The organism is Paenibacillus ottowii (assembly GCF_006874425.1).
GTDB lineage: Bacteria > Bacillota > Bacilli > Paenibacillales > Paenibacillaceae > Paenibacillus > Paenibacillus ottowii.
On record NZ_VIJZ01000004.1, the window covers coordinates 230,197 to 287,867 of the forward strand.

Here is a 57,671-nt window from a genome sequence, read left to right on the forward strand (position 1 = left end):
TATTTACAGGAGTTTACTACTTTAATATGATTGAACTGGATGTGGCTTTAGGTATGTCTGAGCAAAAGTATACGCAAGGTAGCTGTTTTGATGAGCTTACAGATACGCCTTTATTGGCTGCAATAGCTAGTGTACGGGGGAAAGATCTAAAACACTTTCTGCTGAAAACCTATGACGATATATTCGAAATCGCTTGTAGAGACTATAAGATGACTATTTAAATAAAACTGATTTTTAGAAGAGGAGGGGGATCGATGGATATTTCGATTGAACTATTTAACGTGCTCATACGTGTGTTGCAAGGGGATATTACCCGTTGCAAGACAGATATTATTGTCAATGCAGCAAATACAAGCTTGCTGGGTGGCGGTGGTGTAGATGGTGCGATTCATAGAGCTGGCGGTCCGGCTATATTGGAAGATTGTATCCGAATCAGAAACAAGCAAGGGGGATGTCCGGTAGGAGGCGCGGTTTATACAACGGCTGGCAAGCTGGATGCCCAATATGTTGTTCATACTGTCGGCCCTGTATGGAATGGTGGCAATCATCATGAAGAAGAACTACTGGCGACATGCTACCGTCATACACTGCAATTAGCTTTAGAGCTGAATGCACGCAGCATTGCTTTTCCCAATATCAGCACAGGCATCTACCGATTTCCGAAAGAAAAGGCCGCCGAGATTGCTATACAGGAAGTGACACGTTTTATACAAAAGCATACTGGTTTGAATGAGATTATTTTTGTTTGTTTTGATATAGAAAATGCTCAGTTATACAGCCGCAAGTTACAGTCATCTAAAGATTAATTTATTATTATACATACTTAAGCTCCTCATTTAACTTGTTCAAACGCATTGATTGATTTGATGTAAAGAAAAGCTCAACTGGAGGTGTGCGATGCTGGCTAAGCTGGTAAATAAAATCCCACGGGATTGGCTTGTATTCATGTATAAGCATACACCGTTCACTCGATTTAAAAATGCATTGGTGTACCAGGCACAACATAAATTTTTAGTTGCTGTGTTGGGCATTTTTACGAATGATGCCGGGGAAGTGCTGCTATTAAAGCACGTATACCGGAAGCAGCCGTGGGGGATTCCCGGCGGCTGGATGGAGCTAGAGCAGCCAGGAACTGCCTTACGGCGCGAAGTCCGGGAAGAAACTGGGCTGGAGGTAGAGATCACCTCATTAGCGCAAGCCCAGTTTGGACAGATGCCGAACCGTGTGGATCTTATTTTTACAGGCCGGGTGATCCCGGGGACCTTTCGACCAAGCGCTGAAATCTCCGACATTTGTTACTGCCGTGTGGGGGAATGGCCGGAAGGTTTGCCAGCACACCAGAAAAAGCTTATTCAGAAGCTGCTGAAGTAGTGTTCATTCCCTGCTCATGTTTATTTCATGGTAGGGAAAATGGATTTACAGGCGTTTCAAAAATACGCTGATGCGTTCTAGAGCCATTTCCAGCTGTTCACGCGATGATGCATACGAACAGCGGATAAAGCCTTCGCCGCCTGGGCCAAATGCGGAACCAGGGACCGTTATAACTCCTTGTTCTTCCAACAGTCGCTTGGCAAACTGCTCTGAGCTTAACCCTGTGTGTGTAATGGAGGGAAAAGCATAGAAGGCACCTTTTGGTTCATGACATGGAAGCCCAGTCTGACAGAGGCTGGCAACGAACCATTTTCTACGTTGATTGTAGGATTCCATCATACGATCTTTCTCCTCCAGCCCGTGGCGCAGGGATTCGATCGCAGCAATTTGTCCGATAATGGGGGCGCACATAGCTGTGTATTGATGGATTTTCAGCATGGCTGAGATCAATTCTTTCGGACCGCATACATAGCCGACCCTCCAGCCTGTCATAGCAAATGCTTTGGAAAATCCGCTGATCAGCAGGGTGCGTTCTTTCATTCCTGGCAGAGCAGCGAAGCTTACATGCTGCTGCCCATAGGTCAATTCAGCATAAATTTCGTCCGATATGACGATCAGGTTGTTCTCCTCAACCAGACGGGCAATGGGTAGCCAATCCTCATAGGTCATCACCCCACCAGTCGGGTTGTTCGGATAACAGAGAATCAGCACTTTGGATCGTGGAGTCAGCTTGGATTTCAGCGCCTCAGCTGTCAGCTTAAACTGCTGGTCAGCAGATGTTTCAACCGTTACGGTATGTCCTCCGTTCAAAAACGTGATAGGCGAATACGAAATATAACAAGGAGCCGGTATGAGTATTTCATCGTGTGTTGTGATGAGGGCGCGTAGTGCCAGATCCAAAGCTTCACTGCTGCCAACAGTGACCATAATTTCATCTGCCGGGTTGTAGGATGTGCTGAAGCTGTTCTCCAGATATCCGGCAATTTCCTCGCGAAGCTCAGGAAGACCAGCATTGGGTGTGTATGAGGTTTTGCCATTTTCCAGTGCTGTGATACAGGCCTTTCTCACATGTTGAGGGGTTACAAAGTCCGGTTCACCGACACCAAGCGATACAACATCTGTTCTGCCTGTACTATATTCAAAAAACTTACGGATGCCTGAAGGCGGCATTTCCCGTACAGCCGGAGTCAAGAAATCAGTTATAGATACTGCTGTCGATACATTAATCATGTTGCTTCCTCCTTTTTGAAAAACAAAAAAAACCCGCCCCTGTAAAAGGGACGAGTTTATACCCGTGTTACCACCCTAGTTTCATTCCATAGGAAATGACACTCTGTTCACGTATCCATCAATACGTGTTCCGGTTAACGCTGGAAAGGCGGCAGAGCTTACTTCAGGTTCAGCCCGCTTCTCAGAGATGGCGTTCAGCTACCCTCGGAATGTTGGCTTTCACCTGCCCCAACTCTCTGCAAATCCGCTGTATAGCTTACTCGTTCTCGTCATTGAAATTTATTACCGTATCAATTTAGGTGTAATTATAAGCACAACATTTCAGAATGGCAAGTCTTTTTTTAAAAATCTAAAAGACAGGGGCATCATCATTGACGACTGGAAGATAACGTATATAGTGGTATCAAGGGGAATTTTACCCCAAAATTCACTGTGTTGAAGACTATATTGGCTAGCGAGGGATGGTGTCCATATGAACGTATTTGAAGGCTTTAACGGCAAGGTTTTGCCTGAAGGGTGGGGGTGGATCAACGAACCAACCGTATGGAGCTTCGATGAATCCAAGGCTTTACAAGTATCTGCACCTTCACAAGCAGATTTTTTTAGAGATCCGTCTGGCGCAGTTATCAAATCGTCCGCTCCTTTTTTGCATACCACCCTTCAAGGAGATTTTACAACCTGGATGAGGGTTCGTGTCGATATGAAACAGCCCTATGATTCAGGATGCTTGATGGTGATGGCTGATGATACTCATTGGGCTAAGGTATGCTTTGAATACTTTGAAAATACTCCCTCGATCCTAAGTGTGGTCACACGGGATACATCCGATGATTGTATATCGGGAGCCATGAATGTTTCTAATCCGTATTTGCGAGTAACGCGGGTTGGAAATTGCTTTGCCTTTCATTATTCACTGGATGGTCAGCATTGGAAACTGGCGAGATATTTTGGGATGAATGTTCCCAGCCAGCTCAAAGTTGGGGTTGTCGCACAATCTCCGGTAGGAGAAGGTTGTAATGTTACCTTTGAGGCTTTGACGATAACAAACCATGTGCCTGAGGATATTCGAAACGTAGAATAACAAAAGCCCTTTCTCTAAATATGAAAGCGCTATAAGAGGAAAATTAGGAATGCGTAAATACGTGTTGTTAGGCAGGAGGTAGATGAAAGGCTTGCTGATAAAAAGGAAGGGTTACAAGCTACCCGGTTTGCTCGGAGTATTGCTTGTAGCTACGTTGGGCTGTTTCGGACTTATTAAGTATTTACAGTCCACAAGCGGAACGAGGATGTATCAATTTCTATACTGGGACATATTTCTGGCATGGGTTCCAGTGTTTATTTCTTTGCTAATGGTGGCATTAACCAAATTGCGAAATGCAAAAGTAAAAAATATTCTTTTATTTTTTGCCGCATGGATATGGTTGTTTTTTCTGCCGAATGCTCTTTATTTGGTGACCGAGTTACTTCATGCATTCCGTTTTTACGACGTGAATCCTGATACGCGTTTTTGGTTGAACACACAATTCTGGTTAATCGTATTTACGTCCTTTTCAGCTGCTGGAATGGGTCTTTTTCTTACATCTCTATGTGTATTGATGATCCACCGTATGTTGAGGAAGATTTGTTCAGGCTGGCTTGCATGGGGGATAGTTTTTGTCATGTTGTGGCTGGCCAGCATAGGCGTATATATAGGCAGATTTGCACGCTGGAATAGCTGGGATGTGTTGTTACAGCCGCTGGTGCTCCTGGCGGATATTTGGAGATGGGTAATATATGCCGGGGAAAAACTACATTTGTTGTCCTTTAGCTGGCTGGTGTTTGGGATGGCGCTCATTTTTTATCTATTTATTTATATCTCCCTAAGTGAAGACTAGAATTTTTGGCCGAAGACATGTATTCATTGAACACAGGCTTCGGCCTTTTGATCTGTGACAAGTCAGGAGTTGGAGTCATCCTCTCCATGTACATCGTAAAGCACGCGCACAAGCAGATCCTGACTGAAATTTCCGAACCTTTTACCAAAAATAGTGAGTCCCCCTTTGTTCTGCGATTGGTCGGATACGGATAAACGCAGCGTAATATCGCTTTTGTAATCAAGTCCGATATCGTCTATGGTGACCTCTGATATACGGCACCCGTCAATGAAGCTTCCTTGCTGATTGATGCGAATTAACTTTAGCATCCCGTATTGGTTCAAGTGTGGAGGCCACCAATCGGGATTAAGGACCCCGGGAACGGCCCCAAAATCGCCTGGGCTTGTCCAGTGACCGATGGCAATATCATTTATATGAAAACAAATATCAGACGGATAGTCCTCACAATAACACGGTGCTTCTGATCCAAGCTCTGCGGAAAATTGAATTTCGCTAAAGGATTGATTCGCTTTCAAGTAGTTAGGAATGCGGTATTCCAGAAAGCCGTCTGCCATCCAGATCATTTCAGAATCCAATCGCGCGGGATCTGCAAAATAGCGTGGATCGTCGAAATCACCGATAATGCTGTCTTTGGTCACTAATCCACAAGTAGGAACTGCCTGGTAGTTACTATAATGACCGATGCGAATTTCCACCTCATACACATTTTTTTGTTCTCTGCTACGCAGATCTACCATTAGTTTTTCCTTATTCAAATAACACATCTTTCGGGTCCCATGTTTACCGCTCACGGTATTGATTTCCACAAGTCCGCATTCTTCCAGCTTGCGAATATGCATCGTAATGGTACCGTTGCTTAAATGAAGCTTGCTTGCAATGTCATTCATACTTTGTCCCTGAACAGCAAGTAGCTCAAGAATTTGAATGCGGATTTCCGAGCCCAATGCTTTGAAAATATCTAACCCCGACATTAAGTTCTTAATATAAATCATATCTATAGCCCTTCCTTATCCATAATAATGTAATGTAAGCGCTTATATTTTTACTTTGATTTATGTTAAAATAAATTCATGAAGAAGTAAACTGCTTATCTGTAAATTTTTTTTACTAAAAAAGTGGAGGGGGTATTTGAATCTACAATAAGGTCTTTTTTATAAATATAAATCGTAAATAAGTTAAATTTATTAATTTTTAAAGCGAAAATAAACTTAAATACGACTTAATTTTGCTTTTTAGGTTACTTCAATCTATGTTTTATAATTATTTAAAAAGATTGAAAAATGCATTGACGAACCGTAGAAGGGCGTGCTATATTCTTTTTGTAAACGAATTCATTATTTATAAATGTAAATGTTAATCATATGGTACATGAGAGGGATGATAATCACAGCGGCAATCAACAACGGGTTGTGTACCGCACAGTTAAAGATTAGGCCGAGTGGTATAAAGTTATTTTAACATTTAATGTGTATGCGGTTTCATTTAATTTTAGGAGGGGTCGCGTTGACAAAGAAAAAAGGTTTTGCACTAACAATGGCTGTTCTGTTGTTGATGGTTGCTACACTGGCAGGCTGTAGTGGAGGAAGCTCCAGTAGCGATGGAAGCAAGGAATTGACTTTCATGTTCCGTGGAGGAACGGATGAGCAGAAGGCTTATAAGGATGTTATCAAAAAATTTGAAGAAGAACATCCTGGTGTAAAGGTTAAAATGGTCGTGACAGCAGCAGATCAATATGCTACAAAGCTTAGAGCTGCAATTACAGGTAACAATCTTCCAGATATCTTCTATTTTGCCCCTGGAGATTTGAAAGCTTATGTTAACAGTGGGGTGTTGAAGGATCTGACACCTTATATTGAGAAGAGCAAGGATATAAACCTCGATAACATTTGGAAATACGGTGTGGATTTGTATCGCTATGACGGTAAAATGGCCGGTCAAGGAAATATTTACGGTATGCCGAAGGACTTGGGTCCATTCGCCCTGGGTTATAACAAAACCATGTTTGAAAAGGCAGGCGTTCCATTGCCTGACAAAGACAAGCCGTATACATGGGATGAATTCATCAAGGTTAACCAGGAGTTGACCAAAGATACTAATGGCGACGGCAAGCCAGATCAATACGGTACAGGCTTTAACGTTCAATGGGCATTGCAAGCCTTTGTATGGAGTAATGGCGCTGATTGGCTGGATGAGAGCAAAACCAAAGTAACGATTGACGATCCGAAATTTGCGGAAGCGCTTCAGTTCTTTGCTGATATGCAAAACAAATATAAAATTACACCTGGCATTGAACAATCACAAACATTGGACACATATCAACGCTGGATGAAGGGCGAAATGGCCTTCTTCCCGGTAGGACCTTGGGATATGAGTACATTTGAAAAGCTGCCATTCGAATATGATTTGTTGCCTTTCCCAACAGGATCGACTGGCAAACCGGCAACATGGATTGGTTCTCTGGGTATCGGTGTTTCCTCTAAAACCAAATATCCGGATGAAGCTGTAGAACTGGTTAACTATCTGACTACTTCCAAAGAAGGCATGAAGCAGCTCGTAGATGCCAAGGTACAGATTCCGAATCTGCTGGATATGGCTGATGAATGGGCCAAAGATACAAAAACAAAGCCTAACAACAAACAGGAATTTATTGATATCGTAAATGACTATGGACGTTCTTTACCAGGAAACTATACGTATAACGCAGAATGGTACGATATTTTCTTCACAGATATTCAACCTGTGCTGGATGGCAAAATTACGGCAGCAGATTATGTGAAACAAGAACAACCGAAGATGCAGAAACTGCTGGATAAAGCGGTCGAGCAAGAGAAAAAATCACAGAAATAATGCGTAAATAGAGGAAAAAAGGATGATGTTAGTGGCTGAATATCATGCTGCTAACATCATCTTCATTCCAAATCAGAAACAGAGGTGAGCCCTGTGATAACCAAATCTAATCTCTACCGCAAAGAGAAGATATATGGATACTTATTTATTCTTCCGCCTATTCTCGGTCTGCTAATCTTCACGTTGTTCCCGTTTGTCTATTCGTTATACGGCTCTTTTACAGACTGGGACGGATTGGGTCAAATGAATTTTATTGGGTTCGACAATTTTAAGGATTTATTTAGCGATGAACTCTTTTATAAGTCGATGTACAATACTCTTTTCTTAATGTTGGGTATTCCAATCGGTCTTGTACTAGCTTTGTTGCTGGCACTGGGGTTGAATCGCAAAATTCCCGGTACGACGACATTTCGGGTGATTTATTATATCCCGGTCATTTCTTCGTTGGCTGCCGTTTCTATTATGTGGAACTGGGCTTACAACGGAGATTATGGTTTGGTGAACCAATTTCTTGAGCTGTTCGGTATTAAGGGACCTAACTGGCTGATGGATAAGGATACAGTCAAACCAGCCCTGATTCTCATGACCGTATGGAAAGGTCTCGGTTATACAATGTTGCTATATCTGGCTGCACTGCAAAGTGTATCCCGCTCTTATTATGAAGCAGCAGAGCTGGACGGAGCTAGCGGATTCCAAATGTTCCGTAATATTACATGGCCAATGGTGAAACCAGTAACCTTCTTCCTGGTCGTCACCAACATTATTGGTGGTTCGCAAATCTTTACTGAAATGAACATTATGACACCTACAGGGGGTCCGGAATATTCATCCGCCTCGATTGTCTTCTATATTTGGGATAAGGCATTCAAAAACCTGCAAATGGGATATGCCTCCGCGATGGCTATGATTCTCGGCATCTTCATTTTTATCGTAACTTTGATTCAATTTAAAATGAATGAAAAATCATCCTTTGATGGGGATTGATTTTCGCGGAAAGGAGTGAGGCTGATTATGTCCCATAGTCAAAAAACGAAAGTTACCAATATCATTATCTTTATTGTACTGGCGATTGGAGCGATTGCGATGATCGCACCGTTGCTTTGGATGTTGTCCACTTCGGTAAAAGAAAAGCAGGATGTCTTTGCACTTCCACCCGTATGGATACCAGAGGTGTTTCAGTTTGGTAAGTACAAGGAAATTTGGGAAGCAGGACCTCTGTTAAGCGGGATCAAGAACAGTGTGATTGTGGCTGTAAGTGTCACGGTTGTAGGTACTTTTACATCTAGTGTGGCTGCTTTTGCATTCGCGAAGCTGAGATTCCCTCATAAAAATAAACTGTTTTTGGCACTTATCGCATCCATGATGATTCCTTACCCAACAGTTATGATTCCACAGTTTATGATGTTCTCCAAACTTGGCTGGGTAGATACGCTGTTGCCGTTGATCGTTCCTGGCTTGTTCGGTAATGTAGTTATGATCTTTTTCCTGCGGCAGTATTTGCTCAGTGTACCGGATGCTATTATCGAAGCTGCTAAAATTGACGGAAGCTCTTATTTCCGACTTTATTCGTCGATTACGTTCCCGCTCATTAAGCCGGCAGTTGCCGCACAGCTTATTTTGTGGTTTATGGGCATTTGGAACGATTACTTGGCACCGATTATTTACTTGAACTCGCCAGAAACACAGACATTGCAGCTGGTGATTGCGAACTTTAATGCGACTTACGCCATTCAGACGGACTATCCGCTTATTATGGCAGCTTCCATTATAGCCTTGTTACCTGTATTGATTATATTCCTAATCTTCCAGAAACAAATTATTGAGTCGGTTGCCATTTCAGGGGTCAAGGGTTAATTGACACTTGCACTTGGACGATTCGGATGAAGGATGTAACACAGTCACCTTATGTATCGAGTAAAGGAAGGAGGAGAATAACAGTTATGGTTATGCTGCTAATGCTGGGTCTATCCGGCTGTGGGGATCACACTCCGGACCCTGTATATCCGCAGGCTCCACCTCCTGATCGTTTGTATGATCAAAGTACGATAGACGATGAACAGCGCTGGACTATTAACAATGCGCATGACCCGGCGATAATCAAAACCGATCAGGGATATTATGTCTATTCGACGGATGTAAGGACAGGTGGAGAGCTGAGGCCGGGTGTCATGGTGCGCAAATCAACCGACCTGATTCACTGGAGTTGGGTTCAGTATGCTTTGCCTGGCATCCCCAAAGAAGCGGGAGCATGGTCATCAGCTACCAATCTGTGGGCTCCAGATGTCATAAAGATGGGCGACACCTATCGAATGTATTATTCTGCCTCCACATTTGGCAGTACACGATCAGCTATTGGATTGCAAACATCCCATTCCCCAGAAGGACCATGGAAGGATGAGGGGCTGGTTGTTAAAACAGATGAACATGACAAGCTGAATGCAATTGATGCTAATCCGGTATTGGATGCCGAAGGAAATCTGTGGATGGTGTATGGATCATTTTTTGGCGGGATTTATATCACACCACTCGATCCCCAGACTGGAAAGCTCAAAGAATCAGGCTATGGTAAAAATATCGCTGCCAGAGATCGGGCAACCGAGGACGGAGCTATAGAAGGACCGTACATTGTGTACAATCCAAAGTTCCGTAGATACTACTTGTTCGTCTCGTATGATTCCTTGTTTGAGGACTACAATGTTCGCGTTGCTCGCTCGGATTCTATCACAGGTCCATACATGGATATGAATGGACATGACATGGCGAATACCAGTTATTTGCCTCAATATGAGATTGGTAACAAGGTGCTGGGTGGTTACCGTTTTAGTGAAGGAGAAGGCTGGGTTGCGCCAGGTCATAACTCCGTACTGAAGGACGGAGACGATTACTATATTGTACATCATGCGCGGGGAGAAACGGATAAAAGTTGGCCTTACTTGCATGTGCGCAAAATCTTGTGGACGGCTGATGGCTGGCCTGTCGTGTCGCCGGAGCGGTATGCGGGCGAAAGGGAGCAGGATATACCCCAAAGACTATTATCTGGCAACTGGGAGCGCATCGTGATCAGACAGGAAATAGACGGTCAGGTGGAAGCTGAACCGCTCCGTCTGGAGGACGGAGGACGGGCAACCAGCGGTTCTCTGGAAGGTCATTGGAATTTTGATGGCAGACGTACGCTAACAATGAATTGGAACAATTCATCTGAAGGAGTAAAGGAAGAGTTGCTATTGCTTCCTTCATGGGACTGGGAGCTTGGCCGTCATACACTAATTTTTACGGGTATGAACGAAAAGGGAATTTCCATCTGGGGTAAACGTATCAGCGATTAATCTTATGAACTACATACTACACATAGAGGAGAGAAAAACCATGAATCAAACTGTATCTTTTAATAATCCGGTCATTGAGCAACGCGCAGACCCTTGGATTTACAAGCATAGTGATGGATATTATTATTTTACTGGGTCTGTGCCAGAGTATGATCGCATTGAGGTACGGCGGGCACGCACTATTCAGGGCTTGAATACAGCAGAGCCAGTCCCAGTGTGGCATAAGTATGAAACAGGCCCGTTAAGCGCGAACATCTGGGCACCGGAAATTCATTATATTAACGACAAATGGTACATTTACTTTGCAGCAGCTCGTACCACAGAAACGAAGGAAGGTCTGTTCGATCATCGGATGTTCGTACTGGAAAATGCTTCAGCTAATCCTCTGGAAGGCGAATGGGTGGAAAAGGGACAGATCAAAACCCGTTGGGAGTCGTTTGCTCTCGATGCGACAACCTTCCAGCATAATGGAGTTCTATATTATGTATGGGCTCAGAAAGACCCGGATATCGTAGGCAATTCCAATTTGTACATTTCTGAAATGAGCAATCCGTGGACGCTGCGCGGGGAGCAAGTCATGATCTCTACACCAGAATATGACTGGGAAGTCATTGGTTTTAAGGTGAATGAAGGAGCTGCGGTTCTGAAACGGAACGGCCGGATTTTTATCAGCTATTCAGCTAGTGCCACGGACCACAATTATTGCATGGGTCTGCTGACGGCAGACGAGAATGCAAATTTGCTTGACCCGAAATCGTGGGCTAAGTCTCCTGTGCCAGTATTCTGCACGAATGAGGAGACAGGTCAATTCGGACCTGGTCACAACAGCTTTACAGTTGCTGAGGATGGTAGTGACGTTGTCGTATATCACGCCCGCAATTACAAGGAAATTACAGGTGACCCACTGTATGATCCGAATCGTCATACACGTGTTCAGCGTTTGAATTGGAATGAGAATGGAACACCTGACTTTGGTATTCCGGTACCAGACGGCGTTTCTGTTGGATAACCGAATCGGAATACGAATAGATGGTTGACAACGTGCCACACAGCGGCACTATAATTTTATAAACATCGCAGGAAAATGACTTTTCTGCGTATAACAACAGTAATAAGATATCTTCAGCCTTAGGGCTGGAAGGTATCTTTTTGCTTTTGCGAGACGAAACGAAGTTACGGGTACTTTAATTAGGGGATGCGAAACACAGAGAAATGTCAACAGAATAATTGAAACAAATGTTTAATATTTTCCACGAGGTGGAAGCTACAAATGTATGGTAAAGTGTAGGGTATATAAGATATTTTCCAAAGTCTCCTGTGCATACCGAATCCGAATCACACGAGGTGAGAAAAATGTTGCAATCGTTAAAAGCCATTGCTAATTACAGGAAAGAAAGTGATCTGGCCTGGGATACACCGACTTGGCTAAAGCTGCTTGTTTCGGCTGAGGAGCGTATTGTAAATTTGGAGCGCATTCGATCCATAGGCGAGTTAAAGGATGCTAATCCTGTGCTGGACTACGTGGAGCGTACGTTGCTTATTTTGGACGGACTTCCATTGTCATTCTGGGTTAAAGAGCTATTGGAGGATGTGTTGGTATGGTCTGAGACAGCCAAAGGAGGAACAGTCCGCGAACGGCTACGCTGGCAGCATGAGGGCATCAATTTATTTGTACATAATATTGGCTCCTCCCAACTGTATGTCAGACAGGCTCAAGCAGAATCCCCTGCTTACCCGCGCAACAGCATGACCCGGATTCTAATTGAAACGCATGGATTAATCGGACAATATATACGGGGAGAAATACCCTTTGCGGAAAATCGACTGCTGCTCGAAATCACTCGCAAGGGCTGGCTAAGCCCGGAGGAATTGGAGCTTGTGTTACGAGCACTGAACGAATGTATCATTGCCGGTGTAGACCCTGCATTATGGGAGCAAGTACGAGGGGAAGTAGAGGAGCTAATCGGCTGGATTGCTTGGGATAACGCACCTGTAGTCTGGAGTGTAAAGGAGCGATTGGAGAGATTGCGGTCGGTTTCGATTCATGCAGGGGAGCCGTTTGAGCAGGCTTACGCCGAGCTGGAGCGGGAGCTGAATGTAGAGAAGGCGCTGGCTCCGCTGGAGAATCGGACACTTTGGTATGTAGAATCCGCTTTGCAAGATTTTTCACTTCAAGAACTGGTCAAGGTATTCTTACTCACGTTGAGGGATGGCACAGGACAGGAACAGCCGGCAACGGTACGGCATATCAGTTTTGAATCGCTTATGAATACGATGTATTATGACTATCGTGGTGTTAAGAAAATTAACGTATACAAAAAACGAATGATAGAAAAATATTTAAGCTCACTGTCCTGGCAGGACATTTCAAAAGGAAAACGGAAGCATAATCCTCATTTGAGTGTAACCGTAGAGCATAAAGAGGAGCTGCCAAGTACCGTATTTTTTAATTTTGTATTTTCATCAGCTGCTGAAAAACTGATCGACTTTTGTATTGAGGCAGAAAAGACGCCTCTGTATGACAAAGCAGTTCTGCTGCTGTTTGATCTGTTTGGCTTACGTCGCGATGCTTATGATCGCTTTCACAATGAGGAGACGTACCTTACAGATATGAACCAGACCGCAGATTTCAAAAGGGTCATTCTGGATTATGTGACTGGAACCCGTATACTGGATATCGGACCTGGCGGGGGCGTACTGCTGGACCTGATCGAGCAGGAAAGACCAGACTCGAAGCCGTTGGGGCTTGATATTTCTGTGAATGTGATTGAGGCGCTTAAGCGTAAAAAGCAATTGGAGCACCGTCGTTGGGATGTCATCAAAGGTGATGCGCTTCAACTGGAAGAGTATGTGGAAACGGAGAGCATGGATACGGTTATTTTCTCTTCGATTCTTCACGAGTTGTATTCCTACATTGAACGAGATGGAAAAAGGTTCAATCCACAAACAGTGGAGGCTGCTCTGCGAAGCGCCTATCGTATACTTGCACCCGGCGGGCGTATTATCATTCGCGACGGTATTATGACCGAACCCGTAGAGCAGCGTAGACGAATTCGATTTTTGGAACCGGACGGAATGGAATGGCTGCTGCGGTATGGGCAGGATTTTGCGGGTCGTCCCATTGAAATAGAGCGCATAGGTGAGCATGAGGCTGTTTTGCCGATAAATGATGCAATGGAATTCCTATATACCTATACATGGGGAGCGGAAGCCTATGTGCATGAGGTGCAGGAGCAGTTTGGTTATTTTACTCCGTCACAGTATGAAGAGTGTATTCGTAACACACTTGGATCACAAGCGATCATCCGGGTGAGTCGCCACTATTTGCAGGAGGGCTATGCTGAAGCGTTGTCTAGACGTATTGAGTTCATGGATGAGCAGGGTCAGCCGGTTTCTTTGCCGGACAGCACCTGTCTGATCGTGATTGAGAAGCCAAATGATAGGGATAAAGTAACTGAATGATTTTTAATTTGAACAAGAGAATGCCTTCTAAGTTGTGTCACGCGCACTGGGAAGGCATTTTTTTTGGAAAACGTTTGGAGGTTCGTTCATGTCGGCACAGGTAGTGATATCCGAATATAATCCGCAGTGGGTAGCAGAGTATACCCAAGAACGAGCAAAAATAATTGAGGCTCTCGGAGGCGTATGTCTCGGCGTAGAGCATATCGGGAGTACATCTGTTCCTGGTCTGGGAGCCAAGGCTATTATCGATATTATGGTTGGAGTAGAAGATTTGACGTTTATTCAATCCGAGCAGCGAGAGCGTTTACTCGGTATTCAATATGAATATGTACATAAGCCTGATTTTCTAGAGCGAGCTTTCTTTCGCCGTGGAGAATGGGGGGCTGGGACTCATCATTTGCATATTTACAATTACCAAGGTGAGCATTGGGATAACCATCTGTTGTTCAGAGATTACTTGAAAACCCATCCTGAAAGCCTGCGAGCGTATGAGACTTTAAAAAGAGATTTGGCGCACCAATTCCAATATGACCGTGCAGCGTATACCGAGGCCAAAGGACCATTCATACGGCAGATCGTTGAGAAAGCGAAGCTTGAAAGACAAAAGCAGAGACAGATGAAATTATAGTATGGCACGGTGTTCGGGTGGATGAAGGCTAAAAAGATATTCTGTTTTTTATTTAAATTTTTTTGTATATAATACAAGAGAAATAGCTGACTAAACTCATCAAAAGAAGGGGCTGTGTGAAAGATGTCCAAACGTTTGATTCCTTACATCACTATGGATGGAAATGCCAAGGAAGCCATCGAATTTTATGAAAAGGCGTTGGATGCCCAACTGCTTTTTGTTCAAACCTTTGGAGAAATGCCGGAAAACCCCGATTTTCCCATTCCCGCTGAGGTCAAGGAACGTGTTGGACATGCTACCCTTAAGGTTGGTGAGACAGAGCTTATGTTTTCGGACACCTTTCCAGGATCGCCGTTTAGCAGCGGGAACCAGGTGAGCATCTGTATTACAACTGACAGTGTGGAGCAATCCCAAAAAATGTTTGATGCTCTACAGCAAGGAGGACAGGTGGGAATGCCTTTGCAAGAAACCCATTTTAGTCCGGCTTATGGGAATGTAACAGACAAGTTTGGTGTCACCTTTCAAATTTTCACAGAGGTTCGATCTTAACAAATAGAAAACGGCCGGATTCGCTGCTTTAGCGATCTGGCCGTTTTTTGTATATTCCCCTTACTTATACGCCAAAGTTAAAATCATCATCTGTCAGTGGCTCTACATTCATCGCCCGTACATAACCGTTTCCTTTTTTAGAAAAGAAATCGTGCTGCTTGGTGTGGGTGCTGATACCGTTGAATACGATGGGATTGACTTCTTCTTCTTCAAAAAGTGGATCAAAGCCCAGGTTCATCATGGCCTTGTTGGCGTTGTAGCGCAAGAAGACTTTAACATCGTCTACAAGTCCAATAGGGGTATAAATTTGCTCGGTATACTGTTCTTCGTTATTGTGCAAGTAGCGCAGCAAGCCTACCAGCGTCTGATAGAGATCACGTTGTTCTTCCTCGTCCAGTTCTGCATAAATTTCCTGTGCCAGTACACCTACGTAGACGCCGTGAATACTTTCATCCCGTAGGATCAGATCGATAATTTCCCCACTGCATGTCAACTTGCCCTGACCTGCCAGATAGAGAGGGTAGAAGAAGCCGCTATAAAATAAGTAGCTTTCTAATAGCACCGACGCAGCCATCGCGAGATACAGGTCTTTCGGTGTATGAATGTTCATATAATACTGACGGATGGTTTCTGCTTTGGTCTGGAGATACGGATTTTCTTCCACCCAGCGGAATACACCGTCAATTTCTTCTGTGGAGGCTAGGGTTGTAAAGATGCTGCTGTACGACTTGGCATGAATTTGCTCCATCATCGCCATAAAGCTTAATACGGCTTTACGTTGCAGTCCGTCTACATGCTCCATAATTTGCGGCATACCCACACCGCCTTGAATGGTATCCAACAGGGTCAACCCGCCGAGCACCTTCATGTAGGCTTCTTTTTCGATATCACTGAGGGTTACCCAGGACATTTTATCGTCAGACAGCGGAATTTCATCATCCGTCCAAAATTGCATAATATTCTGGTTCCAGAACATTAATGTGAAATCATCGTCCGAACGGTTCCAGTTTACGGCTTGTATACCTGTCATTGTTAGCATTCTCCCTTCAGCTTGCGAGATTCCCTGGAAACCATATAGGAGGTTAACAGAGAGTCATCGTATGCTTGACATACGGAAGCTGTATCCGCGAGGGCCTTGTCCAATCCTATAAAGGTATGAACCACACGCTGGATACAGCTTCTAATGCCAAACATCCATATCTATTCAAAATCTAATTTATTGTATAGCTTGTTACCATGTATGCATTAGATGGAGCAAGTGAGGCACTCTTCCACAGACAGTTTTTTGGTACGTGTATAGTATAACGATTTGAGTCCTTTATGTGCAGCATACAGATAGCAACGGGCTAACTGACGCGTAGTCACGTCACTGTTCACATGAAGTACAGTCGAAATTCCTTGGTCCACGTGAGGCTGGATTTCAGCAATCAGATCAAGTACTTTGAATTGGTCCATTTGATAAGCGGATTTGTAGAAGAATACATTATCCTTTTGCAAATACGGCATTGGGTAATAAGTTGTCGAGTTCGCATAGGTGCGAGTTTCAATCTGCTCGACAATTGGCATAACGCTGGATGTTGCATTTTGAATGTACGAAATGCTGGCAGTGGGAGCAATCGCCATACGGTAGGCGTGGTACAGACCGTTCTTCATGACGTCTGCTTTAAGTTTGTCCCAGTCCGCTGGAGTCGGAATATAAATATCCTTGAACAGCTCTTGTACACGTGCCGTTGTTGGACGATAATCGGTGTTCAGATATCGGTCAAAATATGCACCTGTCGCATAATCCGATTCCTCAAATCCATAAAAGCTTTGTCCGGCTGCTTTTGCGATTTCCATACTCTTTTCGATAGAATGATAGTTCATTGTCATAAAGAAGGTACGGACAAAATCCTTCGCTTCATTGCTTTCATATGCAATTTTGTTCTTGGCAAGGTAGCCGTGCAGATTCATGACACCCAGACCCACGGAATGCATTTCACGGTTCGCTTTCGCAACACCTGGTGCATTAGCCACTTGGGTCATATCGCTGACCGAAGTGAGAGCAATCATACCCTCGTGAACGGACTCGCGGATTTTGCCGTGCTCCATCACATTTACAATGTTCAGGGAAGCCAGGTTACAGCTTACATCCCGGCGAATAATATCCTGTTGTCCATAATCGGCAATCTCAGAAGTTTCCTGCAGCTGGAAGATTTCCGTGCACAGGTTTGACATTTTGATTTGGCCCACGTTTTTAAGAGCATGTGCCTGATTGGCGTTACTCTTATTCATAATATATGGATAACCAGATTCCAACTGAATCATGGCAATTTTCGTCAGCATATCACGTGCGCTCATCGCTACTTTTTTCTTCACTCGATCGTCGGCGAGCAGCGTGTCGTACATTACATCCAAGTCCATGTCGTCCAAATGTGTTCCATAAGCTTTGAACACACTATAAGGAGCAAATACATGCAGCGGTTCGTTATCCTGAGCCAGCTTGTAAAAGCGGTTCGGCACCAGCAATCCGATCGACAGTGTCTTGAGGCGTACTCTTTCGTCAGCATTGATTTTTTTACTATCCAGGAACTCCAGCACGTCCCATCCAAAAATATTGTAATAGGCTGCGCCAGAGCCTTTGCGTTGCCCCATTTGGTCCGCATAGGAGAATCCGTCTTCCATCAGCTTGAGCACAGGCATAATGCCTTTGGCTGCCCCTTCTACACCTTTAATCGCTTCGCCGCGCGACCGCAGCTTCGACAGGTTAACCGCTACACCGCCGCCGATTTTGGATAATTGCATGCAAGTGTTCAGTACATAGTTGATCGAGTTCAGAGAGTCGTCCATTTCAAGCAGGAAGCAGGATACCAATTCTCCCCGGCGGCTTTTGCCTGCGTTCAGGAAGGTTGGTGTTGCTGGCTGGAGACGTTGCTCCATCATCGAACGGGCCAACAGGCGTGCCGTATCTGCATTGCCGCGTCCCAGATGCAGGGCGACAGCAGCCACCCGGTCAGGATAGTGCTCCAGATAGACTTTACGGTCATTACTCTTCATTGCATAGTCAGTATAGAACTTGGATGCTGCCATATAGGAAGGAAATTTAAAATTATAGCTATGAGTGATATGGAAAATATCATTAATTTCATCAGCCGTATAGCTGTTATAGAAATTCTCGTAATAATCATTTTCAATCATATACAGCACTTGAGCAGCTGTGTCAGCAAACTTCAAGCTCCGTTCTTGAACTTCCTTCATAAATTCTGCTACAGCCTCTTGGTCCTTTTCCAATTGGAAAAAGCCGTCAGTATCGCGTTTCATCAACATGTTGTTCAATTCAATATGCCGCAACTCGGCTCACCTCCTGCTTAAAACGCTCTACATCTCCGAACGTTCCAGATAATTCAAATTTGCTAATCACCGGGACATTATAATGGTCGGCAATCAAATCCGCACTTTTGGCAAATTTCTCACCCCAGTTACGGTTGCCGCTTGCAGCTACACCAACAAGGTTTTGTGCATTTTTTTTCAAAAAGGAAGATACCTTCTCAGGTATCTGCCCAAACCCGGTAGTATATGTAATGAGTACGTAAGGTTCTTCTATAGTCATTTGCTCCTCAATCTGAACCGCCGGAAGCTTGAGCTTGTTTATAAATCTTTTTACATTGCCAGTCTTGGAATCATAAGCAATCAGCATGGTGTGCAACCTCCTTAACAATTAACGAAAAAAAGAAAACGGCATTGCCAAGAGACCCGTCATACCTGTAATCCCTTGCTGGCTGCGCCATTTAAGATTTTTGACTCTATATTTACATGTATTTTCATACCTGTATCTTCAAGATATCGGGCATAAATACGTTTTTTACACTATATTTAGAGTACATTTTCTATTTTATATCTATATATAGTTTTGTCAATCGGTCTAGAGAGGCTCAGAGGACCCAGATCCGGTGTAAGTCCAAGCAGGGTGCGGAAAAGAGCGAAAGAACTTTTTTTTCGTAAGTATGTTAAAAAAGTATTGGAGTTTTTGAGGCTTAGGATGTACGATTTGTCAATGGGCAATAGATTGGAAAATTTACATTTTACTGTAGAAAGGATGGAGTGGATGGGAAGTAGTTTTTTTATGGAATTTCAATCGTTTAATATGATCTTTTTTATCGTGTTTGGACTTATTGCTATTGTAATCATTACGGGGATTGTGAAAACGATCGGAGCAGGCCTTTCCAATCATGCAGCCGAACAGGTACAACGTTCATGCAAGGTTGTGGATAAGCGAACGAGAGTGCGTGGGGGATCGGGCGATTTTTCAGCTTCGACCGACTACTATATCACCTTTGAGTTTGAAGGAGGTGAACGTAAGGAGCTGAAGGTAAAGAGTACGGACTTCGGAATGATTGTGATCGGGGATCGCGGGGAGGTTCATTATAAAGGGACACGATTTTTGGAGTTTGTCAGAGTAGTGGAAGCGTAAAGTTGACCGGAAAGCTAGTGTACTATTTGAAAATACATATTAGGGAGGAAGCTGACGATGCCACATATCATTGGAGCACGAATTGTATTAAGAGAGTACCGCCAGGAGGATATACCTGATATCCGAAGATGGGTTAATGACCCGGCAATCACACATGGTTTAAGCGACGTATTTATCTATCCGCATTCACAGGCTAATAGTGAATCGTTTGTACAGATGATGATTGACGGCAACTCTGAAACCAAAGGTTTTGTTATTGCACATAAAGACACATTGGACTATATTGGACAACTTGATTTATTCAAAATCAACTGGATGAATCGCCACGCCACGTTTGGGATTGTGATCGGACGCGACAGTGACCTCGGCAAGGGCTATGGGCGGGAAGCGATCCGGCTGATACAAAAGTTTGCGTTTCATGCGCTGAACCTGCATCGGCTGGAACTGGAGGTGTATGCGTTCAATGAACGTGCACATCGTTGTTATCTGGCATGTGGCTTTAAGGAGGAAGGGCGGCTACGGGAAAAGCTATTCAGGGAAGGACAGTACTATGACATCATTCAGATGGGGATGTTGCGAAGTGAATATGAGGCTGTAGAGCAAGCGAAGGAATCCTGAAAGTGAGTGCGCATAAGCTATTTTACTCTGTCAGCTTTCTTCAATTTTTTATGAGTGAAATTACAGGGACTACGCTCATCTTATTTCTATTAGCTAAAGGACTTTCTCTGCAAAGTGCGAATTTCTTGCTAGTTGTATTTTTTGTAAGTATTTTTTTGTTTGAAATACCGACAGGAGCTATTGCAGACAAGTATGGAAGAAAAATTTCTGTTGTTCTGGGGCTTTGTTGTTTTCTAGTCTACAGTGTTTTGTTCGTTTGGACAGACCACATATGGCTGCTTATGTTCGCGCAAGTCTTTGGGGGGCTGGCAATATGCTTACAATCAGGTTCATTGGAATCCTGGGTTGTGGAAAACAGCGATAAGCCGATGGAAGTTCTTTTTACAACCTCTAATAGTATACAGTATATTTCGGGATTTATTTGCGGTCTGTTGGGGGCCTTCCTCGCAACTTTTAACTATTCACTTCCCTGGGTGGCCAGCATTGTATCTATTATCCTGTGTATTTTTCTATGCTGCTTTTATATGAAAGAGAAGAATATTACCCATCGAAAAACATCTGCTACTCGTATTAAAACGATTATCGGAGAAAGTGTCCGTATCGGTTTTGAAAATAAGTCGATCTGGATTGTGTTTATCATTGGTTTATTTATCAGCTTTTCGAATTCGGCGGGGAATACCTTTCAACAGCCACGTCTGGTCGGTCTTTCTGAACAAGGGATTTGGATTATGGGGCTGATTAAGGCAGGCTATTCACTATGTATGACTTTAGGAAGTTATCTGGTTCGAAAGCTAAACGCACGTTATAGTGATGTACATATACTTATGTATGCTTGCGGAATGATTGGGATATGGCTCATCTTAGCGGGTGCTTTCAACACCTTTTATCCTGTACTGCTTACCTTTTTAATTTATGAAATTGGGCGAGGGATGTACCCGGTTGCCAAACAAATATTTCTGAACAAAAGAATATCTAATGAGTATCGTTCAACTTTGCTATCTATGGATTCTGCCATTTCCCAACTAGGCATGTGCATTGGTTTAATCGTGACAGGCATCGTAAGCCGTAATTTTACCAATCTAGCTTCGGATCAAACACCTATTCAGATATCTTGGGTGCTGTGTGGCGGGATTGCATTGATTCCAATCTTTTTATTGTTTTATGTCCACCGGGTATCCAGGAAAAATAATAGCTGGAAAGAAAAGGCGACAAAGCAGAATATTTAATGGAAAAGGGGCTAAACAGGTTCTGGCTGTCAGCCCTTATCTATTTTTAGTAGCAATCGATTTCTACTTCTCCCCGTACCATAGCTTCAACCGATTTTGGATCAAGCCAGTGAAGATTTCTTCAGCCTTTGGCACGCCCGCCTGATCCAGCTCTTGGAGCATGCGATCATACACAGCATCGAATTGATCTGGTTTGGCGAGTACGGCCTCAGGAATCCGTTTGCGCACAATGTCCTGTGACTTCTGATAAATCACATTGTAGTTCGTAGTGGTCGGAACAGGCATGTTGTAGGCAGCTCCCCACTCTTTTACTGGAAAATCCTTTTCATTTGGGAACAGGTCTTTCCATGTCCGGGCATTATATGCCTGAAGAGACTCTTTTTCCGCTTTGCTATAATTTTCGGTAATCATCTCTGGATAATTGGTTGTATAGTAGTTGCCAGTTGGGTCCTTTACGCTATCGCCGTAATGTGGTCCCCATATCCAATACAAACCGATACCGGATTCTCTGCTAAAAGAAGCATTATCCTTGTTTTTACGTTCTTGCACAGCTGCAGGAATGACTCGTTTGCCGTTCTCTACATTGTAATGTTGGCCTTCAATTCCCCAATTACGTAAAATTTGTCCTTCGTCCGAGGCCAGAAAGTCCAGAAACTTGATAGCTCGCACTGGATTTTTGCATGAAGTTGTAATGCCAATCCCGGACGCAGTATCAAAACCAATGGGCTGGAGAGAATGATCTTCGTATTGCTCATTTAAAGTGACCGGAAAGTGAGCGTAAGTGTATTCATCCTTGCCTGCTGCCTTGAGCGCATTTTCGGCATCCTGGTAGTTCCATTCCTGATCAATCAATCCGATAACACGTCCTGCGGCGATTTTGGATTTGTACTGATCACTTTTTTGTACAAAAGTGTCCTTATCCAAGAGCCCTTCATTGTACATATGGTTTAACCAACGGAAATACTCCCGTTCTTCCGGACGTTTGTAGTGAAGAATGGCTTTGTGTGTTTTAGGATCAATATAATATTCGCCATCGTCTGGTCCGCCTGTAGCCGTAACTGCCGGGTTTGTCACAGTAATTTGCATTTTCCAGTCCTCGGCGTCGAGTGATAAGGGAATGGTAGGCTGGCCATTGGTAGTAGGATATTTGACTACATACTCTTTAAGTGCTTTTTCAAAATCTTGAACGGTGCGAATTTTGGGGTAACCGAGCTTCTTAAGGGCCTGATGCTGGATTTCGAAGCCGGCTTGTGCATCAAACGCGATGTGATCTACGCCCAAATTGGTCGGGATGGTATAAATGGCGGGATCTTCATTACTATATTTAATACGGTTAAAATAATCTCCATACACTTTCTTAATATTAGGACCGTATTTATCAATCAGGTCGGTTAAGTCAATGAGTGCGCCGGCATCGACCAGTTTTCCGATGTCTCCTTTGGGGTACACGAGATCAGGGTACTCTCCGCTAGCAGCCATTAAAGCAAACTTTTCCTCGCCTCGACCATTGACAGCATGCTCGGCATTTAGAGTAACACCTGTTTTCTTGGTAATTTCCTGCCCGACAGCGTCCTTCATGTTGTTCCAGTTGGAGCTTGCGTCACCGCCAAAGAACGTAAATGTAATGGGACTGGTGTCGTTGGGGTCTTCCTTTTCTGCCGTACCACCTGTTCCATTCGCGCAGCCCGTTGTAACGAGCAGCAACAAAGCCAGGAGCAGAATGGAGCTTTGTCGTACCGACCTGTTCGTGAACATCTGCAAATCCCCCTTAATAAGTATGATTTACACAATGTAAGTGCTTTCAATAGTAAATTGTAGGAAATAAATAACCTTACGTCAAGTCATTTATGCTGGTTTGTTATGTGTTTTGTTTTCTATTAAGCAAACATATTTAAATAAAAGGTGTGGATTTGTGCAAATCCATCGTTTGATGATCTAAAACAAAGTATGCTACGATGGTACCAGTTTATAGGCATACCTGAATATTTAGAAGACTAAGGTAGAAAAAGATTTCGAATAGGGTTGGGTGAGGAGATGCGTGGAAAAGTAACATTGCAGGAAATTGCGGATGCGGCGGGTGTTTCAAAGTTCGCTGTTTCGCGTGCATTGTCAGGCAAACCCGGTGTAAGTGAAGAGACGAGGGCATTGCTGGTTAAGCTGGCCGCCCAGATGGGTTATTTTCGCAGTCATCCCAAAATGACTGGGGTAGAGCCTCGGGACACGGATGCCAGAGAATGGTCAGGCACTGTGTTGGTGTTATTTCCGAATATCCGGCACCAGAACCGGGAGTCCAGGTACTGGGGACCTGTATTTGAAGGAATCTCCGAGCGTCTGAACCGTAAAGGATTGGATATGATTACGTTAACAGAGCCTTCAACAGACGATATGTTTTCTTTGCTGAATCCGGAGGCCATTAAAGGGATTATCACTGTAGGAACAATTTCAACTACATTATTACTGAACATTTATCGAATGGGGATTCCGGTCGTCATGGTGGATCATTGGGACTCTGCATTTTTAAGTGATGCGGTGTTTACGGATAATCGCACATGCATGAATGAATTAATGAAGGATTTGCTATGCAAGGGGTATGCCCACTTTCAATTTGTGGGTCATGTAGACGACGCTCACAGTTTCTATGAACGTTGGGAAGCTTTTCGGTCCGCACTGGAAATGAGCGGAGTAGAATTACGGCAAAACAAAGCTCTTATTTATGGGGGAGCGCAGGCGCTTGCTGAGGAAATGGACAAGTTGCCTGAGGATGAGCTGCCAGAGGTTTTTGTTTGTGCTAACGATGTGACTGCTTCGCAAGTCGTGGAAGTACTAAAAGGAAAAGGGATTGACGTTCCGAAGCGGTGCGGGGTGACCGGGTTTGACGATACGAATGATCAAATTCCAATTTATGCCACGGTGAGAGTGGATAAGGAACTGCTGGGGATGCGAGCGGTGGACCAGTTATTATGGCGCATCATGAATCCAAGCTCGCCTGTGGAAAAAAAGCTGCTGCACGCGGATCTACTCGTACGGGAAGTTCACGCGCCACGGATCAGCCGGGAAAATGATGATCGTGATCGTTCCTTTAGCACAATTAAATATAGTTGATGTCTGGATACGTGGATAAATTCGATCCGCAGTGAAGACGAAGATAGTCGCTTTTAACCTGTTTAGGGGTAGAGGGCGACTTTTATTTTGCATTTCACCGATTGCCAAAAAAACAATTGACTAATTTGTTAGCTTGATGTTATTTTTGTTATGTTAATGAATGATCCAGATGTTCCCAATCATCCTTATAGGGAGGCTTGCGACGATGATTAATGTGATAGGATTGGATGGCTGGAGGTTTAGGGCAGCACAAAGTGATGAGTGGCTCAGTGCGAAAGTCCCGGGCTGTGTGCATACTGATCTTTTGCGACATGGCAAAATTCCTGATCCTTTTATCGGTATGAACGAGATGGAGGTACAGTGGATTGACAAGCAGGATTGGATATACGCAGCCTATTTTGAGATAGATGCCAATCAGTTCCAATGTCAGTGTGTTGAATTGGTGCTGGAAGGTTTAGACACATACGCAGATGTGAAAGTGAATGATCAGGCTGTCTTGTCGGCCGATAATATGTTTCGGATTTGGAGACAGGATGTAAAGGCATTTGTTCAGCAAGGAAAAAATCGACTTGAAATCCGTTTTCGTTCTCCGATTATTGAAGATGTACCCAAGCTGGAAAGGTTGGGCTATGGACTTCCCGCACCGAATGATCAGTCCGAAATAGGTGGTTTGTCTGATAAAAAGGTAAGCGTTTTCGCTCGTAAGGCTCCCTATCACTATGGTTGGGATTGGGGACCACGGCTGGTGACGAGCGGTATATGGAGAGAAGTTCGGATTGAAGCTTGGTCTGGTCTGAACGTGAGAGATTTATTTATTCGACAGGATAAAGTGAGTACCGAGAGGGCTGAACTCACGGCAGTGGTAGAGATTGAAAATGCAGCTGAGGTTAGAGATGCCGAGTTGTGTATTTCTGCTGACGGCAGGGTGTGGTCCAAACCCGTTCGTCTGCGGAAGGGAAAGCAAACAGTGGAGCTGGGGCTAGTGATGAAGGAGCCGAAGCTGTGGTGGTGCCGTGGACTGGGGGACCCGCATCAGTATAGGTTTGCAGCTAAATTGAAGGAGCAAGCACAGGGAACTGTAATTGCGGAAAAATCAGTGAAAACGGGGCTGCGATCGATTCGCCTAATACGTGAGCGGGATACGGCAGGGGAGAGCTTCTATTTTGAGCTGAATGGAATCCCTGTATTTGCAAAGGGAGCGAACCATATTCCAAATGACAGCTTTGCTGCCGAAGTTACGTTGGAGCGATATCGGCATGAAATTGCCAGTGCGGCCGTCTCACATATGAATATGTTGCGGGTGTGGGGTGGTGGTATTTATGAAGAAGACGTATTTTATGACCTTTGTGATGAATACGGCTTGCTCGTGTGGCAAGATTTTATGTTCGCATGCAGCATGTATCCGGGGGACCAGGCTTTTTTGGACAATGTAGCCCAGGAAGCCGAAGATAACATCAAGCGATTGCGCCGTCATCCTTGCATTGCGTTATGGTGCGGTAATAATGAGATTGATTCCGCATGGGCGCATTATGAAGAGAATGCGGGCTGGGGCTGGAAAAAGGCCTACACGCCTGAGCAGCGGGAGCGCCTATGGGAAGATTATGAAACCCTCTTCCACCGGATTTTACCGGAGGCGGTAAATGCCTGGGCTCCGCAGACGGCATATTGGCCCTCCTCACCGCTAACTGATCTGACCGGAGATCGCAACCAGCATGCTCATCCATCTTCCACAGCCGGAGACATCCATTATTGGGGAGTATGGCATGCGTCTGAGCCGTTTGAAAATTATCACGTACATGTGGGCCGTTTTATGAGTGAGTATGGCTTTCAGTCCTTTCCTGAATACAAGTCTGTTCGCGCTTATGCGGAAGAGAAGGATTTGGAACTGGAGTCTGCGGTGATGCTGGCACATCAGAAGAACGGTTCGGGCAATCGCCTGATTCAAGAATACATGGAACGGTACATGCGGCAACCCAAGGATTTTCCATGTTTTCTGCTCATGAGCCAGGTTTTACAGGCAGAGGCAATGAAAATGGCTATTGAGGCCCATCGTCGCCACAAGCCCTATTGCATGGGGACATTATACTGGCAAATGAATGACTGCTGGCCCGTTGCCTCCTGGTCGAGCATGGACTATTTTGGTCGTTGGAAGGCGTTTCAATATACTGCAAAACGTAGTTTTGCTGATGTGCTGTTGAGTGCAGTGGATACAGAACAGGGAAGTAAGGAGCTGCATCTGGTTAACGATACGCTAGAGCCGATAGCAGGTACGCTGCATCTGACGCTTTTGCATATCCGTAGCAGTCAGGCTATCCGTGAAGAGAACGTTAAGGTAGAACAGCAAGCTGGCGGCGCGGGGATCGTACATGTACTGCCTGCCGATAAATGGCTGAATGGTCTGGACCGTACCGAGCACATGCTGGTCGCACGTCTGATACAGAACGATGAACAGGTGGCCGCCAGCGAAATTTATTTTGCAGCCACAAAAGAGATGGATTTACCACAGGCGAAAATTGAAGTGACAGAGATACAGGGAAGTGAGGGCAGCAGGTTTACGCTTTGTTCGGATGTACTTGCCAGACATGTGTGGCTGAGCGCAGAGCAGGAAGGAATTTTCAGTGACAACCATCTGGACCTGGCCCCTGGTGTTCCCAAAACCGTGGAGTTTCTGGCCTTGCGTAACGGCTCCACCACATTTGAGGCAGCTGCGCCAGGTACATTGACGGTACAATCATTGGTCAATTGGGTACAAGGTTAGAGAACAGTAGAACCTTATCCACGTTGAAGCAGATGATGGACAATGAAAATCCTTTTCAACTGGCTGAAATATTCAAAAAACATACGATTGGTAGAAGGCTTGTAGGGAAATCGGTGAGAAGTGTTTCAGCAGGGGGAAGCTGGATTGCGACATTACCCGGGAAATGCTGCCTAAGATTTAGTCTAATAGATGGTTCTGTTTGATCAGACAGTCTGCATTCGTATGTCGCCTACCTGTAAGTGAAGTCTGAAATATAGTAAGCATCTGTTTTCCGGGGATACGAGGTCAATTCCGGGAGAACAGATGCTTTTTTAATCGTCATGTTATGCAGAGTGGAGCGCTTCCATTGAGCTTGAGGCCATTGTGGTGTACACTGACCAGAACAGGTGTAAATTGGAACGTCAGGAAGGCTGAACAGTTACAAGGAGGAAAAGAAACAGATGTATGCCCGTTTAAGATCGCTAAATTACCCAGTTAAACTTTACATTTTTTTGGCACTGGCCGTATGCTCCGTAATCAGTACTTTGTGGATCATTAACGTGAGACTGCCCTCAGGGGACCGCCCTTATTTTTTTATTTGGTGGAATATGATGCTGGCCTGGATTCCTATGCTGCTGACGCTTCTGCTTGATGTCATTCATTGCTCTTGGAGACGGGGAACGAGGACATTTTTGCTCTGGGTCATAGGGGCAGATTTGATCACAGATTTGCTGCATGTATTTGCTAGGTATCCATTTCTAGGTGAGCATCATTTTTGGGGCAATCCGTACTTTTGGAATCATACATTAGGGATGCTGCTGGTAGCTGTCCTTGGTCTTACAATGGGGTTTGTATCGCTCGAATCCGTACGACAGTTGGTACAGCGTGCACGGGGCGGGATTGTCAGCTGGTTGTTTATGCTGGCGGTACTCCTGCTAAGTAGCCTGGGGATTTATATTGGCCGTTTCTTTCGAGGAAACACATGGGATATTGTTTCTGCACCGTCCCAGTTGTACACACAAGTATCCTCCATATGGGCGGATTCCTTGCAACGCACTCATTTTGTGGAGTTTAGCGGGATGGTATTCGTTATTTTACTCGTTAGCTATATATCCACGATGTGCGTGATTTGGATGGGGAACAGCCGCCGGAACGACCGATATTACTGGTGATTACGATGGGGCTGAGTGGTTGAATATCATCATAAGATAATAATGTAAACACGAAGGAGGAATAGCCACAATGAATGGACAGAATCGATCGGATATTCGCGCTGGTCTTCAGGTGGATATTGTGCTTAAAAAGGATCAGCTTACGGGGAAGCTGACGCGAGGAACGGTGAAGGATATTTTGACCAACTCCCCGCGTCATCCACATGGAATCAAAGTGCGTTTGACAGACGGACAGGTTGGGCGGGTCAAACATATTGTATTGGATAAAGGATAGAGCTTTGGGCTCAGGAGGAATGATGTATGAACCAGACAACGGCATGGTCTAAAAATGATCGCTATCCGCTTGTTTTACTTGTACTGATGGTGCTTGCCCTCGTTTGGTCCTTGATTCGCCCAGCGGATTATTTTACATGGGTACTGGAAGTTCTCCCGGCGGTTTTGGGGGCTGTATTACTGACAACTTTTTACCGACGATTTCGTTTTACCAATCTGGTATACACCCTGATCTGGCTACATGCACTGATCCTGATTGTCGGTGGGCACTACACCTATGCCGAAATGCCGCTGTTTAACTGGATTCGGGATACGTTTGGGCTGGAGCGCAATTATTATGATCGACTTGGGCATTTTGTCCAAGGTTTTGTGCCTGCACTCATTGTTAGGGAAGTACTGCTGCGTAAGACAGCTCTGGGAAGCGGGAGCTGGCTCACTTTTCTAACGGTTAGCGTGTGTCTTGCGATCAGTGCTGGATACGAACTGATTGAGTTTGCTGTAGCCAAAGCAACCGGTACGGCAGCAGAAGCCTTTTTGGGGACACAGGGAGATGTATGGGATACTCAATGGGATATGCTCCTTGCGTTCATCGGTGCCCTGACAGCGGTGATTTTGTTAAGCGGGGTACATAACAAGCTGCTCAAACAGCTAAAAGTGTAGCAGGGTTTCTTTTTTAGACGCTTTTTATTACCGTAGTTTTGAATTTTGTTGAGGATTATATTCGCGTCACCGGTCGACTGTCGAGATGCAGAGTCGCTGCCTCCATGTAGCTGTCCAGCAGCCGCTCAAAAATACGATCCCATGTCTGCTCCAGGCAGTATGCTCTACCGGTTCTGGACAGAAAGTTGCAAAGTGAGGCATCCTCGTACAACAGATGTACAGCTTTGGCAAAGGCAGCGGCGTCCCCAGCTGGACACAGTAACCCCGTTTTCCCATGGATTACATTATCTTTCACCCCGCCTTCATTTGCGCCGATCACGGGTGTGCCGCTGGCCATAGCCTCCAAAACGACATTACCAAAGGTTTCTGTAGTGGAGGGAAATAGAAATACATCGGCTGCAGCGTACAATTCTGCTAATTCCGGTCCTTTCACAAAACCAAGCCAATGGACGGCGTGCTCTGGCACCCCGATGTCTGTTGCAGTTCTGAACTCAAATAATGGGCCGTCTCCTGCAATGACCAGCACAGCGCCTGCGCGGACATCGTCGGGTAACTGGAGATAGGAGTCCAGCAACGTGTCGATCCCCTTTTCCGGTGCAAGTCTGCCAACATACAAAATAACAAATGCGTCTGCGCGAACGCCCCATTTTTCCCATATCGCTTCGCGATTCACTGTGGGCTGGAAGCGGTCGGTATCAATGCCTCTACCCCAGATTTCGAGCTGTCCCATTCCTTTATTGCGCAACAATTCCAGGGTTGACCGGGAGGGGACATACATCCTTTCACAATGTCTATGAAACCAGAGCATGTATTTCCATAGCGCGGGTTCAAGCCAGCGAAGCTTGTAATATTCGAGGTACTTATCAAAGTGGGTGTGATAGGAGGCGACGAGTGGAATATGATGTTTGGCAGCGTAGCTTGTTCCGTACAAGCCCAGGTTAAACGGAGTAGCAACATGAATTAAATGCGGGGAAAAGGCTGACAGGCGCTCGTTAATTTGTTTGGCATTAGGGATCGCGAGTCTGCATTCCCGGTACAATAAAAAGGGAATACTTCGAAATCGCTCCACGCCCGGTCCAGAAGACAGATGATGGTCTGCCTCCGGGGCAAAGACAAGTGTAGATACCCCATGCGTCTCCAAATAGCCAATCCATCGTTCCAGTGTCAGAGCAGCGCCATTGACATCAGGCGTATATGTGTCTGTAAATAATGCCACTCGAAGCATGCCTTCATTCCTCCTCCGCCATTCTCATTTATCCTATGACGTTCCAGGGGAGTCCGCTTGGAGGCTCCGGCTTTTATTGTGTCATGATTTTGTTTACGGGCTTGCCGGGTTTTGTAAAAGTTGCCCATGGGACGGGCCCTTTCAGGTTTATTCCAGTATTTTCTAATCCATAGCATGATGAGTTCTTCCTGTGATGCTGATGCATATAGAGGAATTCTGTTGATATGTATTCTAGCAGGCACTATACATTTCATAATTATTCCTGATCTTTGATGGTTTGGGGTAATAATAAAACATGGACTTTGTCTTGAAATTTCATTATAGTAATTCGGTATGAATAAATTTGAAGGGTAAGCAGGAGGGATGGCTTTGGCTTTTGGAGCACGGGTGTTAAAAACGGGAATCGCAGTGACGCTCGCCCTTTTTCTGAGCACGCTTTTGAACACCCATTCGCCTGTGGGGGCAGCGATAGCCGCTATTTTTGCCATGCAACCGTCGATATATAGGTCGTGGCGTTATTTTCTGGATCAACTCCAAACAAGCACATTAGGTGCGATTATGGCGTTGCTGGGCGGAATGGTATTTTCAAATGAGCCGATTGCGGTCGGATTGGTATGTGTATTGGTACTTATGATATGTCTGAAAATAAACATGGCGGATACGGTGGGATTGACACTTGTGACTGTGGTTTCTGTCATGGAAGCTTCAGGAGACTGGAAATTTGCGGTTACCCGCTTTGCGCTGACTCTGATCGGGATTGTGTCTGCTTTTGTCATCAACATTACCGTTTTTCCTCCCAAACCGAAGAGGCAGTTTAACAACCAGATTCAAAATGTATTTAACAGCATGTCGTTGCTGCTGCGAACTGCCATTTCCGACGAGATTAAGGAGTCTGTCTTTAGAGAGGAAAAAGGAAATTTAGAGGGAGCCATTAAATCACTGTCGGACAAATATCATTTGTTCGAGGAGGAGCAGAAAAAGCTCAAGCGCAACAAGTTTAGCCAGACGAGACAAATGGTCGTATACAAACAAATGCTTGAAAGTTTGCATAAAGGATACGAGGTGTTGGACGCGGTGGAAAGGCACTACTTCCAGTCTTTACGTCCAAAGGGAACAGATGCATTTTTTGACGACCATCTGGAGCGGCTGATTCGTTTCCACGAGCACGCTCTGCTGAAATTTGAAAATAAGCTCAAACCCAATGAGGAAGAAAGTGAATTGTTTGAGCAGGCCAACGGTGAATTTATGAAGCAGGCCATTACACGTTTTGACCATTGTCAGGAGGGAATGCTGCGGCTTTCCATTGTAGCTGCGACGATGTATGACTATGGTCATCAGCTGGAGCGATTGAGCAGACTGGCCGATCATATTCATCCTGTGGAAGAGAGTCGATAGGCCAATTTTGAAAAAAAGAGAGCGACCGCATTCATCAATCCGATGGACGGTCGCTTTTTTATGTAATGAATTTAAGGATATAGGAACAGGCTAATGGAAGGTTGCCAGAAAACACAAAAAAAGCCCGCTGGTTGCGAACAGGGACTGAACTTGCTACAATAGAGGATGCTATGTTTTACATAGTAAAGCCGTGTTGCATAAGTTGTTAACACACTTACTATTATATTATAGCATGCTTCAAAGGAATAGTCAATTTTCACGGATCAGGGGGATGTGAAGAGTATGCCCGGGTCCATAATAGAGCCATAGTTTGTACACAAGGGAGCCCTGCACGGAGCAGGAGGAAACGGAACAGGAGCGATGTCAGTGACTACTGAGCAGCAATGGAATGAGGAACAACGAAGAGTAGAAGATGTGACTACAGTCATTAGCGGCCGAATTCGGAAGCTGGAGACAGAGGTTGGTTCTGTGCGCGGCGATGTCGTCGATATGCGTAAAGACTTCTGGGATGAGGTAACGATCAATTTCAGTGAGGCGGATGATGTGGGCGAGACGTCCACCAGTTTGCGGCAGCAGTCTGAGATTTTGTCTGAACGGGAACGAAGACACAAGCATTCCACTGAGGCGTTAGGCCGTTTGAAAAAGTTGCTGGACTCACCCTATTTTGCACGCATTGATTTTGCAGAGGAAGGGCAGGCTGCGGAGCGTATTTATCTGGGGATTGCCTCGCTGCTGGATAATCAGGATGAGGAATTTCTAATCTACGACTGGCGCGCGCCTATTTCGAATCTGTATTACGATAATATGCCAGGCCCCGCTTCTTATAAGACCCCAGCAGGGGAGATGGAAGGAGAACTGACGCTCAAACGTCAATTCTCGATCCGTGATGGACAGATCCGCTTTATGTTTGATACAGGGGTGACTATTGGAGACGAACTCCTTCAAGCCGTATTAAGCCGGAGCTCGGATGCTCAAATGAAAAGCATTGTCGCTACCATTCAAAAGGAGCAGAATCGCATTATCCGTGATGATCGAAGTCGTATGCTTATTGTTCAGGGGGCAGCGGGAAGCGGTAAAACCTCTGCTGCGCTTCAGAGAGTAGCGTATTTGCTATATAAGTATCGGGATCGCTTGCGTGCGGATCAGGTCGTGTTATTTTCGCCCAACCCCATGTTCAACAGTTATGTTTCGACAGTATTGCCTGAATTGGGTGAGGAAAATATGCTTCAGGCTACGTTTCAGGAATATTTGGAGCGGCGTTTGGGCCGGGAGTTTCAGCTAGAAGATCCATTTGAGCAGCTGGAGTATGTGCTATCTGCATCGTCCCAGCCTGGGTATGAAGCTAGGATGGAAGGTATTCGCTTTAAGTCATCCAAGACGTTTTTGCATGTGATTACAGGCTATAAGGCACACCTAGAACAGGAGGGGATGCATTTTAAACCTGTTCGTTTTCAGGGACGTGAGGTGATTTCAGTCGAGCAAATGGCAGGTAAGTTCTATGAATTCGACTCGGCTGTGCGGCTGGCAAACCGATTGGAACTGCTGCGCGATTGGATGCTCAAAGAGCTGGCTCGCTTTGGCAAGGAAGAATGCGCCGCTCCTTGGGTAGACCAGCAGATGGATCTGATGGAGCCAGAGGATTATCAGCGGGCATATAACCGCATGCGCCGTAAATCCAAGAATAAAGGCGATACCTTCGATGATTTTAAGCGTGAAAGAGAAATATTGGCACGGATGGTAGTCAGTGACCGCTTAAAGCCCCTGCGCAAGTGGATTAAGGCACTTCGCTTCGTAGACACAACTCGCCTATACAGCGAACTGTTTATGAACGAGACCCTATTAAGCCAACTGTCCAATCATGCAGAGCTACCTGTCCACTGGAGTGAAATTAGTCGGCAAACTCTGAAACGCATTCAAGCTGGAGAATTAGCGTATGAGGATGTGACGCCCTTTTTATATTTGCGTGAGCTGATGCTAGGCTTCCGTTCCAATAGCAACATTCGTCATGTGTTTATTGACGAAGCACAGGACTATTCACCATTTCAGCTGGCTTTCTTCAAACGATTATTTCCTCAGGCTAAAATGACGGCACTGGGCGATTTTAATCAGGCCATCTACGCCCATGCTTCGGTGCTTCAGGATGCAGAACCATTGTATGACCTGTATGGAGCAGAACAGACCGAGATGATTTCCCTGACACGCAGCTATCGTTCGACACAGGAGATTGTAGAGTTTACCCGAGGGATGGTAGCAGGAGGGGAGCATATTGTTCCGTTTAACCGTAAGGGGGAGAAGCCGTTAGTCACCGAGGTGAACTCGCGTGAGAAGCTGCATCAACTGATTGCTGGGAAGGTTACCAAATTGCTGGCAGAGGGCTATGAATCCATTGCGGTGATCTGTAAAAATGCTGATGAAAGCGCAGCGACCTACGAAGCACTGGAAGGACAACTGCCAGTAAAGCCAAAATTAATTAAGAAAACAACTCCTGCTTTTGAAAAGGGGATTCACATCATCCCGGCTTATCTGGCGAAAGGTGTGGAGTTTGATGCAGTCCTTATTTATGACGGATCGGCCCAAGAATATCAGCGTGAAAGTGAGCGTAAATTGTTCTACACGGCTTGTACGCGAGCGATGCATTTGCTGCACATATATAGCATAGGGGAAATTACGCCATTTGTAAGCTCACAGAAATCGGACACGTATATCCGTAAAGTGGAATAAAGTGACCGTGTTTTCTAACGGCGGCTGGCATTATTGAGCGTATTCCAGTAACATAAGCAAATAAGCCAAACAGGTTAGAAGCATAAACGGAGGTTACAAACGTAATGGACATGAAGAGAGTATTTCAACGCCCGCCGCTGGCGGACTGTGTACCCGAGTTGATAGCTACAGCTAGAGGGGAGCGCAAGGCATCGCTGGTGATCCGCGGAGGAACGCTGGTCAATGTGGTATCGGGCGAATTGTTACCGGGCATGTCTATTGCTGTGCAAGGTTCTCGTATTGCCTACGTCGGTAGAGACGTTAGCCATACGATTGGAGAAGACACCGTAATTATTGAAGCGGAAGGTCGTTATATGGCACCGGGTCTGCTGGATGGACATTGTCATATTGAAAGTACACAGCTCACCGTGACTGAATTCGCGAAGGCTGTACTGCCGCTGGGTGTGACGGGCGGTTTTTTTGACCCACATGAAATTTCCAATGTGCTGGGTCTAAAAGGGCTTCGCCTGATGCTGGACGAAGCACGCACGACACCGCTGGCTGCTTACATGCAGGTAGCTTCCTGCGTGCCTTCCACAGGCCCGGAGCTGGAAACGACAGGTGCCTCTTTTGGTCCGGCGGAAGTGGCAGAGGCTCTAAGCTGGGGCCCGGATATGATCGGGCTGGGCGAAGTTATGAATTTCCCTGGCGTCGTCTATGGGGACGATGTGATGATCGGGGAAATTCAGGCTACGCTGCGCGCCGGCAAGGTGGCGGATGGCCATTTTACATGGGCATCCGATGATTGGCGGCTGCCAGTCTATGCAGCCGCGGGAATTACGGGCGATCACGAATGTGTCACGCCCGAGGATGTAGCCGAGCGTATCCGGCTCGGCATGTATGCCAAGATGCGGCAAGGCTCCGCATGGCATGATGTGGCCGAGACGATCCGTGCCAGCACGGAAATGGGGCTCGATACGCGCCGCATGATGCTGGTGACGGATGATCGCAGCGCGGAATCCCTGCTCCATGAAGGGCAGATGGACTTCGTGGTGCGTCATGCGATTGCGCAGGGTGTTAAGCCTGTAACGGCCTTTCAGATGGCAACGCTGAATACGGCAGAGCGCTTTGGCGTGGCACGGGACATTGGCTCGATTATTCCCGGTGCGATTGCCGATATTATATTGCTGGATGGCCGCTTGGCCGAAGTGAATGTGACGGCTACCATCGCGGCGGGCCAACTGGTAGCCGAGTACGGACAAATGGTCGCTGATTGGGAAGGCTTTGTTTATCCTGCGGAAGTGATGGACACGGTCCATTTGGGTCGAGAGCTGAGTACCGCTGATTTTCGTATTGCGGCTCCAGTACAGGAGGGGAATGTACCTGTACGAGTAATTCGTGTCACGGAAAATCATGTGGATACGAAGGAAGTACGGATGACCGTTCCGGTGCGTCATGGCGAAGTTGCATCAGATCCTGCACAGGATTTGTGCAAAATCGCTGTTTTCGAGCGACATCATGCCAGTGGCAGCCACGCGGTGGCACTTGTGACAGGCGTAGGGTTCACTGAGCCGGCCGCAATTGCCATGACCGTAGCGCATGATAGCCACAACCTGCTCGTCATCGGCAATGATGATGAGCTCATGACTCAGGCGGCAAAGCAAGCCGTTGCACTACGTGGCGGCGTGGTGGTCGTATCCGCCTCGGGTGAGACGCGCTTCCCGCTTCCGATTGCCGGATTGATGTCCCCAGCTCCGTTTGCAGAGGTGGCTGCGCAGTCCGAAAGCATCAGCCGGGCACTTCAGCAAGCCGGCTGCATGCTGAACAACGCGCTGATGACACTGTCGCTGCTCGCATTGGTCGTTATCCCTGAAATTCGCTTGTCGGATCAGGGACTTGTCGTGATCGGAGCCGACGGTATACGGAAGGTGTCTCTTTTCGTGGAAGAGGATGCTACGGAAGCCTGATAGAACACATCGCTGGGGGTTGTCCTGCAGGTCTACTCAGACCTGAGGGATAACCCCTGTTTTCTTATATAGTCCAGAAGATATCTTTGATTTCACAGCGTTTTGTGGGGGGGGGGGGGAAGTGATGCAATTACATTATCGTTCATTAGAAAAAATGGCTCATCAAGCCTCAATTATAGATCAGGATTGGAACAGGTTTGTAGAGCAAACCCGTGTGAGGCATGTTCAGCAGGGGACATATCTTATTGAAACAGGGGAACCTGTGAAACATGCTTATTTTTGTTCGGAGGGATTATTCCGTTTGTTCTATACTTTGGCAGATGGCAGAGAATATAATGTTGGTTTTTCACCGGAAGATGATTATGTAACCTCTTATGGCGCTATGGTTCAAGGTAAACCATCCACCTTTACGATTGAGGCCATGGAAGATTCGGTTGTTATTGAAATTCCACATCATGTACTGAAGGAGCTTATGGATACAAGCCATATGTGGGAGAGATTCGTGCGTAAAAGCGTAGAAAGACTGTACATTCGCAAAGAGGAACGGGAACGCGAATTGTTATATCTTTCTGCCAGGGAGCGTTATGATGCCTTTCTTCTCAAGTATCCCGGGTTGGACAAACGAGTTGCACAATACCATATAGCTTCTTACATAGGTGTATCTCCCGTTTCACTTAGTCGTTTGCTGCGCAGCGATTTGCATTAACCTATGTTAATGTGGCTTAGCGACAAGCAGCGTACAATAACGATAAATCCATTCAAGTTTCACTAAAAAGGAGATAGGCATATGCGTTATATGATGATTGTATTACTGGAATTCTACCCTTCTTGGTTGGCTCTTCCTCGGGAAGAACGCCGTAAACATGCGGGGGCCTTGCAGGCTCGTATTCAGAAGTACAGCAAACATGTTCAGGTTCGTTTTTTCGATGCAGAAGCACTGCCCGGAAAGGACTATACGGATTTCGTTGTATGTGAAACAGAGGATATGAAGCAATATCACTATATGTGGGAAGAAATTCGTGATTCGGAGCCGTATACCAAGGGATATATGAAGATTAAAGATGTAGTAATGGGGATGGAAAATGCATTTCAGTCCTATGAGTCCGAAATGCTACAGATGGACAAATAACTCCCCGTACCTCTTATTATGTAAAAGTAGGAGTTGAGCTTGTACAGGTTTCAAACAAGGCGAGTTCCCATGCTGTTTTATTCAGCTGGGAATTCGCCTTTTATCTTTTGAAAATGATAATCAGAAAACCAATTTATGCAACTGTATTACTTATAACCTTCAGAAATCCATTATTTGTTGCATTATTAATTAACTGATCAATAGATTTTGCTGCGCTATCGCTAAACAAGTACCACTCATTTTTGGATACGTCATGAATCAAAAACTTGGGATACCCGATTAAAAGTTCGGAAGGAAAGGACTGGATTAAAGAATACACATCAAAACGAGTTAAGCTTTTCCCCTTTTGATCTAAAAAATCGTATTGTGCATTTTTATAATAAGACCCAGGTGTGTCAATAGTGAAGCTCCAAGAATAGTTTTCAGGTGCTTCGACCTTTTCACCTTTGTTTTTTGTGAAAATATTATAAATGGTTTCATTATATGCATTGCCATGAATTTGCTGAACTACGCCGCCCAATATCATATGGTATTCCTGTTGAAGTGCTTTTACTTGAACACCGTTGATGAGCAATGGTTTAGTATCCACCGTCACTGTAAAGTTGCTGTAATTGACATTGCAGCCAAATGCCTCTGCAATAAAACGAAGTGGAACATATGTGCGATTATTTTTCGTATATGGTTTTACATCAAGCGGTATCTTTTTACCGTTTTTCTCCGCTGTGCTTTTGTTTATTGCTAATTTTACTTTCATCTCGCTTTTAACGAGGATCACCTCGGAATCGGACCATTCGACGTTAGCCCCCAAACTTTCGCTCATAACACGTAGAGGCACCATGACGCGCTTATTTTTCATTTCGGGCTTCACATCAGATGTAATCGTTACACCGTCAACTTTGATTTGATTTTGTGCTGCATAAACAGTGGACGATGAAATACATAAAAAGATAGCAAGAAAAGCTCCAAAGAATGCCTTGTTCATAAAAGATTTCTCCTTTTTTGATAAATTTGTTACCTAGTAATTTTCCACCATATTAAGACGCGAATGGATAAAGTTTGTTGCGCTTGCCTGTTTATCAACTTAACGTAACAACCAGTTTGTACTATTTAATTGAATTCCGATATTTACCAACCAAAAAATTCTAATCTTCCTGGGGAATTATGTCGATAACATTGAATATTGTTCATAAAATTTACAAAGTACATCCTTAGGGGGAAAGTTAATGAGAAAACAGCTAAAAGTTGCGATTTCTCTAGTATGTTTAATGATGTTTATAGGTTGTTCGGCTTCACCAGTATCACAGCAGACGACTAAGATTACACTTTTGAATTCCAAATCTGAAATAAAAACCCAACTAGAAGAATTAGCAAAACAATACAATCAAGAGCATCCTGAAGCATCTTTAGAGATTATAACTGCTCCTGAGGGGACATCTGCATATCAAAAGTTGATGTCGATGTACGGTTCAGGAAGCCCAGCTACCATGTCAATGCTTGATCCGGGCGACACGCAGACATTCCTGGATAAAGCTGTTGATTTAAGCAAAGAAAAGTGGGTAGCCGATACGATAGAACATGGACTCGATACTGTCAAGAAAAATGATACTGTGTTGGGGTTCCCATTTGCAGTTGAAGGCTACGGATTAATTTACAATAAGAAAGTGTTGGACAAAGCAGCAGGGGGGACCTTTGATGCTTCCTCGGTCAACAGTAGAAGCAGCCTGAATTCATTAATGGCTAAAATTCAGAAGTCGGGAGTAGCACCGGTCATGCTTTCACCAATGGACTGGTCTCTTGGTTCTCATCTTCTGGCTCTGGCTTATTCTGTTCAACCTGGGGGGGTTCCAGAGTTTGTTAAAGGTATGCAGAACAACTCCATCGATTTGTCCCAAAACAATATAATGTCTGGATGGGTACAAACTTTAGATCTGCTCAAGGATAACAACATCAATAAGCACGCGCCTTTGGACAGTACGTATGAGGATGGATCCAAAGCTTTGGGAGAGGGCAAGGTAGGGCTTTGGTTTATGGGCAACTGGGCTTGGAATGGAATAAAGAGCAATGATACAGCAAATGAGGAATACGGTTTCTTGCCTCTTCCGCTAAATGATAATACAGATGATCCTATCAATTCCAAGATCACAGTCGGTGTGACAAAATATATATTCATCGACTCCACAACTACCACACCTCAGCAGCAAGAGGAAGCAAAGAAGTTTTTAAACTGGCTAGTATACGAAAAGTCCGGACAGGAACTTTTGGTAAACAAGGTCAATGTTATACCGGCGTTCAAGAATATTGACCTGGTGCCTTCCGATCCCTTGAGTAAATCGATCAAGTCATATATGTCGAGCGGAAAGACGCTGCCGTTTATGGCAACCCTTCCACCTGATCATGGAGGCATCACAGGAGCGTCTATCCAAAGCTATATCAGTGGAAAGATAGATAAGGCAGAGTTGTTGCGCCAAATACGCATATACTGGAAAGCTCAGCAGGGATGATACCAGACAGTTACGGGAGGAAGATAAGGGTGTTTAAATTAACGTTAAAGAAAAAGATAATTAGTGCAGCGCTCATACTGGTAATCGTACTGTCCCTTTCAAGTGTTATAGGCGTCATCAAGATGTCGGAAATGGGGGAGGCTTCTGATAAGGTAAATAACAGGTCTTTACCTGCGGTTATCCTTCTTCAAGGTATGGACAAGCAGATTACAGAAATCGATAGACTGACCGTTCGCATGATCATCGAAGAGGATGCAGCCGTTCGCAGTACTTATCAAGAAGAACTAACCAAAGCTACAGCTTCAATGGATAAGAGTGTAAATAAATACCAAAGTTTAGCCTCGACGGCAGCGGAAAAAGAATTGTTCACCGACTTTTATGGTCAGTGGGCAATGTATCTTCGCCATCTAAAGGTGGTTTCTGCGGCCATGGAAGAAAACGACAAGGTGATGGCCTACATGATCATCCATGGAAATTCCTCAGTTTATAAGGCAGCTTTAGATGATGTAAATAAACTGAAGCTACTTAATGAGCAGTATGCTACGGATGCCGCTAATCAATCGAGCCAATCTTACCATTCAGGCAGACTTTTAATGATTTCCTTGACTATCATATGTACGATCCTTGGAATTATCGGTTCTTTTTTACTGGCTCAATCGTTTACTAAGCCCATATTAAAAATAGCGGAACAGATCAAGCTGGTAACGAGAGGGAACCTGCAAGTGGAACCCCTTAAGGTCCGATCAAAAGATGAGGTCGGGGAGCTGGCTTCCGATTTTAATGAAATGTGCGATTCGCTGCGCAACCTTTTAAAGGAAGTTGTGGATAATTCCTTACTGGTTGCCTCTACGGCAGAACAGTTAACGGCCAGCGCGGAACAGACAAGCATTGCTACTGAGCAGATAGCTATAAGTGCCACTCAAGTCGCAGAGGGGTCTCAAACACAGCTTGCAGATATTGCTGAAACGCTGAATTATTCGGTAGGCGTTTCTAAAAGTGTAGAGAACATCACCAATCGCTTTGTGAATGTGGCGAATCTTACAACCCAAGCACAAGAAAAAGCAACCAACGGGAAAACCCAAATGTCTTCCACTGTTTCTCAAATAAGAGATGTGCACACCAAGGTGACTCAATCCGCTGAAGTCGTAAATATTCTAGGCGAAAAATCTGCGGAGATTAGACAGATCACAGCTATGATCAGTGATATAGCAGCCCGCACCAACTTGCTCTCACTCAATGCGAGTATAGAAGCTGCAAGAGCGGGAGAACATGGAAAAGGGTTTGCAGTTGTCGCTTATGAAGTACGCAATTTGTCGGCACAAGCAAGTGAAGCAACGGGTAAGATCTCTTCTCTGGTCAACGAAATCGCATTAAGAACAGATGAAGTTGTAGTTTCAATGAATGAAGGTGTTCAGTCTCTAAATGAAGGCATGATGCTTGTTGAAGGTGTCGGTAACGTCTTTTCTGAAATTGTCGGTGCCGTTGAAGAGGTGAGCGGTGAGGTGGACACTGCGGCCGTAGAAGCAAGATCCGTAAATGAAGGAACCGTTTCTATGGTGGAATCGATGAAGAAGATTGCTGAAATCTCCGAACAGGCCGCAGATGCTACTCAAACTGTCGCAAGTGTAGTCGAGGAAACTACCGCCTCCATGGAGGAAGTGTCAGCAGGTGCTAATATGCTTGCCAAGCGGGCGGAAGAGATGAATCAAACGGTGTCTGTATTCAAAATATAAAATAATTAGCGGTAGCCCTGGACGAGGAAAATAAGTCCTAGACTACCGCTATTGTTGCCATTAGATTATGAGTGAACGGCTTCAGCTTTTTTAGCTGCTCTTTTCAGATCCTGTTTACGGCGTTCTTCTAAATACCGCTCTCCATTCTTCTTGTCAGCTGTCAGTGTGAAGCAGGAGATGATGGTGAATAGACCTGCAATAGAACCCAAAATAACATAAGTCATCGGGAAATTCAGAACTTCATACATATGTCCGACAATAGGTGAGAAAATGGATACTACCAGTGAGCCCATAAACAAATACAAGAGATACATGGTGGACGATAACCGCTGGTCAAAATTAACGATTATGTACTTGAAGATGGCTACCAGAATAAGCGGTTTCTCCAGGGAGTGAATCATTTTCATCGCAGCCACCCATATGGAACCGAATGGCAGTGAAGAACCAATAATACGTAACGACATGATCGTCCCGGCAATAATCAATGCCCACTTGGCAGTCGTTTTGTTTACAAACCATGGGGTAACAAACAGGAACACAAATTCCAGAAATACCTGCACAGCGCTCAAATCACCAAGGAATTGATTGCCCTCTGCTTTGGAACTGAACTGAGATACGAAATAGGTGGCAAATTGCTGGTCATATACCTCATAAATTTGGGTCACGCCAACCATGAATAGCATCAAAAACCAGAACTTAGTGGTGCGTACGAGATGCAGTACATCAATGAGCTTCAACGATTCTGTTTTCTGCTGCTCCTGTCCGGAAATTTCGACTTTGGTTAGAAAAATGCAAATCATGGCAACAATGGCAGATACGGAGGCAATCCAGAAGGTCAGATTTACATTGATATTGATGACCCGTCCGGCAACAAAAGTAGCGGCCGCCCACCCGAGTGAGCCCCACATACGGACCCGTCCGTATTCAAAACCGTATTTGCGCGATACCTTGTCCATATAAGAATCGACAACACCATTACCGGCATTAAACACCAGGCCGATAAATAGTGCACCGACAATGGCACCAATGACGAACTGTGTTTGAAGCAATGGACCGTACACATAGATAAAAAAGGGCCCGACGAGCAAAAGGATTGTAAAGAGTATGTACAGCAAATGTTTTCTCAAGCCCAGCTTGTCAGATAAGTAACCAAACAGGGGCTGCATGATCAAGGCGACGATAGAGTTCGCCGCATATAGAAATCCTGTGTAGGTTTCTGAAATTCCCAGGCTTTGTCCCAGCCAAATGACAAAAAAAGACATGGCGGCAGACCATGTAAACAGATAAGCGAAATTAAAAACACTTAGAGACCAGTAGTTGCGTTTTGCTAAATTCATGTTTAAGCACCCCTTCAAATTGTAGCCGCTCAATGGATTGCATACGTCTTTAAACATTGTCTGTACTATTCATTGTAAGGATGACTCTATTGAATCCATAGGGTATTTTCCCAAGATTTCCTGTGCTTATTGCAATCAATTGCTAGATGGGGTATACAGAGCTTTTATTATCTTGTAAGAATTAAGTCCTACGTGTAAAATTATTCATAGTCCATTGGGCTCATTTAGTAGGAGGAGAAACATGATAAGAAGTAGAGTGGTTCCTTCGCAAGTACAAAGTTACTTGAAATCGTGAACGTATATAGAGTATTGTGTAATGACGAGTTGTCGCAGCCAACTTCTTGAATTACGTTCCTACACCGATCGGGGAGGGGCAGATAGCTAACCCTACCTGGTGCTGCTATGCCCTATTAAGATGTACTACACAAAAAAATGAAAATGAATGATAACAAAATGTTGTGATTTCATGGTTGGAGGATTTATTATGTCAAAAAGTGTTTCTTCGTCCTTTATTATTATTATAGGGTCGATGCTATTTGCCTTATTTTTTGGTGCAGGGAATCTCATCTTTCCACCTATGCTGGGTCAAATGGCTGGCCAGAATGTATGGATAGCCAATGCGGGTTTTTTGGTTACCGGAGTTGGTTTACCGTTACTAGCCGTTACAGCCTTTGTCTTTTCGGGCAAAAGCAACTTGCAAACTTTAGCGAGTCGTGTACATCCCGTATTTGGTATTGTTTTTACAACGGTTCTTTATCTAGCCATTGGTCCTTTGTATGCAATTCCGAGAACCGGTAGCGTGTCTTTTGAAATTGGAGTAAAACCTTTTTTTTCTAACCATACAGATCATCCTGTCGCACTTTTTGTATTTACTATTGTCTTTTTTGGAATTGCATGCTTGTTATCACTTAACCCTACAAAAATTATCGATGTCATCGGGAAATTTTTAACACCTATTAAATTGACATTCATTGGAATACTTGTGGTTGTAGCTCTTATTCACCCCATAGGAGCATTCCAAGCACCTGCCGAAGGTTATACTTCGCACGTCTTTTTCAAAGGCTTTCAAGAAGGGTATTTAACATTGGATGCTCTTGTAGCCTTTATTTTTGGGATTATCATTGTGAATGCCATTAAGGAAAGAGGAGTTACTAGCAAAAAAGAGCTGATGATTATTTGTGCCAAATCGATAACCATTGCAGTTATCCTCTTAGCCTTTATCTATACGTCTCTTGCCTATATGGGAGCTTCCAGCGTTGAAAAACTGGGTGTTTTAGAAAATGGTGCTGAAGTGTTAGCCAAGGTTTCCTCCTATTATTTTGGATCTTACGGTTCAATTCTATTAGGCTTAATGATTACAGTAGCGTGTTTAACGACAAGTGTAGGGCTTATTACGTCCTGTTCCTCCTTTTTTCATACATTTTTCCCTAATGTTTCTTATAAAAAAATTGCACTCCTGCTATCTATATTTAGTATCATTGTAGCCAATATAGGTTTAACACAGCTCATTAAGGTTTCAACGCCAGTGTTAATCGCAATATATCCTATTGCTATTTCTCTAATATTTTTAACATTTTTGCATTCCGTATTTAAAGGAAAGTCAGAAGTATATCAAGGCAGTTTGATTTTAACCTTTATTATTAGTCTATTTGATGGTTTGAATGCTGCGGGAATAAAAATCAAAGTAATTAATGACTTTTTCACTGAGTTTCTTCCATTATATGATGTGGGATTAGGCTGGTTAATTCCCTCTGTTGTAGGTGGAATAGCAGGCTATATACTTTACTATATTAAGCGAAGAAAAATTGTCCTCATACTTATGAAGCCAAAAAAATAAAACAAAAAGAACGGACGGAGAACTTGATTTTCCGTTCGTTCTTTTTTGTAACTTCTTTACTGACTGTTATACTCATCAAAAACTTATATTTCAGACTGTTATATAAGGGACAGAAAGCGCCTGATCTGCTTCATATTGCTTGCGGTATTGTGAAGGCGTCAGGCTGTTCCATTTTTTAAAGGTTGCAATAAAATAGCTTAGATTCTCAAAGCCAACATCCAGCGCAATATCAACTACTTTGCGGTCACTTTGCTCCAGCAGCCTGCAAGCCTTCTGAATCCGCTGATAATTGATATATTCAATGGGACTCTTCTGCACCATCTGCTTGAAAAAACGGCAAAAATGCCCTTCACTCATCCCGATCTCATCTGAGATTTCTCGCAAACGAATGGGTTCATGCGCATGACTGTTGATGTACGCTAGTGCTTTTTTGATCCGTTCGACCTTGTTGCGTTGACTGGCCATAATCACGTCCTCCCCGTTAGCTGGAGTCATGTGCGGAAATAGGCAGGCGATTATGTTATAAAGCTGCGCTTTGGTCGCTAGTTCACGGGCAGGCGCATTCTGTTCATGACTGGTGATAATGCATTTCAACGCCTTCAGTAGCTCCTGCTCCCAAGGGTGCGCACCGCGAATGTGAGGGGGAGGGATGAGCTTTTTATTGATAAATGGTTCAATGAACTGTGTCTGCACTGTATCTTGCGTGCGGCTGTGCAGCATGTCGGGGTGAAATACCACCGCAGAAAATACACAGCGTGGGCTTTTTTGTAAATAACCGGCGTGGAGCTCGCCGCTGTTTACAAAAAGGGCTTCACCTTCGCTAACCTCTGTATAGACCATATCCGTCTGAAATATGGCGCTCCCCTGTTCCACGACAATAAACTCCATTTCTTCATGCCAATGGGACTCCAATATACTATTACCGTTCAACTGTTCTACGCTAGGATATACGCTGACCGGATACATGGGATTGCCGTGAATGCGGTTTTCTCGTAACATTTCCCTTTGCATTTCAATGATCCCTCTCTACAAACTGGTTTATATAGAAAACATCAAAATATTGATACTAAACATCAAAATAACGGAAGTAAACCCTTACATAAATCAATATTATTATAGTAAGGATTTCGAAAAAATCCAATAAGCAATATGAATATGGGATCAAGAAATATAAAAGTCGAGATGGAGGAAGCGACAGATGAAATTTACTGATGGCTATTGGTTGGTTCGCAAAGGCTATGAAATACAAAATCCTGCAGATGTCCGTGATATTGTTACGGACGATGCTTCCATGACGGTATATGCAGCAACCCACCGGATCGAGCACAAAGGGGATACGCTGAACGGAGCGTTACTGAAAGCGACCTACAGCTCTCCCATGCCGAATGTTATTCGGGTGCGTCTGAACCACCACAAAGGACGCGTGCAGCATGGGCCGGATTTTGAAATTCACACCTTGCCGACAGAGGTGGATATTACGGTAGGCGAGGACGTAGCGGTGCTGAAAAGCGGCGATCTAAGTGTGCGAGTAGGTCGTGGAAAGGGCTGGGACGTAGGTTTTTATGTCAAGGATCGTAAAGTTACAGGTAGTGGACATCGGGGACCCGGCTACATTACAGACCCACAGGACCGGCCTTTTTTCCGGGAACAGCTGGAGCTGGGTATCGGGGAGTATGTATACGGTCTCGGAGAGCGTTTCACTCCGTTTGTGAAAAATGGTCAGGTCGTTGATATCTGGAATGAAGATGGCGGGACTAGCAGCGAACAGGCATACAAAAACATTCCATTTTATTTATCCAATAAAGGGTACGGTGTATTCGTCAATCATCCGGAAAAGGTGTCCTATGAGATTGCCTCGGAAAATGTTTCAAAGGTACAGTTTAGCGTTGCTGGCGAATCGTTGGAGTATTTTATTATCGGGGGGGCCAATCCTAAGGAGGTATTGGACAATTATACCAAGCTGACAGGCAAGCCTGCATTGCCACCGGCCTGGACCTTTGGTTTGTGGCTGACTACTTCGTTCACGACCGATTATGATGAAGCGACAGTAAATCATTTTGTGGACGGGATGGCTGAGCGAGATCTGCCACTCTCGGTATTCCATTTTGACTGCTTCTGGATGAAGGAATACCAATGGTGCGATTTCCAGTGGGATCAAGAAATGTTCCCAGACCCGGAAGGGATGTTGCAAAGATTGAAAGCTAAAGGGCTCAAAATTTGTGCCTGGATTAATCCGTATATTGCAGAAAAGTCCATATTGTTCGATGAAGGCATGGAGAATGGCTACCTGGTCAAAACAGCCGATGGCAGTGTGTGGCAATGGGACATGTGGCAGGCGGGAATGGGGCTGGTTGACTTCACGAACCCGGCTGCTGTCAAGTGGTACCAGGATAAGCTGAAGGTGCTGATCGATCAAGGCGTGGACTGTTTTAAAACTGACTTCGGTGAACGTATTCCAACAGATGTAGTTTATTATGATGGCTCTGATCCCATGAAAATGCATAATTACTATACGCATCTGTACAACAAAGCTGTGTTTGATGTGCTGGAGGAAAAGCTGGGCAAAAATGAAGCCGCATTATTTGCACGTTCTGCCACAGCCGGGGGACAACAGTTCCCGGTTCACTGGGGCGGAGACTGCTCGTCCACGTATGAGTCGATGGCAGAATCATTGCGAGGCGGGTTATCGCTTGGCTTGAGCGGTTTTGGCTTTTGGAGCCATGATATTAGCGGCTTTGAACTAACGGCTGCGCCGGACTTGTACAAACGGTGGGTACAGTTTGGACTGCTATCCTCCCATAGCCGGCTACACGGAAATGTATCGTACCGTGTTCCGTGGCTGTTTGACGAGGAGTCAGTCGATGTAGTGCGCAGCTTTACCAAACTCAAGTGCTCGCTGATGCCACACCTGTATGCTTCCGCTGTGGAATCCTCAGTGAAGGGACTGCCAATGATGCGGGCTATGGTACTGGAATTTCCGCAGGAACCTACCTGCGCCACGCTGGATTTACAATATATGCTGGGGGATTCCATTTTGGTAGCCCCGATCTTTAATAAAGAAGGCAATGTACAGTATTATGTGCCAGAGGGTCAGTGGACGAATTTGTTAACGAATGAAACTGTTGCTGGCGGCCGTTGGGTCAACGAGCATCACGATTTTACAACCTTGCCTGTGCTCGTAAAGCCAAACACATTACTGGCAATCGGTCATGAGGATCGTCGTCCGGATTATGATTATGCTGATCAAGTGGCACTTCATTTGTTTGAGCTAGGTGAGGTACAGCAGGCTCGCACGGTCATCGTGAATACGTCAGGCGAAGAAGAGCTAGCAGTTACTGCCAGCCGGAAGGATTCTGTCATAACGGTGAAAGCAGAAGGGGCTACCAAACCGTGGTCGTTAGTATTGCGTGGTATCCACGAGGTTGTTCAGGTGGAGGAAGGCAGCATTTTGGCCGGAGAACAGGGTGTAGTCATTACACCAGCCTCCAGCGGACAGCAAGTGCTCACTATTCATTTGAGCTAGGCTAGACGTTCATCTGTGAATGGATAGATTATAGTGTGGTGATTATATTGCGAAAAAAAGGGCTTGTCTGATACACATCAGGCTAGTCCTTTTTGATGTTGCCTCTGTATAGAATGTCCTCAATTTTAGCTTGATGTCATACCCTATGCATTCTCTTGAAGTAGTAGTGGTACAAGGTACTGCCGGAAAATATCCACAGGAGTTCGTTTCTTTTTAAATTTATCAGCTGTGAGGACAACGACCATGTCATAAGCCGGAACGACAATAATATATTGCCCACCAAAGCCGAGTGCATAAAAATAGTCTATTTTCGTTCCTGCTTTTCTCTCATCAGAAAAGGAAGAAGTCCACCAATGACAGCCGTAGTAAGCTTTTTGTGGTTTGGAGGCCGGAAGGAATGGACGGGTCGAATATCGGACTGTCTCTATCTGGATGATCTGCCGTCCTTCCCAGCTTCCTTGGTTCAGATAAAGTCGTCCGAATTTGAGCATATCCAGCGGTCTGAGATGCAGTCCAAATCCTCCGGTATGTGTACCTTGTGGATCGGTTTCCCAATGATATTTATAGATCCCGAGTGGTTGGAATAAGTGCTTCTCGGCAAATTCAGCAACTGCTTGTCCAGAGGCAGAGCGCAGCAAGGTGGCCAAAAGTTGAGAACAGCCAGAGCTATACTCCATTCGCGTACCTGGTATATCCGATAAGGGCTGTGAAAGCACAAATTGTACCCAATCGGACGTTTTGCTCATGGTAGGAAATGAATTTTGTCCCCCGAATTCTGTCCAGTTAAAGCCAGCAGACATCGTCAACAGGTGTTCAATCGTAATATCACGCTTTCGAGCGTCATTGTCTTTACCCAATTGGGGGAAAAATTCAAAGATCGGTGTCTCGGGTTGGGGTACCAGTTGTTGATCCATAGCAATACTGATTAATGCGGAAATCACGCTTTTAGTACAGGAATTTATTTTATAGAGTTCATTGGCGATCTGAGGCTCACGGTAGTAATCCATGATCCTATGCCCTTGCTGCTCAATAAGGCAGCTACGGGTTTCCAACTCGTTAAGCACGCGAATAAGTGGTTTGAGCTCCAGACTTTTCATGCAGATCCTCCTTGAGGCTTATAGCATACCATTACTTAGTATATCATTTTTAACCATCCGAATCTGACATGTACAAACGGAACTTAGTTCTTATTATTTCCCTAATTTGAATTTTTTTTGTTTTGATATTAAACAACATATATATGTTCACGAAATAGACATAAATATATTTAAAAATCTATACACTTTTTTCAGTTTCATTTAACAAAACAGAAAAATAAAACGATATATAGTAAGTTGGACATTTTATTCGAGACAACTGGGGGACCAATTCATGAACTTAACAATTAAGGCCAAAATGATTCTCAGCGCGATACTGATCCCAAGTGTGATTGCCGCTATGCTGCTGACCAATTACATTTTAAGTGTACATAGTGAGAACGAGTACAAAGATATTATGAATCGTGAAGAGACGATTGCGTATAACTCCAAGACACTTCAATTTTTGTTAAATGGGATATCCAATGATGAGCGGGCATATTTGCTGACTCGTGACGAACAGTATGGGAACGAGATCGGGAACAAGCAAAGTGAGGTTGCAAAGCTGTTACAGGAGACAGAAGCTCTGCTCAATACGGGTAATGAGGATACGAAAAAGAAGATGACTGAGCTCAAAACAGGTATTAGTACCTATATGAATCAAGTTCATAGTCTACTAACTACAGCAGGGTATAAGAGCACGAGAGATGATGGCTTCCCGCCATTTTCTGAATTGCTCGATGATTTTGAAAACGAAAGGGTTTTGCGTAAGCAACTGGATACCAAGGTCCTCGCATTTGTCAAAGCTCAAGAAGATATGGTAACGGTAAAAGTACAGCAGGCGCACCAAACGATGACGAATACGACCTTGATTACGAGCATAGTAGGGCTATTAGTTATAATGTACAGTATTGCTCAATCTGTCGTTTTAATTCGTTCCATTCGTCCATTACACCATATGAATGAGCAGTTGTTGCAAATGTCTCAAGGTGGAGGAGATTTGCGTAGTAGACTGGATATTACGTCCAAGGACGAAATTGGTATGATTGCGAGCTCCTACAACAAGCTTATTGAAGGATTCCGCCGTATCATTGTCGATGCTCAGGATACGGCTCGTACATTAACTATAACCGCAGAGCGTGTTAACGTCAGTACTGAGGAAATGAATCAGGCCAATCGTCATACTTCCGGTGTCATGGAAGAGCTTGCGACGGGTATGGAGCATCAGGTCGATGATATTACACAAACTACAGCTACCATAAAAGAACTTGCCAACGAGCTTGAACGGATTGCTGCCACAAGTGAGCAGGTATATGAATTGTCTGATACAGCCGCTAAAGATGCAGCAGCAGGGGAACAATCTATAGGTCAGGCTATGCGTCAGATGGAGAAGGTAAGCGAAAGTGTAGACAGCTCTGCACGTGCTGTGCGTTCACTTAGTGAACAGGCAGAGCAGATTGGCATGATCGGATCTGTGATTACCGGAATTGCCAAACAGACTGGAATGCTGGCGCTTAACGCATCCATTGAAGCAGCCAGAGCGGGGGAACAGGGCAAAGGATTTGCGGTTGTGGCCTCTGAGGTAAGAAGATTGGCCGAGCAAGTATCGGTTTCAGCCGCAGAAATCACACAGTTTGTGCAAAATATTCAAGAGCATGTTGGAAATGTTGCTTCCACCATGCAGTCTGGGACCACTGAAGTGCAATCTGGCGTAAAGGTCATGCAATCCGCTGAAACTGCATTTCGTCAGATTGGAAGTTCCATTCAACAAGTCAGCGAGCAGATTCACAATGTAAACCAGTCTGTAGAACAAATGTCCGGTGGATCTGAGCGGATGGTCAAGGCGGCGGAACGCATACGTGAAGTAGCGGAGCAGACGGCCGGAGGAACCCAAAGTGTCAGTGCGGCGGCTGAAGAGCAATTGGCTTCTATGGAGGAAATTGCATCGTCCATTCATACTGTGGCGGATATGTCGCAAATGCTGAATGCAAGGGTCGGTGGATTTAAAGTATAGCCGTATAAATTCCCACCATTGTAAACACAATAACATCTGTTGAACCAATCTGAACAGCTGTGTTATTACTTTTGCAAAGGTGGTAACGGGATGCAACAAAATAAAGGGAATCTGGTTGCATTAGGTTCCATCCCACTGATGATGACGCTGGGTAATTCCATGCTGATTCCTGTTTTACCGGAAATCGGACGTAAGCTACATGTAAGCTCCTTTCAGATTAGCATGTTGATTACAGTCTATGCGGTGGTGGCCATTTTACTGATACCGATTGCGGGCTATCTTTCCGACCGATTTGGCCGTAAAGCGGTGATTGTTCCCTGTCTAATTCTGACTGTGATTGGAGGGGGAATTTCTGCGGTGGGAGCATGGCTGCTTCATGACCTGGCAGCATATTGGACCATTATTGCAGGTCGTCTACTCCAGGGCGCGGGAGCGGCGGGAGCCTTTCCTATCGTCATTCCGCTTGTGGGTGATCTGTATGAGAACGAGGATGAAGCCAGCAAGAACCTGGGAGTAGTCGAAACCTATAATACATTTGGTAAAGTATTAAGTCCGATTCTCGGTGCTGCGTTGGGAGCAGTATTATGGTTTTTGCCGTTGGCAGTGATTCCGGGTCTCTGTTTGATTTCACTTATTTTAGTCATTTGGCTCATCCATGTGCCCAAGCGTAAAAACCAACCGATTATGTTCCGAGAATTTGTGGGAAATGTGAAGCAAGTGCTTGCCGAAAAAGGACGCTGGCTCTATGCTATTTTTGCTATGGGCGGTATTTGTATGTTTGTCATTTTTGGCGTCTTGTTCTACTTATCTGACATACTGGAAAGTCGATACCACCTTCATGGTGTCTGGAAAGGCTTTGTGCTTGCCATACCGCTTATTTCCCTCTGTCTGTGTTCTTATTTAGGTGGCAAGGTTATTGGTAAGCACAAAAAGCGCATGAAATGGATCGGTTTTGCCGGTTTGGTCATTTTGACGATCAGCTTTGCCATTCTCGGATTTTTTCAACATATTTATGCAGTGGTTGGTCTGTTTACGTTAGGAGGCGGCGGTATTGGGCTCGCACTCCCTTGTTTGGATGCCCTGATTACCAAGGGGATTGAAAAAGAGGAGCGCGGAACCATCACATCCTTGTATAGCAGCATGCGCTTTGTCGGAGTATCTTTAGGTCCTCCAGTGGTATCCTTGCTGATTGGCCGCAGTGGGCATAGTCTGCTTTTTGGTGCCATGGCCGCAGTGGGGGGAATTGCGGCTTTGCTGATGCTGCTTGCGGTTAAGCCTAAGCAGGATGAACCAGCAGGGGACAAATCCAGTGATCGTAGCAACAAGAGGGAGAAAATGACATACATGTCGCGAGAAAAGCCTCCAGCTTCTAAGCTTAGACACAAAACTCCTGCGAAATAAATAAACTTGCAATTGAAAATGCTCTAAAATCAAAAGCACCCATTGTCCATGAAACCATGGTAATGGGTGCTTTTAATATTTATGCAAGTGTAGATGCATGCTCATTTCAAGGGAAGAATCTTATCCCTCCAGCGGGATCTGTGTTTTTGGCTTGCGTTTTGCAATGATCTGAATGACATAAATCAGCAAGAACAGCACAATAAACAGCGACGAAAGACGGTACATCCACGCATAATCACTGGCTTTGGCGATAATGCCAAGGATAAGTGCTCCGGCTGCGACCCCAAAATCAAGGGAATTGAGAAACATGCCGTTTGCCATGCCCCTCTGTTTAGGTGACACGACCTGAATCATCCAGGTTTGCAACGTTGGCTGCATAACACCAAATCCGATACCGTAGCAAAGAGCAGACAGATACATAAAGACGTCGCTGTGTGCGTAGGAAAGCAGGATCAGACCGCCAATGAGAAACAGGGAACCGGGGATAAGCAGTGCCTTTGCCCCTTTTTTATCATATATACGGCCTGAGAAGGGACGCACGATCAGTACAGATACCGCATTAAACAGGAAAAAGTAAGCCGGATGGGCAAGATTAGCCTCATCCCCGTAAAGTGCCATAAAACCAAGCAACCCGCCATATGTGATAGACATCAACATGTTCAGCAAGGCGGGAATCCACAATTTACGGTTAAATGCCGGTTTGCGCCCTTCTTCCAAAGGAACCATAGGTGGCTCGATGTGCCCCTTAGGCAGTGTACGAATGAGCCAATAAGCTAGAGGGAAAATTACAACGATGACAGCGGATGTCGAATAAGCAAGCAGGTTAAAACTGCCATATTGCAGCATCGAAATACCAATGGTCGGCCCAATAGACATTGCTAAACTAGTGGACAAACTAAAAAATCCCATTCCTTCACCGAGACGTTTGGGTGGGATGACGTCAGTGACCATCGTTGGAAAGGCGGTGCTGCTCATGCCAAAGCCAATCCCGAACAGCATACGCATGAGCAGGAGTACCGCAATTGTCGGTGAAACACTGTATCCCAACGTTCCTGCTAATGCAAACAGCAGTCCAACGAAGATCAAGGCGCTACGATGTCCTTTTTCCAGCATACGGGCAGAAAAAAGCCTTGCCACAATTGCGCTTAGCGCGAACAAAGTCGTCACGAGACTGACCTGGACGGAGGTGGCATGAAATGCATTTTTCACATAGGAAGGAATGGAAGATACAATCATCTGTAGTTCCAGAAACAAAAATAAATTGGAAACCGTAAGAACGATAAATTCCTTGGTCCAAAGAGGTTGCTTGCCTTGTTGCATATTAATCGTTCTCTCCTTGTTGTTCTGATTCAGTCATGTTGGTATGAATTTGTAAAAGAATATGGCGGAATTGCTTCAGATCGGCAGAGGAAATTCCTTTTACAAAATCGTGGTTGGCATCCCGTTCGATGGGAAGAGTCTCCTCCACAAGCTGTCGGCCTGCTTCAGTCAAATGCAGCAAATAGGCCCGGCGATCCTGTGGACTATTCACACGCCGTACCCAGCCCTTCTTGTCCAACAAATCAATAATACGAGTCGTGGTGGGCTGATCCTTTACAGCTTTAGCTGCAATTTCTTTCTGATTTAGGCCTTCGGCCTGATAGATTTGGTACAGAACCGACCATTGCTCTGGGGAAATATCATAAGGTTTAAGACGATGCAAGAGCTGTTGACTCATTTTACGATGAGTAATCCCGAGCAACATCCCAATAGAACAATCGGGAGGCAAATTGTTCATAAGGCACTCCTTTCTATTTTCCGTACATAGTTACTTTGAATTTAATTAGTTGTTATAACAATTATATGAACAACAAGTTGTTTTGTCAAAAGAAGTTGTTCAGTATGCTGTAAACAGACATTTCTTATTCCATTTCACGCGCATACGCAGAAAATAAAAAAACAGCCCGAAAACGGGCTGTTGGAGTTTAGTACAATATAGTTTGCCATGACTGGCGAATTAAGCTTTAGGTACAGTTTCCCAATCTTTAAGGAAGCGTTCGATACCGCTATCTGTCAGCGGATGTTTCCACAGGGAAGGAAGCAAGGAACCTGGAATGGTGGCGATATGTGCACCAGACAGGGCAGCGTCTTCTACATGCTTAATGTTGCGGATGGAAGCAGCGATGATTTCGGATTTCAGACCATGAATGTCCAAAATTTGTCTCAGATCGCGGATCAGCTTCATACCGTCAACAGCGATATCATCCAGACGTCCTACGAACGGGCTGATAAAAGTAGCGCCAGCTTTGGCTGCCATCAAACCTTGAGCTGCGGAGAAAATCAGTGTTACATTCGTTTTGATTCCGTTCTTGGTCAGCTCGTTACAAGCGTACAAACCGTCCTCAGTCATAGGAAGCTTGATCACCACGTTAGGTGCCCATTTTGCGATGTCATAAGCTTCTGTAAGCATATCCTCAGCCTTGAGGCCGATTACTTCAGCACTTACGGGACCTTCAACGATACTGCAAATCTCCTGAATGACTTCCTTGAACACTCGACCTTCCTTAGCGATCAGGGAAGGGTTGGTTGTTACACCATCAACCAGACCCAAACGTTCAATACGTTTGATTTCTTCAATGTTACCAGTATCCAAGAAAAATTTCATTTGATTTTCCTCCTCAGGTTTATATAGTACATAATACATATCATATGGTGTACATTATGTTCATTTAAATGTAGCATATTGCACACGTTAAACTTATAATTAGTATGTATTACATCCTTAATTGTGACACATTTTAAATTTGAAAACAAGCGGTCTTTAATTAAAATTTGATGAATTGTCGAAGCATGCTGAAATTTACTGATCTCTGCTCCTTTATAATTTATACTACCCCATTCCATAAGGAGGTAATCATTATTCAACTGTCAGATAGACAGCGGGAAATTGTTGATATTGTTCAGCGTCTGGCACCTGTTACAGGAGATAAAATTGCTGAAGAGCTGGGACTATCGCGGCCGACTTTGCGTTCTGACCTTGCGTTGCTGGTTATGCTCGGGCTAGTAGATGCCAAACCAAAGGTGGGCTACTTGCCAGGACGTGATCCAAAATATGATAGCCATATCGGCAGTATGCTCAAAAAGCTGACGGTGGCAGATATACTTAGTGAGCCGATTTTGATTTCAAGTGGTGCTACGGCCTATGATGCAGTATTAATGCTGTTTCAGCAAAATACAGGCACGCTGATGGTCACAGGGGAGGATCAGGAGCTCATCGGTATTGTTACCCGCAAGGATTTGCTGAAGGTCATGCTAGGTCATACTGATCTTCACACTGTCCCAGTGACCATGGCCATGACTCGCCGGGCCCAAATGACCACACTAGTCCCAGGAGATTCTTTGCTGGAAGCAATATCAAGACTGGTTCGACATCAGGTAAATTGTCTTCCTGTATTGGACGAGCAATGGACTTCCACGGTTCCAATTCAAGGGTTAGTAGGGCGGGTTACGAAAACGGATATTATGAACGCCATTCTGAGTTTGACAGAAGAAAAGACGTAAAACTTGAATAAGGGGGCCTTATATGTACTGGTTGGCCATGCTGACGATGCTGATTGACCATGTCGGACTGGTTTTTTTTCCGACAGATCCGGCTTGGAGAATTGCCGGCAGGCTTGCTTTTCCAATCTACGCTTACGCACTCTATATGGGATATACCCGTACCCGAAATATGCGGAGCTACATGCTTCGCCTGCTCGGACTGGCCTTGATCTCTCAGGTGCCCTACATGCTGGCCTTTGATGTGCACAGACCCAATGTGATCTGGACGCTACTGACGTCGTTGCTCGCGCTGGCTGCTGCATCTCGCATGAAACATTGGGCGGCTATAACGGGTCTGTACGTCCTCATAGCTCTGTTCATGGAGCTCAGCCAGATGGATTACGGAGCCTATGGTCTGCTGCTTGTTCTCATTTATCGATACACCCGTTCCTATATGATAATTGCTGCTCATTTTGTTTTGAATGTTGTGTACGATATGGTACACCATGCGAATATTCAGCACTTTAGTCTGCTGTCCAGTATTCTGATCGTATGTTTTGCTACTGAGGAAAGTGGATTTTATAACCGGGTACCGCGTTGGTTGTGGCGCAGCTTTTATCCGGTACATCTGGCCGTTATTGCGCTAATTCGTATCTGGCCCTAAACTCGAATCCATACAACAAAAGAACCTTTCCAATCCCAAAATGATTGTAAAGGTTCTTTTTGTCCTTAAATTAACTATTGTGTTCACGATGCCTCATTGGGACCTTGAGCAAAAGGAAGTGGGCG

At 44.8% G+C, this 57,671-nt stretch carries 49 protein-coding genes and 1 other annotated feature (2 of these 50 only partly in view); of the genes, 34 read left to right on the plus strand and 15 right to left on the minus strand.

Translation table 11 applies throughout. The annotated features are described in order from the left end of the window. From FKV70_RS11210 to FKV70_RS11220, 3 genes are all read left to right on the plus strand, one after another. A protein-coding gene (locus FKV70_RS11210) for a hypothetical protein (RefSeq protein ID WP_142612879.1) crosses the window boundary here: on the plus strand, positions 1–221 show its 3' portion. It extends 172 nt beyond the left edge of the window; the window shows 221 of its 393 coding nt (coding positions 173–393); its start codon lies beyond the left edge, outside the window; its stop codon occupies positions 219–221. Positions 222–254: 33 nt separating this feature from the next. After that, positions 255–806 carry an O-acetyl-ADP-ribose deacetylase gene (locus FKV70_RS11215; RefSeq protein WP_063209231.1) on the plus strand — a complete coding sequence of 184 codons (552 nt, stop codon included), beginning with the start codon at positions 255–257 and terminating at the stop codon, positions 804–806. 91 nt (positions 807–897) lie between these two features. Continuing rightward, positions 898–1,371: an NUDIX hydrolase gene (locus tag FKV70_RS11220; protein ID WP_142612880.1), complete on the plus strand. Its 474-nt coding sequence runs from the start codon at positions 898–900 to the stop codon at positions 1,369–1,371. A 45-nt stretch (positions 1,372–1,416) separates the two neighbouring features. Here the strand turns inward: FKV70_RS11220 and FKV70_RS11225 are convergent, their stop codons facing one another. After that, positions 1,417–2,601, minus strand: a complete 1,185-nt coding sequence (locus FKV70_RS11225; RefSeq protein ID WP_142612881.1) for an aminotransferase class I/II-fold pyridoxal phosphate-dependent enzyme — start codon at positions 2,599–2,601, stop codon at positions 1,417–1,419. 43 nt (positions 2,602–2,644) lie between these two features. Next, positions 2,645–2,883, minus strand: a binding site (T-box leader). Between the two features lie 190 nt (positions 2,884–3,073). Between FKV70_RS11225 and FKV70_RS11230 the strand changes: the two genes are divergently transcribed. Continuing rightward, positions 3,074–3,682, plus strand: a complete 609-nt coding sequence (locus FKV70_RS11230) for a DUF1349 domain-containing protein (RefSeq protein WP_142612882.1) — start codon at positions 3,074–3,076, stop codon at positions 3,680–3,682. A 91-nt stretch (positions 3,683–3,773) separates the two neighbouring features. After that, positions 3,774–4,475, plus strand: a complete 702-nt coding sequence (locus FKV70_RS11235; RefSeq protein ID WP_142612883.1) for a DUF1361 domain-containing protein — start codon at positions 3,774–3,776, stop codon at positions 4,473–4,475. A gap of 62 nt (positions 4,476–4,537) precedes the next feature. Here the strand turns inward: FKV70_RS11235 and FKV70_RS11240 are convergent, their stop codons facing one another. Beyond that, positions 4,538–5,467, minus strand: a complete 930-nt coding sequence (locus FKV70_RS11240; protein ID WP_063209239.1) for an ArsR/SmtB family transcription factor — start codon at positions 5,465–5,467, stop codon at positions 4,538–4,540. A gap of 511 nt (positions 5,468–5,978) precedes the next feature. Here FKV70_RS11240 and FKV70_RS11245 point away from each other — a divergent pair. The 8 genes from FKV70_RS11245 (at position 5,979) to FKV70_RS11280 (ending at position 15,287) form a co-directional block, all read left to right on the plus strand. Beyond that, positions 5,979–7,322: an ABC transporter substrate-binding protein gene (locus tag FKV70_RS11245; RefSeq protein WP_142612884.1), complete on the plus strand. Its 1,344-nt coding sequence runs from the start codon at positions 5,979–5,981 to the stop codon at positions 7,320–7,322. Positions 7,323–7,415: 93 nt separating this feature from the next. Next, positions 7,416–8,306, plus strand: coding sequence for a carbohydrate ABC transporter permease (locus FKV70_RS11250; protein WP_013370548.1), 891 nt, complete (start codon positions 7,416–7,418; stop codon positions 8,304–8,306). A 27-nt stretch (positions 8,307–8,333) separates the two neighbouring features. Beyond that, complete coding sequence (locus tag FKV70_RS11255) at positions 8,334–9,176, plus strand: carbohydrate ABC transporter permease (RefSeq protein ID WP_019686936.1); 843 nt, start codon at positions 8,334–8,336, stop codon at positions 9,174–9,176. A gap of 86 nt (positions 9,177–9,262) precedes the next feature. Continuing rightward, entirely contained in the window at positions 9,263–10,648 is a 1,386-nt protein-coding gene (locus FKV70_RS11260) for an arabinan endo-1,5-alpha-L-arabinosidase (protein WP_142612885.1), read from the plus strand. Positions 10,649–10,688: 40 nt separating this feature from the next. After that, positions 10,689–11,657: a glycoside hydrolase family 43 protein gene (locus FKV70_RS11265; RefSeq protein WP_142612886.1), complete on the plus strand. Its 969-nt coding sequence runs from the start codon at positions 10,689–10,691 to the stop codon at positions 11,655–11,657. A gap of 344 nt (positions 11,658–12,001) precedes the next feature. Beyond that, positions 12,002–14,110 (plus strand): class I SAM-dependent methyltransferase, encoded by a 2,109-nt coding sequence (locus FKV70_RS11270; protein WP_142612887.1) that lies wholly within the window; start codon positions 12,002–12,004, stop codon positions 14,108–14,110. Between the two features lie 88 nt (positions 14,111–14,198). Then, a complete protein-coding gene (locus tag FKV70_RS11275; protein ID WP_142612888.1) occupies positions 14,199–14,738 on the plus strand; it encodes a GrpB family protein in 540 nt (179 codons plus the stop codon). Positions 14,739–14,861: 123 nt separating this feature from the next. Continuing rightward, positions 14,862–15,287, plus strand: coding sequence for a VOC family protein (locus FKV70_RS11280; RefSeq protein ID WP_064796121.1), 426 nt, complete (start codon positions 14,862–14,864; stop codon positions 15,285–15,287). Positions 15,288–15,351: 64 nt separating this feature from the next. On the opposite strand, the gene nrdF is transcribed toward FKV70_RS11280, so the two are convergent. The 3 genes from nrdF to nrdI form a co-directional block, all read right to left on the minus strand. Continuing rightward, complete coding sequence (nrdF, locus tag FKV70_RS11285; RefSeq protein WP_142612889.1) at positions 15,352–16,317, minus strand: class 1b ribonucleoside-diphosphate reductase subunit beta; 966 nt, start codon at positions 16,315–16,317, stop codon at positions 15,352–15,354. 215 nt (positions 16,318–16,532) lie between these two features. Then, positions 16,533–18,617 (minus strand): class 1b ribonucleoside-diphosphate reductase subunit alpha, encoded by a 2,085-nt coding sequence (gene nrdE / locus FKV70_RS11290; protein ID WP_064796120.1) that lies wholly within the window; start codon positions 18,615–18,617, stop codon positions 16,533–16,535. Continuing rightward, positions 18,604–18,963, minus strand: a complete 360-nt coding sequence (gene nrdI, locus FKV70_RS11295) for a class Ib ribonucleoside-diphosphate reductase assembly flavoprotein NrdI (RefSeq protein ID WP_064796119.1) — start codon at positions 18,961–18,963, stop codon at positions 18,604–18,606. Before nrdI ends, nrdE begins: the two co-directional genes overlap by 14 nt. 408 nt (positions 18,964–19,371) lie before the next feature. Between nrdI and FKV70_RS11300 the strand changes: the two genes are divergently transcribed. From FKV70_RS11300 to FKV70_RS11310, 3 genes are read left to right on the plus strand one after another with little or no spacing between them, the layout of a single operon-like run. Then, complete coding sequence (locus FKV70_RS11300; RefSeq protein ID WP_142612890.1) at positions 19,372–19,737, plus strand: DUF2500 domain-containing protein; 366 nt, start codon at positions 19,372–19,374, stop codon at positions 19,735–19,737. Between the two features lie 57 nt (positions 19,738–19,794). Next, positions 19,795–20,355, plus strand: a complete 561-nt coding sequence (locus FKV70_RS11305) for a GNAT family N-acetyltransferase (protein ID WP_142612891.1) — start codon at positions 19,795–19,797, stop codon at positions 20,353–20,355. A gap of 2 nt (positions 20,356–20,357) precedes the next feature. Further along, complete coding sequence (locus FKV70_RS11310; RefSeq protein WP_142612892.1) at positions 20,358–21,581, plus strand: MFS transporter; 1,224 nt, start codon at positions 20,358–20,360, stop codon at positions 21,579–21,581. A 63-nt stretch (positions 21,582–21,644) separates the two neighbouring features. Here FKV70_RS11310 and FKV70_RS11315 read toward each other — a convergent pair whose 3' ends face one another. Then, positions 21,645–23,336, minus strand: coding sequence for an ABC transporter substrate-binding protein (locus FKV70_RS11315; RefSeq protein WP_142612893.1), 1,692 nt, complete (start codon positions 23,334–23,336; stop codon positions 21,645–21,647). Between the two features lie 279 nt (positions 23,337–23,615). On the opposite strand from FKV70_RS11315, the gene FKV70_RS11320 reads away from it, so the two are divergent. The 5 genes from FKV70_RS11320 (at position 23,616) to FKV70_RS11340 (ending at position 29,525) form a co-directional block, all read left to right on the plus strand. Beyond that, positions 23,616–24,683 carry a LacI family DNA-binding transcriptional regulator gene (locus tag FKV70_RS11320; RefSeq protein ID WP_142612894.1) on the plus strand — a complete coding sequence of 356 codons (1,068 nt, stop codon included), beginning with the start codon at positions 23,616–23,618 and terminating at the stop codon, positions 24,681–24,683. Positions 24,684–24,888: 205 nt separating this feature from the next. Continuing rightward, positions 24,889–27,441 carry a beta-mannosidase gene (locus tag FKV70_RS11325; protein WP_142612895.1) on the plus strand — a complete coding sequence of 851 codons (2,553 nt, stop codon included), beginning with the start codon at positions 24,889–24,891 and terminating at the stop codon, positions 27,439–27,441. 440 nt (positions 27,442–27,881) lie between these two features. Then, complete coding sequence (locus FKV70_RS11330) at positions 27,882–28,592, plus strand: DUF1361 domain-containing protein (RefSeq protein WP_142612896.1); 711 nt, start codon at positions 27,882–27,884, stop codon at positions 28,590–28,592. 70 nt (positions 28,593–28,662) lie between these two features. Beyond that, positions 28,663–28,866: a YwbE family protein gene (locus FKV70_RS11335; RefSeq protein WP_142612897.1), complete on the plus strand. Its 204-nt coding sequence runs from the start codon at positions 28,663–28,665 to the stop codon at positions 28,864–28,866. Between the two features lie 26 nt (positions 28,867–28,892). Continuing rightward, on the plus strand, positions 28,893–29,525 hold the full coding sequence (locus FKV70_RS11340; RefSeq protein WP_142612898.1) for a DUF2238 domain-containing protein: 633 nt from the start codon (positions 28,893–28,895) through the stop codon (positions 29,523–29,525). 55 nt (positions 29,526–29,580) lie between these two features. Here FKV70_RS11340 and FKV70_RS11345 read toward each other — a convergent pair whose 3' ends face one another. Then, positions 29,581–30,750, minus strand: coding sequence for a glycosyltransferase family 4 protein (locus FKV70_RS11345; protein ID WP_142612899.1), 1,170 nt, complete (start codon positions 30,748–30,750; stop codon positions 29,581–29,583). A gap of 363 nt (positions 30,751–31,113) precedes the next feature. Between FKV70_RS11345 and FKV70_RS11355 the strand changes: the two genes are divergently transcribed. The 5 genes from FKV70_RS11355 to FKV70_RS11375 all read left to right on the plus strand — a co-directional run bounded on the left by FKV70_RS11355 (position 31,114) and on the right by FKV70_RS11375 (position 37,941). After that, complete coding sequence (locus tag FKV70_RS11355; RefSeq protein ID WP_196771827.1) at positions 31,114–32,145, plus strand: FUSC family protein; 1,032 nt, start codon at positions 31,114–31,116, stop codon at positions 32,143–32,145. A 360-nt stretch (positions 32,146–32,505) separates the two neighbouring features. Then, positions 32,506–34,866 (plus strand): RNA polymerase recycling motor HelD, encoded by a 2,361-nt coding sequence (gene helD / locus FKV70_RS11360; RefSeq protein ID WP_244310714.1) that lies wholly within the window; start codon positions 32,506–32,508, stop codon positions 34,864–34,866. 104 nt (positions 34,867–34,970) lie between these two features. Then, a complete protein-coding gene (locus FKV70_RS11365) occupies positions 34,971–36,812 on the plus strand; it encodes an adenine deaminase (protein WP_142612902.1) in 1,842 nt (613 codons plus the stop codon). Between the two features lie 124 nt (positions 36,813–36,936). After that, entirely contained in the window at positions 36,937–37,518 is a 582-nt protein-coding gene (locus FKV70_RS11370) for a Crp/Fnr family transcriptional regulator (protein WP_142613103.1), read from the plus strand. Between the two features lie 81 nt (positions 37,519–37,599). Next, positions 37,600–37,941 carry a darcynin family protein gene (locus FKV70_RS11375; RefSeq protein WP_142612903.1) on the plus strand — a complete coding sequence of 114 codons (342 nt, stop codon included), beginning with the start codon at positions 37,600–37,602 and terminating at the stop codon, positions 37,939–37,941. Between the two features lie 133 nt (positions 37,942–38,074). On the opposite strand, the gene FKV70_RS11380 is transcribed toward FKV70_RS11375, so the two are convergent. Further along, on the minus strand, positions 38,075–38,923 hold the full coding sequence (locus FKV70_RS11380) for a copper amine oxidase N-terminal domain-containing protein (protein WP_142612904.1): 849 nt from the start codon (positions 38,921–38,923) through the stop codon (positions 38,075–38,077). A gap of 241 nt (positions 38,924–39,164) precedes the next feature. On the opposite strand from FKV70_RS11380, the gene FKV70_RS11385 reads away from it, so the two are divergent. Next, positions 39,165–40,442 carry an ABC transporter substrate-binding protein gene (locus FKV70_RS11385; protein WP_142612905.1) on the plus strand — a complete coding sequence of 426 codons (1,278 nt, stop codon included), beginning with the start codon at positions 39,165–39,167 and terminating at the stop codon, positions 40,440–40,442. Between the two features lie 29 nt (positions 40,443–40,471). Next, entirely contained in the window at positions 40,472–42,175 is a 1,704-nt protein-coding gene (locus FKV70_RS11390; RefSeq protein WP_063209110.1) for a methyl-accepting chemotaxis protein, read from the plus strand. Between the two features lie 65 nt (positions 42,176–42,240). Here the strand turns inward: FKV70_RS11390 and FKV70_RS11395 are convergent, their stop codons facing one another. Next, positions 42,241–43,512, minus strand: a complete 1,272-nt coding sequence (locus FKV70_RS11395; RefSeq protein ID WP_142612906.1) for an oligosaccharide MFS transporter — start codon at positions 43,510–43,512, stop codon at positions 42,241–42,243. 484 nt (positions 43,513–43,996) lie between these two features. Between FKV70_RS11395 and brnQ the strand changes: the two genes are divergently transcribed. Further along, a complete protein-coding gene (brnQ, locus tag FKV70_RS11400) occupies positions 43,997–45,349 on the plus strand; it encodes a branched-chain amino acid transport system II carrier protein (RefSeq protein WP_142612907.1) in 1,353 nt (450 codons plus the stop codon). Positions 45,350–45,439: 90 nt separating this feature from the next. Here brnQ and FKV70_RS11405 read toward each other — a convergent pair whose 3' ends face one another. Continuing rightward, positions 45,440–46,360, minus strand: a complete 921-nt coding sequence (locus tag FKV70_RS11405; RefSeq protein ID WP_142612908.1) for an AraC family transcriptional regulator — start codon at positions 46,358–46,360, stop codon at positions 45,440–45,442. 187 nt (positions 46,361–46,547) lie between these two features. On the opposite strand from FKV70_RS11405, the gene yicI reads away from it, so the two are divergent. Continuing rightward, on the plus strand, positions 46,548–48,872 hold the full coding sequence (yicI, locus tag FKV70_RS11410) for an alpha-xylosidase (RefSeq protein ID WP_142612909.1): 2,325 nt from the start codon (positions 46,548–46,550) through the stop codon (positions 48,870–48,872). Between the two features lie 143 nt (positions 48,873–49,015). On the opposite strand, the gene FKV70_RS11415 is transcribed toward yicI, so the two are convergent. Next, positions 49,016–49,969, minus strand: coding sequence for a serine hydrolase domain-containing protein (locus FKV70_RS11415; RefSeq protein WP_142612910.1), 954 nt, complete (start codon positions 49,967–49,969; stop codon positions 49,016–49,018). A gap of 274 nt (positions 49,970–50,243) precedes the next feature. Here FKV70_RS11415 and FKV70_RS11420 point away from each other — a divergent pair, with 274 nt between their 5' ends. Both FKV70_RS11420 and FKV70_RS11425 read left to right on the plus strand, forming a co-directional pair. Next, positions 50,244–51,962, plus strand: coding sequence for a methyl-accepting chemotaxis protein (locus tag FKV70_RS11420; protein WP_142612911.1), 1,719 nt, complete (start codon positions 50,244–50,246; stop codon positions 51,960–51,962). Between the two features lie 90 nt (positions 51,963–52,052). After that, complete coding sequence (locus tag FKV70_RS11425; RefSeq protein ID WP_142612912.1) at positions 52,053–53,363, plus strand: MFS transporter; 1,311 nt, start codon at positions 52,053–52,055, stop codon at positions 53,361–53,363. A 120-nt stretch (positions 53,364–53,483) separates the two neighbouring features. Here the strand turns inward: FKV70_RS11425 and FKV70_RS11430 are convergent, their stop codons facing one another. The 3 genes from FKV70_RS11430 to fsa all read right to left on the minus strand — a co-directional run bounded on the left by FKV70_RS11430 (position 53,484) and on the right by fsa (position 56,007). Beyond that, on the minus strand, positions 53,484–54,683 hold the full coding sequence (locus FKV70_RS11430; protein ID WP_142612913.1) for an MFS transporter: 1,200 nt from the start codon (positions 54,681–54,683) through the stop codon (positions 53,484–53,486). Between the two features lies 1 nt (position 54,684). After that, complete coding sequence (locus FKV70_RS11435) at positions 54,685–55,140, minus strand: MarR family winged helix-turn-helix transcriptional regulator (protein WP_063209091.1); 456 nt, start codon at positions 55,138–55,140, stop codon at positions 54,685–54,687. Positions 55,141–55,359: 219 nt separating this feature from the next. Then, positions 55,360–56,007, minus strand: coding sequence for a fructose-6-phosphate aldolase (gene fsa, locus FKV70_RS11440; protein ID WP_040101606.1), 648 nt, complete (start codon positions 56,005–56,007; stop codon positions 55,360–55,362). Positions 56,008–56,192: 185 nt separating this feature from the next. Between fsa and FKV70_RS11445 the strand changes: the two genes are divergently transcribed. Next, positions 56,193–56,903 (plus strand): CBS domain-containing protein, encoded by a 711-nt coding sequence (locus tag FKV70_RS11445; protein ID WP_142612914.1) that lies wholly within the window; start codon positions 56,193–56,195, stop codon positions 56,901–56,903. A gap of 22 nt (positions 56,904–56,925) precedes the next feature. After that, positions 56,926–57,546, plus strand: a complete 621-nt coding sequence (locus FKV70_RS11450) for a TraX family protein (protein ID WP_142612915.1) — start codon at positions 56,926–56,928, stop codon at positions 57,544–57,546. Between the two features lie 83 nt (positions 57,547–57,629). Here the strand turns inward: FKV70_RS11450 and FKV70_RS11455 are convergent, their stop codons facing one another. Beyond that, positions 57,630–57,671, minus strand: the 3' end of a protein-coding gene (locus FKV70_RS11455) for a polysaccharide deacetylase family protein (RefSeq protein ID WP_142612916.1). The gene runs 957 nt beyond the window's last position; 42 of the gene's 999 nt are visible here — the last part of the coding sequence; its start codon lies off the right edge, out of view — the gene reads right to left on this strand; the stop codon is at positions 57,630–57,632.

Coding starts and splice junctions, on each gene's coding strand:
- FKV70_RS11215 (WP_063209231.1), top strand. CDS start 255: ATGGATATTTCGATTGAACTATTTAACGTGCTCATACGTGTGTTGCAA.
- FKV70_RS11220 (WP_142612880.1), top strand. CDS start 898: ATGCTGGCTAAGCTGGTAAATAAAATCCCACGGGATTGGCTTGTATTC.
- FKV70_RS11225 (WP_142612881.1), bottom strand. CDS start 2,601: ATGATTAATGTATCGACAGCAGTATCTATAACTGATTTCTTGACTCCG.
- FKV70_RS11230 (WP_142612882.1), top strand. CDS start 3,074: ATGAACGTATTTGAAGGCTTTAACGGCAAGGTTTTGCCTGAAGGGTGG.
- FKV70_RS11240 (WP_063209239.1), bottom strand. CDS start 5,467: ATGATTTATATTAAGAACTTAATGTCGGGGTTAGATATTTTCAAAGCA.
- FKV70_RS11255 (WP_019686936.1), top strand. CDS start 8,334: ATGTCCCATAGTCAAAAAACGAAAGTTACCAATATCATTATCTTTATT.
- FKV70_RS11260 (WP_142612885.1), top strand. CDS start 9,263: ATGGTTATGCTGCTAATGCTGGGTCTATCCGGCTGTGGGGATCACACT.
- FKV70_RS11265 (WP_142612886.1), top strand. CDS start 10,689: ATGAATCAAACTGTATCTTTTAATAATCCGGTCATTGAGCAACGCGCA.
- FKV70_RS11270 (WP_142612887.1), top strand. CDS start 12,002: ATGTTGCAATCGTTAAAAGCCATTGCTAATTACAGGAAAGAAAGTGAT.
- FKV70_RS11275 (WP_142612888.1), top strand. CDS start 14,199: ATGTCGGCACAGGTAGTGATATCCGAATATAATCCGCAGTGGGTAGCA.
- FKV70_RS11280 (WP_064796121.1), top strand. CDS start 14,862: ATGTCCAAACGTTTGATTCCTTACATCACTATGGATGGAAATGCCAAG.
- nrdF (WP_142612889.1), bottom strand. CDS start 16,317: ATGACAGGTATACAAGCCGTAAACTGGAACCGTTCGGACGATGATTTC.
- nrdI (WP_064796119.1), bottom strand. CDS start 18,963: ATGCTGATTGCTTATGATTCCAAGACTGGCAATGTAAAAAGATTTATA.
- FKV70_RS11300 (WP_142612890.1), top strand. CDS start 19,372: ATGGGAAGTAGTTTTTTTATGGAATTTCAATCGTTTAATATGATCTTT.
- FKV70_RS11305 (WP_142612891.1), top strand. CDS start 19,795: ATGCCACATATCATTGGAGCACGAATTGTATTAAGAGAGTACCGCCAG.
- FKV70_RS11315 (WP_142612893.1), bottom strand. CDS start 23,336: ATGTTCACGAACAGGTCGGTACGACAAAGCTCCATTCTGCTCCTGGCT.
- FKV70_RS11320 (WP_142612894.1), top strand. CDS start 23,616: ATGCGTGGAAAAGTAACATTGCAGGAAATTGCGGATGCGGCGGGTGTT.
- FKV70_RS11325 (WP_142612895.1), top strand. CDS start 24,889: ATGATTAATGTGATAGGATTGGATGGCTGGAGGTTTAGGGCAGCACAA.
- FKV70_RS11330 (WP_142612896.1), top strand. CDS start 27,882: ATGTATGCCCGTTTAAGATCGCTAAATTACCCAGTTAAACTTTACATT.
- FKV70_RS11335 (WP_142612897.1), top strand. CDS start 28,663: ATGAATGGACAGAATCGATCGGATATTCGCGCTGGTCTTCAGGTGGAT.
- FKV70_RS11340 (WP_142612898.1), top strand. CDS start 28,893: ATGAACCAGACAACGGCATGGTCTAAAAATGATCGCTATCCGCTTGTT.
- FKV70_RS11345 (WP_142612899.1), bottom strand. CDS start 30,750: ATGCTTCGAGTGGCATTATTTACAGACACATATACGCCTGATGTCAAT.
- FKV70_RS11355 (WP_196771827.1), top strand. CDS start 31,114: ATGGCTTTGGCTTTTGGAGCACGGGTGTTAAAAACGGGAATCGCAGTG.
- helD (WP_244310714.1), top strand. CDS start 32,506: ATGTCAGTGACTACTGAGCAGCAATGGAATGAGGAACAACGAAGAGTA.
- FKV70_RS11365 (WP_142612902.1), top strand. CDS start 34,971: ATGGACATGAAGAGAGTATTTCAACGCCCGCCGCTGGCGGACTGTGTA.
- FKV70_RS11370 (WP_142613103.1), top strand. CDS start 36,937: ATGCAATTACATTATCGTTCATTAGAAAAAATGGCTCATCAAGCCTCA.
- FKV70_RS11375 (WP_142612903.1), top strand. CDS start 37,600: ATGCGTTATATGATGATTGTATTACTGGAATTCTACCCTTCTTGGTTG.
- FKV70_RS11380 (WP_142612904.1), bottom strand. CDS start 38,923: ATGAACAAGGCATTCTTTGGAGCTTTTCTTGCTATCTTTTTATGTATT.
- FKV70_RS11385 (WP_142612905.1), top strand. CDS start 39,165: ATGAGAAAACAGCTAAAAGTTGCGATTTCTCTAGTATGTTTAATGATG.
- FKV70_RS11395 (WP_142612906.1), bottom strand. CDS start 43,512: ATGAATTTAGCAAAACGCAACTACTGGTCTCTAAGTGTTTTTAATTTC.
- brnQ (WP_142612907.1), top strand. CDS start 43,997: ATGTCAAAAAGTGTTTCTTCGTCCTTTATTATTATTATAGGGTCGATG.
- FKV70_RS11405 (WP_142612908.1), bottom strand. CDS start 46,360: ATGCAAAGGGAAATGTTACGAGAAAACCGCATTCACGGCAATCCCATG.
- yicI (WP_142612909.1), top strand. CDS start 46,548: ATGAAATTTACTGATGGCTATTGGTTGGTTCGCAAAGGCTATGAAATA.
- FKV70_RS11415 (WP_142612910.1), bottom strand. CDS start 49,969: ATGAAAAGTCTGGAGCTCAAACCACTTATTCGCGTGCTTAACGAGTTG.
- FKV70_RS11420 (WP_142612911.1), top strand. CDS start 50,244: ATGAACTTAACAATTAAGGCCAAAATGATTCTCAGCGCGATACTGATC.
- FKV70_RS11425 (WP_142612912.1), top strand. CDS start 52,053: ATGCAACAAAATAAAGGGAATCTGGTTGCATTAGGTTCCATCCCACTG.
- FKV70_RS11430 (WP_142612913.1), bottom strand. CDS start 54,683: ATGCAACAAGGCAAGCAACCTCTTTGGACCAAGGAATTTATCGTTCTT.
- FKV70_RS11435 (WP_063209091.1), bottom strand. CDS start 55,140: ATGAACAATTTGCCTCCCGATTGTTCTATTGGGATGTTGCTCGGGATT.
- fsa (WP_040101606.1), bottom strand. CDS start 56,007: ATGAAATTTTTCTTGGATACTGGTAACATTGAAGAAATCAAACGTATT.
- FKV70_RS11445 (WP_142612914.1), top strand. CDS start 56,193: ATGCTGAAATTTACTGATCTCTGCTCCTTTATAATTTATACTACCCCA.
- FKV70_RS11450 (WP_142612915.1), top strand. CDS start 56,926: ATGTACTGGTTGGCCATGCTGACGATGCTGATTGACCATGTCGGACTG.